Source organism: Maribacter sp. BPC-D8 (genome assembly GCF_035207705.1).
In the GTDB taxonomy this organism is placed as follows: Bacteria; Bacteroidota; Bacteroidia; order Flavobacteriales; family Flavobacteriaceae; genus Maribacter.
In genome coordinates this window covers 2133844-2191514 of record NZ_CP128187.1, presented here as the reverse complement: position 1 = coordinate 2191514, position 57671 = coordinate 2133844, and the positions used below count along the sequence as shown (strand labels likewise).

Annotated in this window: 27 protein-coding genes (2 of these 27 only partly in view); 8 read left to right on the top strand and 19 right to left on the bottom strand. The window is 38.0% G+C overall.

Annotated features, from left to right (window positions below; all coding sequences use genetic code 11):
• The 19 genes from QSV08_RS09705 to QSV08_RS09615 all read right to left on the bottom strand — a co-directional run.
• Positions 1 to 296: the 5' portion of an SMI1/KNR4 family protein gene (locus QSV08_RS09705; RefSeq protein ID WP_324028180.1), read on the bottom strand. It extends 199 nt beyond the left edge of the window; 296 of the gene's 495 nt are visible here — the first part of the coding sequence; it begins with the start codon at positions 294 to 296; the stop codon falls past the left edge of the window.
• Positions 297 to 328: 32 nt separating this feature from the next.
• Positions 329 to 1018, bottom strand: a complete 690-nt coding sequence (locus tag QSV08_RS09700) for a hypothetical protein (RefSeq protein WP_324028179.1) — start codon at positions 1016 to 1018, stop codon at positions 329 to 331.
• 60 nt (positions 1019 to 1078) lie between these two features.
• Positions 1079 to 2164: a hypothetical protein gene (locus QSV08_RS09695; protein ID WP_324028178.1), complete on the bottom strand. Its 1086-nt coding sequence runs from the start codon at positions 2162 to 2164 to the stop codon at positions 1079 to 1081.
• A 27-nt stretch (positions 2165 to 2191) separates the two neighbouring features.
• The gene (locus QSV08_RS09690) at positions 2192 to 2851 is read right to left on the bottom strand and encodes a hypothetical protein (RefSeq protein WP_324028177.1); all 660 of its coding nucleotides are present in this window, start codon (positions 2849 to 2851) and stop codon (positions 2192 to 2194) included.
• 77 nt (positions 2852 to 2928) lie between these two features.
• On the bottom strand, positions 2929 to 3192 hold the full coding sequence (locus QSV08_RS09685; RefSeq protein ID WP_324028176.1) for a hypothetical protein: 264 nt from the start codon (positions 3190 to 3192) through the stop codon (positions 2929 to 2931).
• Positions 3193 to 3204: 12 nt separating this feature from the next.
• Positions 3205 to 3849 carry a hypothetical protein gene (locus tag QSV08_RS09680; RefSeq protein WP_324028175.1) on the bottom strand — a complete coding sequence of 215 codons (645 nt, stop codon included), beginning with the start codon at positions 3847 to 3849 and terminating at the stop codon, positions 3205 to 3207.
• A gap of 253 nt (positions 3850 to 4102) precedes the next feature.
• Complete coding sequence (locus QSV08_RS09675; RefSeq protein WP_324028174.1) at positions 4103 to 4717, bottom strand: hypothetical protein; 615 nt, start codon at positions 4715 to 4717, stop codon at positions 4103 to 4105.
• Positions 4718 to 5036: 319 nt separating this feature from the next.
• Positions 5037 to 5858 carry an Imm26 family immunity protein gene (locus QSV08_RS09670; RefSeq protein WP_324028173.1) on the bottom strand — a complete coding sequence of 274 codons (822 nt, stop codon included), beginning with the start codon at positions 5856 to 5858 and terminating at the stop codon, positions 5037 to 5039.
• Between the two features lie 138 nt (positions 5859 to 5996).
• Positions 5997 to 7247 (bottom strand): mechanosensitive ion channel family protein, encoded by a 1251-nt coding sequence (locus QSV08_RS09665; RefSeq protein ID WP_324028172.1) that lies wholly within the window; start codon positions 7245 to 7247, stop codon positions 5997 to 5999.
• A 74-nt stretch (positions 7248 to 7321) separates the two neighbouring features.
• Positions 7322 to 8170 carry a universal stress protein gene (locus tag QSV08_RS09660; RefSeq protein ID WP_324028171.1) on the bottom strand — a complete coding sequence of 283 codons (849 nt, stop codon included), beginning with the start codon at positions 8168 to 8170 and terminating at the stop codon, positions 7322 to 7324.
• Between the two features lie 59 nt (positions 8171 to 8229).
• Positions 8230 to 8622 (bottom strand): hypothetical protein, encoded by a 393-nt coding sequence (locus QSV08_RS09655; protein ID WP_324028170.1) that lies wholly within the window; start codon positions 8620 to 8622, stop codon positions 8230 to 8232.
• Positions 8619 to 9038, bottom strand: coding sequence for a GreA/GreB family elongation factor (locus QSV08_RS09650; RefSeq protein WP_324028169.1), 420 nt, complete (start codon positions 9036 to 9038; stop codon positions 8619 to 8621). The genes QSV08_RS09655 and QSV08_RS09650 overlap by 4 nt, the downstream gene beginning before the upstream one ends.
• A gap of 172 nt (positions 9039 to 9210) precedes the next feature.
• Positions 9211 to 10500 carry a Glu/Leu/Phe/Val family dehydrogenase gene (locus QSV08_RS09645; protein ID WP_324028168.1) on the bottom strand — a complete coding sequence of 430 codons (1290 nt, stop codon included), beginning with the start codon at positions 10498 to 10500 and terminating at the stop codon, positions 9211 to 9213.
• A 5-nt stretch (positions 10501 to 10505) separates the two neighbouring features.
• Entirely contained in the window at positions 10506 to 10697 is a 192-nt protein-coding gene (locus tag QSV08_RS09640) for a hypothetical protein (RefSeq protein ID WP_324028167.1), read from the bottom strand.
• A 33-nt stretch (positions 10698 to 10730) separates the two neighbouring features.
• Positions 10731 to 11360, bottom strand: a complete 630-nt coding sequence (locus QSV08_RS09635) for a hypothetical protein (protein ID WP_324028166.1) — start codon at positions 11358 to 11360, stop codon at positions 10731 to 10733.
• A gap of 112 nt (positions 11361 to 11472) precedes the next feature.
• A complete protein-coding gene (locus QSV08_RS09630; protein ID WP_324028165.1) occupies positions 11473 to 11832 on the bottom strand; it encodes a hypothetical protein in 360 nt (119 codons plus the stop codon).
• A 17-nt stretch (positions 11833 to 11849) separates the two neighbouring features.
• Positions 11850 to 12296 carry a GreA/GreB family elongation factor gene (locus tag QSV08_RS09625; protein ID WP_324028164.1) on the bottom strand — a complete coding sequence of 149 codons (447 nt, stop codon included), beginning with the start codon at positions 12294 to 12296 and terminating at the stop codon, positions 11850 to 11852.
• Between the two features lie 253 nt (positions 12297 to 12549).
• Positions 12550 to 13875: a sigma-54-dependent transcriptional regulator gene (locus tag QSV08_RS09620; RefSeq protein WP_324028163.1), complete on the bottom strand. Its 1326-nt coding sequence runs from the start codon at positions 13873 to 13875 to the stop codon at positions 12550 to 12552.
• Positions 13876 to 13878: 3 nt separating this feature from the next.
• Positions 13879 to 14967, bottom strand: a complete 1089-nt coding sequence (locus QSV08_RS09615) for a sensor histidine kinase (protein ID WP_324028162.1) — start codon at positions 14965 to 14967, stop codon at positions 13879 to 13881.
• A 950-nt stretch (positions 14968 to 15917) separates the two neighbouring features.
• Between QSV08_RS09615 and QSV08_RS09610 the strand changes: the two genes are divergently transcribed.
• The 8 genes from QSV08_RS09610 to QSV08_RS09575 form a co-directional block, all read left to right on the top strand.
• Positions 15918 to 20936 (top strand): gliding motility-associated C-terminal domain-containing protein, encoded by a 5019-nt coding sequence (locus QSV08_RS09610; RefSeq protein WP_324028161.1) that lies wholly within the window; start codon positions 15918 to 15920, stop codon positions 20934 to 20936.
• Between the two features lie 26 nt (positions 20937 to 20962).
• On the top strand, positions 20963 to 21895 hold the full coding sequence (locus QSV08_RS09605) for a type IX secretion system membrane protein PorP/SprF (RefSeq protein ID WP_324028160.1): 933 nt from the start codon (positions 20963 to 20965) through the stop codon (positions 21893 to 21895).
• Between the two features lie 11 nt (positions 21896 to 21906).
• Entirely contained in the window at positions 21907 to 23844 is a 1938-nt protein-coding gene (locus QSV08_RS09600) for an OmpA family protein (RefSeq protein WP_324028159.1), read from the top strand.
• 730 nt (positions 23845 to 24574) lie between these two features.
• On the top strand, positions 24575 to 37882 hold the full coding sequence (locus tag QSV08_RS09595; protein WP_324028158.1) for a gliding motility-associated C-terminal domain-containing protein: 13308 nt from the start codon (positions 24575 to 24577) through the stop codon (positions 37880 to 37882).
• Positions 37883 to 37908: 26 nt separating this feature from the next.
• Positions 37909 to 38841 carry a type IX secretion system membrane protein PorP/SprF gene (locus tag QSV08_RS09590; RefSeq protein WP_324028155.1) on the top strand — a complete coding sequence of 311 codons (933 nt, stop codon included), beginning with the start codon at positions 37909 to 37911 and terminating at the stop codon, positions 38839 to 38841.
• Positions 38842 to 38852: 11 nt separating this feature from the next.
• Positions 38853 to 40790 (top strand): OmpA family protein, encoded by a 1938-nt coding sequence (locus QSV08_RS09585; RefSeq protein WP_324028157.1) that lies wholly within the window; start codon positions 38853 to 38855, stop codon positions 40788 to 40790.
• Between the two features lie 464 nt (positions 40791 to 41254).
• The gene (locus QSV08_RS09580; protein WP_324028156.1) at positions 41255 to 57103 is read left to right on the top strand and encodes an Ig-like domain-containing protein; all 15849 of its coding nucleotides are present in this window, start codon (positions 41255 to 41257) and stop codon (positions 57101 to 57103) included.
• Between the two features lie 25 nt (positions 57104 to 57128).
• Positions 57129 to 57671: the 5' portion of a type IX secretion system membrane protein PorP/SprF gene (locus QSV08_RS09575; protein ID WP_324028155.1), read on the top strand. It continues 390 nt past the right edge of the window; 543 of the gene's 933 nt are visible here — the first part of the coding sequence; the start codon lies at positions 57129 to 57131; the stop codon falls past the right edge of the window.

Genomic DNA, 57671 nt, shown 5'->3' with positions numbered 1-57671 from the left:
CATTCTTCTAAAAGGTCTGTGTTTTCTTCAAGATCGTAATCTCTAGATTCATTTCTAATTCCACATAACCCTCTTATGGTTAAGGTATCATCTGAAAAAGGTACTTTAATCTTTAATAATTCAATAGGGTAATTAGAATAGTCTAAATAACCACCATTTTGAAATCGTAATAAATTGATATATGATTCTGGAAATTTAATACTGTACTTTTTTTCAACATCTAGAACAGAAGTATTGTCAAGAGGTTTAATTTCTTGTCTTAGTTTTTTTAACGAGGTAAAGAAGCCGTCTTTCATTAATAGAGTTTAAATAGTTTAGTATTTTTATTTTAAGAGTGAATTTTTAATTCGTTTAGAAATGCCTTTTTCATAGTAATATCTGTTATATTACCATAAGAAGTATTCTTGTCTTCTTGAATTTTTTTATAAAAACTTGTTGCTCTTCCTCTTAATTTTTGAGTGTTCAAATAATTATTAAAAGCTACTTCTGCGGTTTTTATGTCACCATAGTATACAAGAAAATCTATAGGTAAATTTTGATTTTTTGTATCAAAATGTTCATTTAGTTGTAATCCATTTTGAGCAATTTCATTTACGATATTTTCAATATTTTCAAATTTTTCAAAAACGGGAAACGCATAGATTTTAATGGTTTCTGATAATTTAGGAATACTATTTTCTTGATTATTTATTGCGATATTCCATTCATTATGTTTCCCTTTAAGCGGAGTTATGCTTTCTAAACTTGTGCGAAAAATAATTGCACTTTCATCTTCAGAATTATATTTTTCTTTTCTCCACTTTTTCAATTGTTTTGATTCGACTAAAATATATGGATTAACAGCTATAGAACCACTCCAGTTTTTTGTGGTTGATGAAAAGGTAATGACGAAATCAAATAATTTATTATCAGAAGACTTTTTTAATACCTGACCTTTTTTAATTGCTTTAAATCCGCAATCGATAAAATTTTCATGAATTTTATTACAACCAATATTGAAAATTTCTTTCGTATTCATTCCGTATACTATTTTATTCAGAAGCCTAACGTTAATGATTAAGTGAAGTTATAAAACTGTCTACTCCATTCTATTTAACTCTGTAGCTCCTGCTATAGCGCCTATCGATTCAAAAACTTCATCTTGGTCTTGAGTATCTGTCCATCCCATTTTTGATAATTCTGTACGAACTTGATGCTCTGTTTTTTCTTTTACGAAGTGGTAATAGGCGAAATCAACAACCTCAGGTGGTATTCTTTCCAGTTGATAAGCCGTTAAGCCAGAAACAAGTCTTAAGAGACCAATGAAGTAAGTAATTACTAATTGAACGATCCAACTAATTACTAAACCGATCCAACCTGTATTTGTATTTTTAATGGTTAAGCCAGCATCAAACCTCGCTTGTAAAAATTCCAAAAAGCTAAATGGTTGAAAGTTGTTTTCATTTAATATTATTTGGTATTGAAAATATTGATTGGATACATAGGTAACCACTATCATTGCTATAAGTAAAAAATGTAAAGGATCATAAGATGTGTAATTACTTATCTTAATTAGTTTAGAAAGCACATACCCTAATACTATTGCAACGACAACTTCAAAAACCCCAATAATGTATATTCCTTTTACAGAAAGAAATGCTACAATAGCACCAACTATTAGCGCTGTAATTAAACCGCCAACAACGGGAATCCAAATTTGAGGTTCTTTTCTACTTTTAGGCTTTGGTAAATTTTCTGGGATTACGTAGTCATCCCAATTGTTTGCTTTTTCAATTTCCTTTTCAAGTTCGGCTAATGTTTCATGGTCAAATTCTTTCTCAGTTTGTTGAAATGCATGAATGAATAATTTAACCCTTTTTGAATTTCGACCATTGTCCCAAATTTCATTGCCGAGAGAGATACTTTTAACAGTTAATTTACCATTTTTAAAAGAGACATTAATTTTTTCAGTCCAACGGTTCCAATCTCCTTTTCTTTTTGCTTCGGCATTTCTATCATCATGGTAAACAATATCCCAACCTAACTTTTCAAATGTTTTATTCACAATAGGTATAATCACTATTTTATTCAAATCAGTTTTTATTTCCTCTTCAAATTTGGGAGTCCAATGAACGCTATGCTTTTTCTTGATAGACGCTTCGTATTGTTTAAGATCTTCGTTCATTTGATAGGTTGTATTGCGAGTTGTACTTTATTCCATTATTACTTTACTGTAAATATTCCCTTTCCAGTATAACTGTTTATCTGTTTCTAAAGTATTTTCAAACTCAAAATCGAACACAGCTTTTATAATTCCGCTTTCAAATAGTGTTTTATCAATTTTAATGGTTCCGCTTTTTAAAGGGAAAGTATTGATTCCTAAATCTCTTATACTGTTGAAATAAACAGAAGCAGTACATGAGTCATTTTTCAGTTCCAATATTAAATTGCTGTGTGTAGAAACGTTGCTTTGAGATTCTCCTTTTATAGTTCCATTCTTTAGTTTCTTGAAATCTATATAATCTGTACCTGAATATTCATACATTCTATTTTCCGACTTTAAAGAATGGTATACGTGGGTAGTATCTATTAACTTATAGAATGCTTGTAATGAATCTTTATATATTTTACCGGTATTGTCTTTCATTCGGTCAATCGCTACTGGGCAACTGCCGTCGCAACTTAATTGACCATGACTGTTTTTATAAACTCCTTCTTTATAACTCCAGTTTTCTTTAAAAGAAAAGTCTCCTTTTAAATCAGTCGTCCATTCAATATTTATGGTGTTCTTAGAATCAATTTTCTTGTCGATTGTTTTGCAAGAGATTGCTGTTAAGAGAAGTAATAATATGATAGAGAGTTTGTTTTTCATTTTAGTGTTTGATGTATTGTAGCTCGATTATTTTAAGCAGAATTGATAAGTTGATTTTGAGTTTTATTTTGATAGATTCAAATGTTACGCTTTTTAAACAACGCTTCTAACTCATCAATCTTATTAGAGTTGCTAACTATTCGATAGATAAAATAGATAGGAAATAATAACGGAATCAGTATCGAGTAATTTTTTCCATAAATAGATGAAACCAGTCCTATAGCTATTATGCTTGCAAGAAACCCAATTACAAAAGCATTAATAATTTTAGACTTTTTTAGTTTCTTTTTTTCAACTACTAATTCTTCATCTGTTAGTTCAGATAGGTTCTTTGTATTCATTATTAGTATGTTTTATTGCAGTTGACTATTGTTAATTGCTGTGTTTTCATCTTTGTAAAGTTTATTGACTTTTGGTTGAATTATCCACACGCCTATAAAATAAAACCATAAAAGAAAAAACTCTCCGGCAAAATCTCCAAATTCTACTTTCCTTTTCAATTCTGCAGTTTTTATTGTTTTCGCAATAAAATACATACAATAGAAAATACAGAACATGGAGAATAAGTGGAGTAGTAGAATAATGTACAAAGGCCAACCAATAAATGAGAAACTATTAATTTCTGTTCCAGAAAATAGTCCGGCCATTAAAAGCAGTATAGATATGATATAGATAAGAGGTATGAAGAATAAAACCTTAAACTTTTTAACCTTCATTTTATTTTCTGGCGGAATGTTTTTTTGAAGTCCGATTGCGATAGACCAAAACCAACCGAAAAACATAACGACATATAAAATCATTACATATGGGAAATAGTCAAAATAAAATATGTTGTCGTTTAGAACTTCAGTTACACCAGCTCCACTTTCTGATATTGGATTTGGATGCGTTTGTAGTCCAAAAAACTGAGATATTGTATATAGTTGGTATGACAACGGAATACCCAACATTAGAACGAATAGTTGCCAATGTTTTGCTTTTAGATAGAAGTTGATCATGGTTGTGTTTTACTTACTGGCATTTTATGTATGGGTTAAGTTAAAGCTTTTTGTTTTTTTATCTTCTATTTGAATGAAATTCTGAAGATTTGGTGCGCTTTATAAAAGTATATTGACAAAGACTAAAACCTGAAGATTACACTACTTGTATATGGTTTTGTCTAAAGTGTTTTATTTCTATTTTCAATAATACTGACTAAAGATTAGTATCTACGCCTTATAATTTGCAAAAGCAGATTTCGTTTTTCTTTTATTAAAACGAATCTAGCTCTCGTTGTAAGTTCTGTTTAGCTTGTGTTTCAAATTGATTGTAAAAAAAATCGGTTTTAAATATCCTGTCCATTGATAAAAAATGATGTAGAACTTTTTTACGTCCAGGGTTATAAATGAAGCTAGGGTAGATAGCATATTCCTTTCTAACATTTTTGTAGTATAGCGAATATGCTTCCCAACTTTGACCTAATACGGAAAGGTCGGCATCTGTAAAATAGTTAGTATCGCTGTTGATTGATTTATGGTGCGATTTGGTAGCTAAAATTTGTTTTTTGCATTGTTCAATAATGTTGCTAGAAACAGAAATCTCTTTCATACGTTTTTCAGCGAGGTCAGCACTTTTTTCTTCGTTGTCTGATTTTGTAGCATTGTAAATTATATCGTGGTAATAGAGTGTGAATAAAATCGTTTCCCAGTTCTTTATTTCTCCCTTTACAATAGTTAGCTGAGATAATAAATTGTCAAGATGCTGTAATGTATGATAATGTCTTTTTTTGCCAGAGTAGTTTTTCTCTATTTCTGTCCATAGTACATTTATCAAACGTTTATCGTCTGTATATTTTAACAGAAGTGCTGTGAATGTTTCTTTTAGCATGAGAGTTCTTTAATAACAACCAGCACAAATTTATGTGCAGCAGTATGATCACCAAAGAAAGATACAATTTTCAATTAAAGCCAATAGAACTAGTAGATTAAAAATCAATGAAAGGAAGTGAGAAATTACTAGTTATTTAGAGGTAATTGGTACAGGTATTTCATACATCTGTAAATCGAAATAGGATGGGGGAGGTTAATAGATGATTAACGTGATTGTATATGGTTTGTTACGTGTTTCAAGCAACTAATTTAGTAAATGATTACCGACCAAGAAAGTCCGCGAGGACTTTCGTAAGTAGACGAGAACCAGCCATTAATTATACACCGTGTTGCCAGCCGTTTTTTTTATCTTCCCAATATTTTACTTTTTCTTCATCACTCAACCAAATTATATTTTCAGGCTTTCCAATTTCAGGTAAAAAGTATTTGCCATAATAATTTTCATTATTCATAATATTCCAAGGTTCAAGTCCAAAATAAACGTCTGCCAAAGTACTTAAATTTACACCACCGTGAAATTTTTTATTTGGAACCCTTTCAGGACTAACTAATACCTTGCAATTAAATAAAACTTTAAATAGGTGATTTTTAATTTCATCTTCATAAGAATTGTTAACAGATAGTGGTCGAGATTCTATTAATTCTTCAATAGAAGTTTCAGAGTTTTCTTTAGTTAGGTCAAATAAAACTAATATAGGACTGGTTTTTGTTAGATGCGTTCCAATTACTTGTCCAAAAGCAAAAGAATTATTAGACATTGGAACAGAAATAATATCGCCAATTTTCCATTTTTGTCTTGGAGGTCGTTTCCATTTCTTTAACTTTTTATAAATTTCATCTAACTCTTTTTCTTTGAAATCAATACGATATTTAGATAAAGATATGTTGTTAATTATTTTTGCTACACTAAAAATTGTATCAGCACTTTTACTATCTATTTGCGTGTAATCACTTTCAAAATCAATATTTGGTTTAGGTTTTAAACTTACTTTTTCTAGCGCTATTTTTAGTTTTTCAACCGCTTCTGATTGATATTCCACACCAAGAAATTCTGTTAGGTTTTCAAAAATTCCAAACATTGATGAAGTTTCATTAGGTAGTGAAATTTCAAATTTTCCGAATTTTATATCTGTATCCATAATCTTGGTTTAAATGGCTGGCAACACATAAATAAGTGCAATAGGTGTTATATTAAAGAAAGATAAACCATTCTTTTCTAATTCAATTGCCATGGGATTTTGAAAAGGTTTTACCCAATATTATATCACCATAAAAAATTAATTTTCATTGGAAAATGAAGGTACAGGTATTTCATATACCTGTAATTGAAAATAGGGTAGGGCAGCTAGTAGATGGTCAAAGATGTCTGCCATTACATACTCATAATTCTCCCAACGCTTGTCTGAGCTAAAAGCATATACTTCTAACGGTATACCTTGTGGTGTTGGTGCTAATTGGCGAACCATTAAGGTCATACCTTTATTTACGGCAGAATGACTTTGCAGATAATCGTTTACATATTTTCTGAATACACCAATATTCGTCAAATTTCTTCCATTTATAGCAAGCTCTTTGTCAATATTATTTGCTGTGTTATAGGTATTGATTTGTTCTGATCTCGTATTTAAATACGGCTGAATTAATTGTATTTTTTGAAACTCTTCTATATCGGCTTCTGACAAAAAATGAATGCTTTTTTGACTAATGATCAAAGCTCGTTTTATTCGCCTTCCGCCAGATTCTTGCATTCCACGCCAGTTTTTAAAAGAATCTGATATCAACGCATAGGTTGGTATTGTGGTAATGGTATTATCAAAATTTTGGACTTTTACCGTTGCAAGCGATATTTCGACCACATCGCCATCTGCTCCAAATTTGTCAAAACTGATCCAATCACCAATACGAACCATATCATTGATACTAACCTGTATACTGGCAACTAGACCAAGAATAGAATCTTTGAATATCAATAAAATTACGGCTGATCCTGCACCAAGAGCGGTAAAAAATTTCCAGATTTGTATCTCCGTAATAATTGCGAAAATGGTGAATGTACCTAAGACCCAGGCAAAAATCATAAACACCTGTATGTAGCTGCCCATAGGTTTATCTCTAAACCGAGTTTTTGTTTTTAGATAATCATTGAGACTTCTAAATACACTTTTAACGACATAAAGTGTAAGAACAACAAACAGTACATTTAAAAACTTTAATACTATTTTTTCGGCATAATCAAAACCTATAAATCCGAAGGGTACAAGTTCTACCAACATGCTCAGCGGTATAATATGAGCAATATACCGTGGTACTCTATTGGCTACCAAAAAATTATCAAAATTGGTTTTAGACTTTTGCGCTAATTTTAGCGATACTGACCGCAGCACTTTCCAAATTATAAGATCTAAGAAATAAGCAAGTACTAGACCGATAACTAATAAAATGGCAAGGTTCAAATAGGCTGCCGCTTTTTCGCTTAGTCCGCTTTCTACAAGGTAGTTATATAGTAATCTGTGAAAATCGTCGTTCATAGTCCTTGATCATTTTTGCGGTACAAAGGTACGATATGCAACAACCAGAAACGACGAATGTGAGCTTAAAAAACCTATTTGGCATGTAGTGCCAATACGGGTACATTTGCGTAGTAACCCAACTTATTCAGTGATAGTTTGCCAAAACCAAGACGTTCCCAAAACGAAGGCTTTTTATCTACATAACTTATCATATTAGAGGCTCTAATCTCTACAAAGCAACTTAGTGCAATTGCCATTTTTACATTACGTAGCGTATTAAACTTGTAGTCTACGCCTTTGAGCTGACTACGAATAAATACCTTATTTCTTTTTTGAGAGAAGCTCAACTTTTTCGGTTGTGTTAAACTCAATACCTGTATACTGGCATTACTTAGTTTAGCGATTTCAACCAAGTATTTAATTTCAGATGATTTAATTTTAGTATTGAAATCTGTAGTTAGTACAATTTCTTTAGGGTGATTGAAATCTACTTTTGCCGGTACCACTAAAATGGGGCATTTTCTAATTTGTCTTGAAATTTCAAGAGTTTGTTTCCCGTACGATTCTCCTTTTTTGTTAGTAATGCCTTTTGCACCCATAACAATCATTTTAAAATGAAGTTTTTCATTCAGGCTTTTTACAGCATCTAAAAGTAAGGTAGATTCTGATACGACATGAAATTCGTGATTTTCATTATTTTTTAATTTCGATAATTGTAATAATATATCGCCTAAGCCCTGTCTTGATCTTAATTCAGAAAATTTATTAAACGCTTCATCGGGATCTAATAAGGTTAAACTATCTAAGCCATGGGTTTCTTTAGAATAGGCATGCAAAATGTAAAAAGTGCACTTTTTATCTTCGAAGAGTTTTATGGCGTACTGTATAGCGTTCCATGAGTTCTTTGAGAAATCTGTAGGTAATAGTATTCTATTTTCCATGACGGTATGTTTTAGATGGTTTGGTTAGGTTTGGTATGTAATGGTAGTTTCTAATTCACTTAACTTCTTGCATTTATTAGTATTTGAGATAATATTTTTAGCTTTAGACTTCTGTAATTTTCAATTAGTGACAAGTAAGTATCTCTCTTTTTTTCATGATGGTTTAGATAATAGGCATCGCATGCTACAGTGTCACATTCTATAGATTTGCCCACAGCATTATCATAGCGGTAAAGCGCCGCCAACATTAACGCATTTTCTCTGCGTACGCCATGTAGCTCTTGGTACAATTTTGAACTATGAATCATGCTGTCTTCAATGTCTAAATAGAATTCAATTTCCTTATTTAAAAACTCTAGCTCATCTGTCCAGTTATTAATTTCTAATCGATCCTTTTTCATCATAACTCTTTTGTCTGATTCATGCGGATAAAAATGTTTAGATGCGATCATAGTACCATGTTTATGTTCATATACTCATTCTCTTGCTCTACTTTTTCTATGGTTAGTTTTTGTTCTCCGGATGGAAAATCCCAAACAATGGCATCACCTTCGCTGTACCCAATAACCGCTGCACCCATTGGGGTGAGTATAGATATTTTGTCATTTTTAATATCACTGTCAGTAGGCATCACCAGCTTAAATTTCTTGTGCCACCCATTTTCAGAAACTATCGTCACCGTTGTATTGAACCGAATAACATCTTCATACATTTCTGATGCATCGCAGATGATGGCAGTCTCTAATTCACCGACCAGTTTTTGTACAGATTTACGTAATGTGTCATCTTTATAGTAGCCTGATAGGTTCATAAACCTTTTAAGCACCACGTATTCTTTTTTCTCTATAACCAGATTGCCGTACTTCATTTTCTAATTTTTTTATTGAGATATGTGTTTAAAAATATAGTTCGTTGCCATTTTAAGCGCAGCCGAGAACATTGGCTAGCTTAGTTCAAATAATTTCGACCACGCCCTTGGTGGCAGTATTCACTACATACTTTTTAAAATCACTATCATTGTTTAAATACTGTATTATTTATCACGGAAAAATACCGCGTTGTACATACGCCTCTTCTAATCTTTCAATAGCTATTATAAAGGCTGCCGTACGCATATCTACTTTTCTCTTTTTCGATGTTTCGAGAACAGTAGTAAAAGACTCTTTCATTTTCTTTTCTAATTTCACCATCACTTCATCTAAAGTCCAGATTTCGCCGTTACGGTTCTGTAACCACTCAAAGTAGCTACCAATCACTCCGCCAGAATTACATAGAATATCAGGTATGATATCGATACCTTTTTTTAATAGAATTTCTTCAGCATCTACATCTGTTGGTCCGTTAGCACCTTCGGCAATTAAATACGCTTTTATCTTATTGGCGTTTTTAGGTGTAATTTGATTGCCTAATGCTGCAGGTATACAGATATCGCAGTCTAATGAAAAGAAATCTTTACTATCTATTGTTCTTGCCTTTGCATAACCTAGTATATTGCCCTTGTTCCCTTTAGAATAGTTTAATAATTGATCGACATCTATACCTTCTTCATTGGCAATACTACCATAGGCATCTTGTACCGCAGTTAAAATGGCGCCTTCATTTACTAAGAAATAGGCTGCCCAATACCCAACATTACCGAACCCTTGTACGATAAATTTTTTGTCCTTTAAATCTACATTATGACTTTCTGCCCAAAATTTAATGGTTAGAAATACACCGAAACCAGTAGCTCTATCTCTACCTTTTGAGCCACCGGCACCTACAGGTTTACCTGTAACTACGTGCATGTTGGTAGATCTTTCTGCAGGCGATTTCGTAGACATGTAGGTGTCAAGAATCCAAGCCATCGTCTGCGGATTGGTATTTACATCGGGAGCAGGAATATCTAACTCCGGACCAATATTATCGCCCAACGCATACGTAAACCTTCTAGTTATACGCTCTAATTCTGAATTAGAATATTTGTTAGGGTCTAATTGAATTCCGCCCTTAGCGCCACCATAGGGTAAACCTGCCAACGAAGTTTTCCAGGTCATCCACATTGCCAATGCCTTTGCAGCATCGATATCAACGGTAGGGTGGTAACGAAGTCCGCCCTTATATGGTCCCAGCGCATTGTTATGCTGAACACGGTAGCCGGTAAAAATTTCAACCTCACCATTATCCATTCGCACAGGAAAATGAACAACTATTTCATTATTGGTCACCTCTAATATTTTTCTAATATTAGAGTTTAAATCAATAATGTCTGCGGCATTATCAAATTGTCGCATTACGTTTTCAAGCATACCTTGTTTAGGCGCTTTTTTAGATGCTACTTTTGCTATCATTATATTTAGTTTAAGACTAATTCTCTTTTAAATTCTTTACTTGCCATTTCATTAGAAATGATCAATGTAGGTTCATTGGTGACATCCAATACATGTACATATTCACTACACGAAACAATTGAGTTTTTATCATTTGTTAATGAGCAATATGCCACGTAGGTGCAGGTAGAGCATATGCTCCGCATATAATTTTTCATCGCGTTTATATTAAAAATGTTTACGTAATAATTTTACTGATCCAAAACAGGTTGTTTTGTATTCAAGGGATAAAAGATTAAAGCCAATAAGGCAAAGCCAATAGCTATTAAAAAGCCTAACTCTAATTTTGACATCAGTATTTTGGTGTCTAAAGTTTTGTTAGAACGTTGTGTCATTTGCCTACTTTCTTCAAGCTGTATACGTGCTAGTATATCTAAAATTTGATTTATTTCTTCTAAGGTTTTTAATGATACTGCATGAACGCCACTTCTTAAATTGTCTTTGGACTGGACTACTTTTTCTTCAGATTTTTTAAGCTTATCGAATTGTAAAGTCAATTCGTTAAGTGTATTGTATTCTTCAGTAGTCAATTTTGTTAACGCAAAATTAGAAAGTAGTTTTTCTGTTTCTTTATTTTCATCTATCACCTGGGCAAAGTCTCCTTCGGTAATAATTCGAATTTTCTTTTGATAAAAGATATTACTCAATTGATAGATATAATCTTGAACCTTAATTCTGTCTTCGTACACTGAATTTACCGTGTGCTGTAAAGTCGAAAAATGTCTTTGATATAATCTGTTAGAACCCAACACCAATAAAAATGCGATGGCCAATATAAAGCCAGCATGCATTCTTTGCGGTGTTTTTAGTTTTGTAAACATGAGTTCTGTTTTTTATTAAATTTTTTTTTTAGGAAATCCACTTGGTTGTTTCTTAATAAATCAGCCAACTTATTTATAGAGGCCAAGTGGATTATCAATCAACTAAAAAAAATTATAAAGCTTGTAATTCGCCAGAGTTAATGGCTTCTTTGAAATCTGCAGATACTACTGTATGACTGTTAAAGAAGCGACCGCCATCATTTCTTTTTATTTTAATTTCGGTTGTACCGTCTTTCTTTTCTTTGACCGCAGTTACAACAACTTCTTCGCCATGAGCCCGCCTATAATTGGCAATGCCGCCGCGTTTGATAATGAAGTTTTCTCTAGGGAAATCTATGTGCTTGTATTTGTTTGTTTCAGGTTTTCCTATTTCAAAAACATCACCAACATTTACTTCTGTTTGTATAGTAACATTGTCTTGTGCGTTTAATAGGCTTACTGAAAATAATAGAGTGATTACATATTTGATCATAACTGAATAATTTAGAATTAATGAATTGTTTCTTTTTTGGTCTTCATTTCTTCAGTAGTGTCTTTGTTGGCTGAGTTTGGTTGGGTAACTTTTGTGATTACTAAAGAGACGCGGTCACCAGGTAATCCATAAGAAATTTTATCTCCTACGGCACGCCCAATAACTGAAGCACCTAAACTGCTGATAACAGAAATTTTATTTTGTTTTATATCAACTTCATTTGGAGCTACAATTTGAAAAGTTTGGCGAATACCAGAAGCACCGCTAACTTTTATAAACGAGTTAATAGTAATGATGTCGAACGGAATATCTTCTGCATTTAAACGCATGGCTATAGTCATGTGTTGACCAAGAATCTCTAACACATTTTTGTGTGCATAGTCTTCAATAGTTACATTCTCTTCTTGATATTTTTTAATCATCAAGAATTCATTTTCTTCAAAAACCAGACTGCCGTACTTCATTTATCGCTATTTAAGATTCCACGTTCTCTTTCTTTTACTAGTCACTTTGATTATAGATTAAGGTCTATAAGCACTAGTTTTAGAAATAGATTTCTTTTTCATGGTCTATATAGCAATTGGTATGCCTCTGATATAGTATGGGCGTGCCAAAAACCGTAACTAATTGAATATTAGTTAGTAATAAAATATTTTAATTTTAGGAAGATATTTCAACTGGGTAAATATTCCTCAGTTGGGGAGAAATTACCCGGTGTTATTTTAGTTTTTCGCGCAAGGTTTTGCGATCTATTTGAAGAATTTCGGCTGCTTTGGTCTTGTTACCATCAGTATGATTTAATACACGCTGAACATATTCTCGCTCTATATCTCGAAGCGGACGCAGCTCATTATCAGAAAAATCAATTTGATACTTTAAAAAATCTGGCAGGTCTTTGACGTCGACAATACCATCGGACATGATAACAGCTCTTTGAATAATATTTTCAAGTTCTCTAATGTTGCCGGGCCAGTTGTAGCGTTGAAGAATTTGTAATGCTTCCGGAGAAATACGTAACAATCTATCTTTAAATTCTATTCCGTATTTACGAAGAAACTTATCGGTTAAAAGCGCAATGTCAGATTTACGTTCGCGTAGGGGAGGTACATTAATTTCTACTACAGTTAATCGGTAATACAGATCTTCTCTAAAAGTATTGTTCTTAATTTCTTCCCGTAAATTGGCATTGGTGGCCGCAATAATTCGAATATCTACTTTTTCTACTTTTTGTGAGCCAACTCTAGTAATTTCTTTTTCTTGAAGTGCGCGTAGTAATTTGGTCTGTACTGCTAATGATGCTGTACCAATTTCATCTAAAAACAAGGTACCACCTTTTGCAGCTTGAAAGAAACCATTTCTATTTTCATTTGCTCCTGTAAAGGCTCCTTTCAGGTACCCGAAAAGCTCTGCTTCTTGAAGATTTTCTGGTATTGCTGCGCAGTTAACGGCAATGAACGGCTCTCTAGAAAACTTGCCTGAATAGTGAATAGCCCTCGCAACTAACTCTTTACCCGTACCGCTTTCACCTGTAACTATTACTGTAGCCTTATTATCTTTTACGCGGTCAATAATATTGGTAACCTTTTTAAATGCCTCAGATGCACCTACCATATCTGAATACGTATTCGCATTAGAATTTACTTGGGCGCTTTTTGCTTTTTTACGAGATGTATTTTGCTTAAGTGCCTTTTCAACAGCTTCTTTTAATTCTGCTTTAGTGAAGGGTTTGGTTAAATAGTCTGTACCTCCAGATTTTATAACTTCTAAAGTTCCTTCGACAGATGGGTAACCGGTAACCACTAATTTCGGAATCTCAGGATAATGCTCATTGGCGAACTTCAATAACTGGAGTCCGTCTATTTCGGGCATTTGTATATCGGTAATGAGCAGGTCAATAAACGTATCCTTTAGTATAAACAACGCTTCTTTTACAGAAACTGCTTTATAGGTATGATAGTCCATTGATTGTAGATGCCTTTGTAAAAGCTCTAAAATATCAATATCATCATCAACAATAAGAATGTTCTCTTTGCGCAAATCCATCAATTACAATTTAGGAAAATCAACGGTAAATATAGTTCCTTTCGGTGTATTACTTTTGTGCTCAATTTTACCTTTGTGGCTGGTAATAATTCCGTGAACAACACTTAAACCTAAGCCAGAACCTTCACCTATGGGTTTGGTAGTAAAAAAAGGTTCAAACACCTTGTCTTCTAATTCGTTTGGTATGCCTTTACCTTCATCAGAAATTTCAATACTTATGTGACTCTCGGTTTCTAATATATGCACGGTAATAGTGCTGCCCTCGGGAGAATAGTAAATGGCATTCATAATTAAGTTGAACAATACCTGAGTCAATTGAACCGTGTCTGCCTTTAGTTTAATATCTGTCGAATCAAAAGCTTTGGTCAATTTTAGATTCTTAGCGCGTAAAGAAGGCTCAAGAAGTTTTATAACACTGATTACTATTGGTATCAGCTTTACGTTTTTCATTTCTTGTGGCATTTCACAAGCGAAGAACATGAGTTTTTTTACAATTTCTCGACTAAAAATGGCACTGTCCATTATTTTTTCGAGGTCTCTAACAGCTTCTTTATCAGTGATTTTATCTGTCAATAATTCGGCAAAACCCAGTATGTTAGCTAGTGGAGTGTTCAACTCATGGGCAATGCCAGCGGTAATTTCACCTAGAATATGTAAACGATCTGTACGTTCCATTTGTCTTCTGGTAATGGCTTCACTATCACGAATCTGTTTACGTTCGATAAGGTTACCAATATCTAAGGCTACATTATTCAATAAGGTCTGTTCTTCAACCAAAAAATCGTCAAATGTATATTTGTTTGAAGGGTAGCCGACCAGTACTTCACCTTCTACTTTATTAAATACTTTAATTTTAGATACTAAGGTGACCATATCGTGTTTAAAATCTTCTGTTTGTACTTGAAATTCGCCTGTTTTTAAAAAAACTTCGGTAACGTTTTCAAACTGCCATGCTCTTTTAAGACAATAAGCAATAGCTTCTAGAGAGGCTTCTAATTGGTCATAATCAGAATTCACTATAATAGAAGTAACCTCATATAGGCACGTAAGTTCTTTTACGCGTTCTTTTAGTTTATCCTCTGCTGTTGTCATACCAATTACATTTCTAATCTAAAGTTCAGCAATATTTAGGAAGTTAGAAAATAAGTTCCTTTTAAATCTATGTTTTTAACAGATTTGGTATGGTGTAAATTGAAGAATAGGGCAGTTGAAATTTAGATAAGTTTCAGAACCGACGTTAAGATATTCATATGTTTTTTTTTGTAGGAAGAAGAATTAATGATTTTACAATAGCACCAATTTATTTTTTGTAAAAAAACTGGTTGACCAATTTAAAGTGCGCCTGAATTTAACACTTGCTAACAAGATTTAAGATTTTGTTAACGATGTCTGATTTATAGCTGTAGCATACCTATTTTCAATGAATTTTAAGCAAATTATAGTTTTAGGGGAACTTGATTTGTAATTATCTCTGTAAAGTATTGAATTTATTGAGTTTATCGCTTAAGTACCATTTAATCTTAATTTTTCACCTACAGAATATGTTATTTCACCTACAGAATAAGTTATTTCACAACAAAAACTAAAAGCCATTTTAAACTCTAAAGTAGCTTTGTAATTAGAATAAACATAGCGTAGTATTAGGATTACATTATACGTAAGCCGTGTTTTTATTTCTTAAACAGCCAATAAACACTTTTAATGAAAAAATGTAACTTTTTCATTAAAAGTGTTTCTAAACAATAAAGGAATGGATTTTAATTCAACAAAACAATGAACTATTTAAAAAAGTGCTTATCACTATTTTCTATACGAAAAGGTACATTTTGCAATCTTAAATAACATATTCCAGGTATTTAACCAAATAGAAACCAAATTTGAAATTAACATTCTAATTAAAAGTTCTTTGGATAGTCCTAAAACATAAAATCAAATAAACTTCTGGAGTTTAACCTCCGGTAAGTCACTATTTAATTAGAGTATTAAAAGATTTTACCTTATAACGAAACGGGTAAAATTGGATAATTAAAAAAATGCGAACAATGAAGAATTTATCAAAATTCTTAAAAGAAAAACCCATTGCTTTCCTTAGTCTAAGGCTAAACTTAGGTTGGGTATTTAATTTAAACCATAATTCTATGACAAATCTTAAGCCCTATTTTAATTGGGTACTTTTTGTAGTACTTGTTTTCCAAAGTACGCAACTTGCTTGGGGTCAAAACCCCGTTGATAGTTGGACTATCAGTTCAACACCGGCAACTGATCAAGATACCTATACTATAGGTACTGATATTTACAGTTTTGGTCAAGGAGATAACATTGAAATTGAAACGGTTCAATATCTAGGTAGCACTTTTACCATACCATTTTCAAGTCAATTTTATGTTTTTAATCGTGTTGATATTGCCTCTAATACCGAGGCTGTTAGTGTTGTCGGTAGCAAGGCCAGTGTATTCTTTGAGAGAACAGGGGCTTCAAATTTTGAATTTGAAGCTAGTTTGCCCGGTACACCAGGCAATATTGATTTGGAAGAAATTCTAAGGTCACTGGTGATAAATAGAGGTGCGCTTGATGTATTTAGAAATAGAGGAACTAATACAGGTGATGAAGGACCACAGAATATTGAGCGTATTGATGTTGTCTTTCCTGATTTAACTATAAATGACGCCGCTGATCTGTCCTTAAATGGATTTTTAGCTTCTGAAAAAAATGGGAATAACACCTATAAAGCAGCTGCGATACTAAGTATTGATGCGGCTGGGGTGCCTACCTCATATGGTAGTTTGGTCACTATTCAACAACCCTCCTCTTACGGTGAACCTACTGACGATACCTTCAACCCTGTTAGACAAAGTTCATTTTTAGAAGATACCAATAGCGATAATGAACCAATCTTTGTTGGTGGTGCCGATGAACGAACCGGAATTACTATAATTACCTTTGCCGACTTGGGTATCGGTGCCGGTCAAACATTTTACGGTATTTCATTCTTTGGCGATGACGTAGATAGTGGTCTGCATGATTTATTAGATCCAACAACTTTTCCGCAAACAACAACTACAGGGGCAGATATTTACGGTGGTTTAGGTGCTATAGTTACCGCAACTGGCTTTGAACCTCCACTCGACAGTGATGGAGATTTGGTAATTGATACTATAGATTTAGATGACGACAACGATGGTATTTCAGATTTAGATGAGGCTAACGGAATCGACCCAAGTGGCGATGATGATAATGATGGTGTTCCAAACCATTCTGATGATGATCCTAACGATCCATTAGTAGGTAATGTAAACGGAACAACAGAACCAGCATTTGATTTTGATGGTGATGGTATTCCAAATCACTTTGATATCGATGCTGATAATGACGGAATCTATGATGTGTACGAAGCGGGTAATGATGCTTTAGATACTAATAATGATGGTGTAATTGACAGTAACGATACTGGGTTTGCAGATGCAAACAATAACGGTCAAGCAGATAGTTCTGAAGGAACGACTCCACCAAATACAGATGGTGCAGGTAATGCAGATTTCTTGGATATTGATGCAGACGACGATGGTATTCCAGATAACGTAGAGGCACAACCAACAACTGGTTATGTGGTTCCTGCAAATACTTTTGATGTTAACGGTGTAGATACAAACTACCCTAACGGATTAAGACCTGAGGATACAGATACAGATTTAACTCCTGATTATTTGGACGACGATTCTGATAACGATGGTATTAGTGATGTCTTAGAAGCTGGACAAGGAACTCTTGTAGATCCTTTAGCCGATGCGGATAATGACGGATTAAACGATGCTTTCGATGACACCCCAGGTAACGATGTCAATAATGATTTAGATACTGGTGCAATTGCAACAGATAACGAAGATGATACAGATGTGGCTGAGGTAGATTTTAGATCAGTACTTGATTTCGATCAAGATGGTATTCCAGATACGGTAGATCTTGATGACGATAACGATGGTATCTCAGATTTAGATGAAGCTAACGGAATCGACCCAAGTGGCGATGATGACAATGATGGTGTTCCAAACCATTCAGATGATGATCCTAACGATCCATTAGTAGGTGATGTAAATGGTACAACAGAACCAGCGTTTGATTTTGATGGTGATGGTATTCCAAATCACTTTGATATTGATGCTGATAATGACGGAATCTATGATGTGTACGAAGCTGGTAATGATGCTTTAGATACGAATAATGATGGTGTTATTGATGGTCTTGATACTGGTTTTGAAGATAATGATAACGATGGTCAAGCTGATAGTTCAGAAACTACTTCACCTATCAATACAGATACTACAGGTAATGCAGATTTCTTAGATATCGATGCCGATGATGATGGTATTCCTGATAATGTAGAAGCACAAACAACTGCTGGGTATATTGTTCCTGCAAATACTTTTGATGTTAACGGTGTAGATACAAACTACCCTAACGGATTAAGACCTGAGGATACAGATACAGATCTTACTCCTGATTATTTGGATGCTGATTCTGATAACGATGGTATTTCAGATATGCTGGAAGCTGGTCAAGGTACTCTCGTGGATCCTTTAGCCGATGCTGATGCAGATGGACTTAACGATGTCTTTGATGATACCCCAGGTAACGATGTCAATAATGATTTGGATACTGGTGCAATTGCAACAGATAACGAAGATGATGCAGATATGGCTGAGGTTGACTTTAGAGATGTCCTTGATTTCGATCAAGATGGTATTCCAGATACGGTAGATCTTGATGACGATAACGATGGCATCTCAGATTTAGATGAGGCTAACGGAATCGACCCAAGTGGCGATGATGATAACGATGGTGTTCCAAACCATTCTGATGATGATCCTAACGATCCATTAGTAGGTAATGTAAACGGAACAACAGAGCCGGCGTTTGATTTTGATGGTGATGGTATTCCAAATCACTTTGATATCGATGCTGATAATGATGGTATCGTAGATGTTGTGGAAGCTGGTAACGGTGACCTTGATACAAATAATGATGGTGTTATTGATGGTCTTGATACTGGATTTGCAGATACTGATGATAACGGTCAAGCAGATAGTTCAGAAGGAACGACTCCACCAAATACCGATGGTACAGGTGAAGCTAACTTCTTAGATATCGATGCAGATGACGATGGTATTCCAGATAACGTAGAAGCACAACCTACTGATGCGTATATCGTACCAGCAGATGCTTTTGATGCAACCGGATTAGATACCAATTATCCTGTTGGTTTGACTCCAGAAGATACTGATGGCGATTTAGTACCTGATTACTTGGATGCAGATTCTGATAATGACGGTGCTCCAGATGTAGAAGAAGCTGGTCAAGGAACAATCATAGATCCTTTAGCTGATGCTGATGCAGATGGCTTGAACGATGCCTTTGATGATACACCAGGTTTAGATGTAAACAATGATTTAGATACTGGAGCAATTGCAACGGATAACGAGGATGATGCTGATTTGAACGAAGTTGATTTTAGAGATTTTCTAGATAATGATGGTGATGGTATTCCAGATACGGTTGACCTTGATGACGATAACGATGGTATCTCAGATTTAGATGAAGCCAATGGAATCGACCCAAGTGCAGATGATGACAACGATGGTGTTCCAAACCATTCCGATGATGATTCTAACGATCCATTGATTGGGGATGTAAACGGAACAACTGAACCGGCTTTTGATTTTGACGGTGACGGTATCCCAAATCACTTTGATTTAGATGGAGACAATGATGGCATTTTTGATGTGTACGAAGCTGGTAACGATGCTTTAGATACCAACAATGATGGTGTTATCGACAGTAACGATACTGGGTTTGCAGATGCAAACAATAACGGTCAAGCAGACAGTTCAGAAGGAACGACCTCACCAAATACAGATGGTGCAGGTAATGCTGATTATTTAGATATCGATGCCGATGATGATGGTATTCCAGATAATGTCGAAGCACAACCTACAACAGGTTATGTTGCTCCTGCAGATGCTGTTTCTTCTAATGGTGTAGATACAAACTACCCTAACGGATTAAGACCTGAGGATACAGATACAGATTTAACTCCTGATTATTTGGACGATGATTCTGATAACGATGGTATTTCTGATGTCTTAGAAGCTGGACAAGGAACTATTGTAGATCCTTTAGCCGATGCAGATAATGACGGATTAAATGATGCCTTTGATGATACCCCTGGTAACGATGTAAATAACGATTTGGATACTGGTGCCGATGGTACGGATAATGACGACGATGCTACAACACCAGAAGTAGACTTTAGAGAAACAGGTGATAGTGATGGTGATGGTGTTCTTGATACACAAGAAGAAGCTGATGGTACAGATCCTAATAATCCATGTGATTATGTAATTGATAATGTTACAATAGATTTTTCAGGAGATTATCTTGTTGCGGATTGTGATGGTGACGGTGTAATCAACGGGCAAGAACTTGAAGATGGAACCAGCCCTGGAGACCCTTGTGATTTTGATGAAGGCAGTATTACCGTTGAACAAGGTGGTGATTATTTGATCTCCGATTGTGATGAAGATGGATTAACTTTATCTGAAGAAGATGCCATAGGTACAGATGCTAACAATGCGGATACCGATGGAGATACTATTTTGGATGGTCAAGAAGTTGAGGATGGTACAGATCCGTTAGATTCATGTGATTCTATAGGCGGTGTTCCAAGTTTAGATGCAGGTTGTAATGCAGAAGTTGTAGAGACAGGTATTTCAGTTTTCAACGAAGTAATCACCCCTGATAATGATGGAATCAATGATTTCTTTAGAATAGAAAATATCGAGTCCTTCCCGAACAATACAGTTCAGATTTACAACCGTTGGGGAGTAGTTGTATATGAAATGTCAGGTTATGACAATGTTACAAATACCTTCCAAGGTGTTTCCAATGGTAGGGTAACTATTTCAACAGATTCGGAGCTGCCAGTAGGTGTTTATTTCTATGTAATTAAATATGCGAGTGACGGAGATAATTTAGATAAAGCCGGTTACCTATACATCAACAGATAAAAAAATTCCCTTAAAAATAAGATACGATGAATAAATATTTTCTAACCATTATAATTACCGTAGCGGGACTCTTTATGGGCCATGCCCAGCAAGATGCGCAGTACACGCAGTACATGTACAATACGATATCGGTGAACCCTGCGTACGCAGGTTCCCGAGGAGTGTTGAGCATAACGGCACTGCACCGTTCGCAATGGGTGGGCCTTGATGGCGCACCGACTACGCAGACACTGAACTTCCACACTCCGGTATCCGACCATGTAGGTCTGGGCCTATCGGTGGTGAACGATGAGATCGGTAACGGTACGAACCAGGATACGTATATAGACGCGGCGTTCAGTTACACGGTAAATACCTCTGAGGAAGGGAAACTTTCCTTCGGACTAAAAGCGGGCGGACACCTGTTCAACGTAGACTTTACGAAGCTACGTAACTACGGTGCGGAGACGAACCTGCCGAATATCGACAATAAATTCTCGCCTAATTTTGGAGCAGGAATCTATTACCATACGGATCAATTCTATGCAGGACTATCGGTACCGAACTTTTTACAGACCGAGCATTTCGACAATTCGGATACGAACAGTTCGAGCCTTATCGCACAAGAGCGTATGAACTTCTATTTGATCACGGGCTACGTGTTCGATCTAAAGAACAACGTAAAGTTTAAACCTGCTGCACTAATAAAGGCGGTAAAGGGAGCACCATTACAGATAGATCTTAGTGCGAACTTTTTGTTCAACGACAAGTTCTCTTTGGGAGCAGCGTACAGATGGGACGCGGCACTCAGCGCACTGTTCGGTTTTCAGCTGAACGATCAGTTCATGTTGGGTCTTGCATATGATAAGGAAACGACCGATCTGGGAGCTACAAGGTTCAACGACGGTTCTTTCGAGATTATGCTGAGATATGAATTTTTGAACAAGTACAAACGAGTGATCACCCCAAGATTCTTTTAATAAAAAACGACATGAAAAAAACAGGATATATTTTTTGTGGCTTGGCGGTAATGGCTATGATGGCGAACGCACAGGACAAGAAGATAAAAAAAGCGGATACAAAATTCACGAACTATGCTTATGCCTCTGCGATACAATCGTACGAGCAACTGGTAAAGGACGGGTATACCGAAGAAGAGGTATACAAGAATTTAGGCAACGCGAACTATTTAAATGCAAACTACGAAGAGGCATCGAGCTGGTACGGCAAACTGTTCGCACTTGAAGGAGCGGATATCGATCCGGAATATATGTACCGTTATGCACAGACATTGAAGTCACTTGAAAACTATACAGAATCGGACACTTGGATGAACAAGTTCAAAAGTGCAAAGGCGAACGATCAACGCGCCATCACTTTTGGAGAGAACCAGGATTATCTGGAACAGATCGAGGAACGTTCGGGCAGGTACGAACTAAAGAACATCGGGCTTAACTCGAAGGTATCGGATTTTGCACCCTCGTTCTATGAAGACGGACTGGTCTTCTCCACGGCAAGGGACAGCGGACTGCTAACGAAGAACATCCATAGATGGAACAACGGTTCCTTTTTGAACCTATATAAAGCGGAACAGGACGACCAAGGTAACTTTACCAATGTAGACAAGCTATCGAAAAAGCTGAACAAAAAGACCCACGAATCGTCAACGGCATTTACCAAGGACGGACAGACGATGTACTTTACACGTAACAACTCCGATGACGGTAAGTTCGAAAGGGACGAAGAAGGCGTAAGCAGACTAAAAATATACAGGGCGACCAAAGAAAACGGCGAATGGAAAAATATCGAAGAACTGCCCTTTAACGGGGACAGCTATTCGGTGGCGCACCCGACCTTGAACAATGACGAGACGAAGCTGTACTTCGCTTCCGATATGCCAGGTACGAAAGGGGAGTCCGATATCTACGTGGTAGATATCAACAAGGACGGTACTTTCAGTACACCACTGAACCTGGGAGAGCGGATCAATACCGAGGCAAGGGAGACCTTTCCGTTCGTAACGGATTCCGATATATTATACTTTTCATCCGATGGTCACCCTGGATTAGGAGGACTTGATGTCTTCGCGACCGACCTGAAGAACGAAAGGGGAGAAGTACTCAATGTAGGACGCCCCTTGAACGGAGAGGAAGACGACTTCTCGTACATCATCAACGAAGAGACCAAGAAAGGCTTTTTTGCATCGAACCGAAAAGGAGGACAGGGAAACGACGATATCTACAGCTTTGTAGAAATGACGCCATTGGACTTCACCTGCCATACAAATATAGCAGGAATCGTAAAGGATCAAAAAACCAATGCACTGTTAACAGATGCATCGGTAACGGTATACGACAAGGATAACAAAGTGGTCTCTAGTTCGACCACGGACGATAAGGGAGCTTTCGAGATGGAAGGCAATTGTGCAGAAGGAAGTTACAAGGTAGTAGCGACCAAGACCGACTATGAAGAAGGCAACAAGACCTTCATGACGGTAAAGGCGGAAGATGCCATGGGCATAGAGATCGTACTTGCACAGGTAGACCCATCTGCACCGGTAGGCACCGACCTTGCGAAATACCTGAATATAGAACCGATCTACTTTGATTTCGACAAGTACTTCATCAGAGAAGATGCAAGGATAAGTATCAACAAGGTATTGGCATATTTGAACGAATACCCGAATGTAAACGTACAGGTACGTTCGCATACCGATTCAAGGGCGAACGATAGTTACAACATGCGCTTATCGGCGAACAGGGCAAAGGCAACAGCCGATTACCTAATAGCAGCGGGAATCCCGAGCAACAGAATCTCATACGAAGGTTATGGTGAAACGGAGCTTACCAACGGCTGTAGCAACAACGTTCCATGTAGCAAAGAAAACCATCAACTGAACAGAAGATCAGAGTTTATTGTGGTAGAATAACCAACATAGACCAAGACATATTGAAAAGGGAAGGAGCATAGCTCCTTCCCTTTTTTTGTTGACTACATATTATAATACATAAAGACAAGAAAGTTCTTTTAGTTTATCTTCTGCTGTGTTCATACCAATTATATTTCAGTTGCGATATATAAAGGTCTGCAATATTTGGCAAGAAAGGAAATAGGGATTATTCATCCTTAAAAAATAGAGCCTGAATTATTATTAATAAAGGTCTTTATAAATGAACAACGAAATATGGTAATGAAAAGGTTTTGTTTATTTAATTACCTGTAAGAAGAGAGTTTTTGAAAACTATAATTTTATGATATTATTATGATTTATTTTGTAGGAATATTTTGGTTGACCAATTTAAGCTCCGCCTGATTTTTACACTTGTTAACAAAGATTTGGGTAAAATTAGAATTTAAATATTTAGCCTTGTATGACCCGTAATTATTGGGTTTAGCTTAAAAACCTCATTTTATATGGTTTTCCCTAGTTAAAACATACTCTTGAAATGACGGCTATAGCTTACTTCATCGATAAAAAGCTTCATTTTTCGGATTTTTAACATACAGAAATCGACTATTCTCATACAACTATCTTCATTTCACAACAAAAAATATATCATAGTTTAGTCTTCAATTAACTTTGTGGTTATAACAAATGTTTTGTAGTCCTGCACTTACTTTAAAGGTAGTCCTGAAAAGCGTAAACACTAACCCCCATTATGAAGTTTTCATTGAAACTTAATTTTTTAGTAGTATTCTTTATACTATTTTACTCTGCTACTAGTATAGCACAAATCGATAGTAACCGATATACGGTTCTATTAACACCTCAAAATTTGGCTACCTGTGGAGGTGTCAACAATTCTCTTGAAGAAGTCCTTATAAGAGGTCAGAATGCTTCTTGTCATGACTTTAGTATCACTTTTGATCTTCCGCCTGGTGTGGAATATGTGTCAGGGACAGCAAGTATAACTTCGCAAACAGATTCATTTGGCAATCCAATAAACACTAGTCAATATTCGATTGGAGAAGGGGGAACACCCTCTGACCCAATTTTTACTGTTTTGCGTCCTAGTGATGCAAATTGGGCTGTTGGTGATGAAGTAACTTTTACTTTTGAACGTAGTGCAAATTGTGATGCGGTGGCGCATTCTAACTCAGGTGGGTTATTCAAAGATGCACATACTATTAATTTTCAAGATGCCGGTGGAGCCAACTCCGATTCTGATACGGAAGTAACTATAGCTTCTTATCCGTTATTGGCCGCTTCTTTAAATATTTCTGCCATACCAACTGTTGATGCAAACGTTGGCGAATCGTATATTAGAGATATTACATTGGCACAAGGTGGTAATGGTTGTACGGAGACTTTTACCTATTATGTTGATTTAGGTGAAGATGTAGATGATATTTACACACTATCATATAATGGTACACTTTTAACTCCTGTTACAACAACAGGTCAGGTTTTGACATATAACATAGATTTAAATGTAGCTCCTTTTGCAGGGGCTGTTGGTAATAATGATAATTGCTTTGATAATGGGGAAGTAATTGTTTTTCAAGAAGCCTTTAGGGTAGATGACTGTTTAGATACCGCTATTGTACACAATACCTATTGGGGCTGTAACCCTGGCGAAACTTGCCAAGCAGCAGAACCACAAACAGGTTCTTTAAATTTTGGTGCTAATGTACCAGAAATTGCCATTTCAAAAGTAGGATCTACTACACCAGATTTATGTGGTGCAGTTACCTATACGATTAGAATAGAAAATACAAATACCGCTGTTGGCTCAATGGCCTTAGATTTAGGTGTTAATATTGGTAGTGGACATAATTCATCACCAGTTACTACTGCTGCTGTAAATCCTCTATGGGATTTTGATTTCTATGGTACTAGAGATGTTTCTAATTTTAGGTTTGCTTCGGGTGTTTCTTTTACACCTCAAGATAGACCAAGTACAGTATATGCAACAAGAGGTGGTGGTAATTCAGTTTCTATACCACCAAACTTTTTCTCTTCTGATCCTGATGGACCAGGTGGCTTTGATGATTTGGATAATGATGGTTTTTATGATGATTTACCACCAGGGGAAGCTACAGAGGTTTCTTTTGATTTTACCATTACCCCTAAAGATAATTGTGGTGTAGCCAGATTTGATTACATGGCTTGGGAGCATACTTATATTGATACGTATTTTAAAGATCAATGTAAGAGCGATCGTATTCCAGAACGTGTAGATATCGGGTACTTTAACATAGCTAGAGATTACGGTGCTGTAACGGAAGTAGAAGCCCCTACAGATATTGTAAACAATGAAGATTTTGTAGTTAGTATAGCACCCGCTTTTTATGCTGCAGGAGCTGGTACACCTACAATCGATGGTGTTTCTATGGTATCTAATGATGCTTCCTCGGTTTGGAGTGTTACACTTACTGTACCAACAGGTATGGCTTTGCAAACACCAATTCCAGCAGGTTTTACACAGAGTGGTAATGAAGTTACCTACTCAACAACCAACTTAAAATATGGACAGAATAAAGAATGGGTAGATTTTCCAATGACCTTTACATGTGGTCCAAATGGTAATCAGGCAATACCTTACAAAACAAACTATACGGCAACAAGTGCTGCTGGTGTTTGTTGGACACAAGATATACATTGTGGTACGGTAAATATATACACACATTGCCCAGGTGGTTGTGTTGGTCCTGCAATTGAAAGCTTTACCGCTAGAAGACTTACCGCTGGTTGGACAGATAATACCATGACCACTAAAGTTGTTTTAGATGATAATACAGATGGTATCAGGAAATATTTAGCTGGTGATCAAATGAAGATTACCACTACGGCCTCTATAAATAGTATTTCGTTAGATAACCTTTATTTTGATTTAACTTATGATACAGCTACTGCAGCAGCAGGTGGTGCAGGAATTATTACATTGATCGATACAAAAGTAACCATCAACGATAATAGTGCAGGTACTTCTGCTTCGCGTGAAATTACTACGGCCCCAGTTTTAACCACTAATGGTTCTACTGAACATATGCTAAGTTTTGATTTAAGCGATGAAAGAGATGTAATAAGTGCTGCTTATTTATATGAAGGCGATGCTACTAATAAAGATATCGTTGAAGTTGAATTGACTTTTGAGTTTAGTAAAACTTTTCAAGACATAGCCTATTTTGAACTTACCAATTTAAGAGGAGAGTTCTTTGCCTTTACAGATTACCCTGCCAATACACCACCCAATAGAGTAGGGTGCGATACTTGGGGAGATCGAGCATATTATTCTAGACCTAGAATTTATGGAGGTAACCTAGCGCATGCTACTAATGGCTGTACACCTACAACTGGAGTCATATATAATATGGTCAAAAATATGGCGCCTGGCGATATGCATACTGATGAATATAGACCTTTGACGTTATGGAAATCTACGGTAGTAGATATTCCTGAAGGGGCTAGATTTACTGGTATTGTTACATCGATCCAATTTCAAGGAGCATATTCTACTACTAGCGGTCATTTTATTGCAACAGAAAGTGGTGGTCAAATAACCATTACACCAGGTCCTGGTTTTATAAACCGAGATCAAAGTAGCACAATAATACCACGGTTATATGTTCAGTTTATGGGTACTTGTGAGTCACCTGCGTCAGCGCAGTATGATTTTACGGTTAATTACGATGATTTTGCGTATGCAACGCCAGTGCCAGCAAGTTATAGTTATAAGAATACATTCAGTTATATACAGCCTACGTTTCAAATTCAATCACCGCTACCAACTATTAATGGTGATGCCTATACGGTAGATTTTGATACGAATATAAGTAACACCAGTCCAGAAGCTGTAGATTTTAACTGGTTGCAAGTTACTGCACCAGTTGGTATAAATATTACTAGTGCATTTAGTGTATCCGGTGGTGTAGAAACTCCAGTTAATTTTTACCAATCCGGAGATAAAACATGGATTGAAGCAGGTTCTGTTGCTTCAGGTGCTACAAAATCTATACGATTTAAAGCAGATTTTGATGATTGTCAAGATTTAACAGTTCTTGTAGAGCATGGGTGGGATTGTTCAGGTTACCCTGGCTATCCAGATGCAAGTATAGATACTTCAGATTTTCAGGGAGTGGGAGCAACTTGTTATCAGAATTCTACTTCTATAACATTAGAGCCAAAAGGTTCGCAAGTACAGGTAGGTATTACTGATCAACCAAGTACAGCACAAGATTTATGTACTCCGTTTGATATTGGAGTTGATGTTATTAGTGCCCAATTGGGAGATTTAATAAATCCGTCTTTACAGTTTGCCATTCCTGGTGGAGCTGGTGGTATTACTATAGTAAATACAAATGTTACTTATCCTAAAGGGTCTGCTGATACTCAGGCAGTAACTGTAACCATAGAAAATGGTATAGCTAAAGTAAATTTATTGGAACATACGGCTATTCTTGCTTTAAAGGGTATTGCTGGTAATCCTGCTGTGAACTCTATCAATGAAAGAACGGCACATGTTGATCTTCAAATTCAATTGGAGTGTGATTTTATTTCCAATTCTGAATTTACCTTTAAGGTATACGGTGAAGAGCCGTGTGGCGATATTGCTGCTGGTAATGGTTCTAGAATAGTTTCTAATCCTATTCAGGCAAATGGTGCTGTGGCTCCTTACAATGCCCTAAGTACTATAAATCTACCAGGTTTTGGTGCGCCAATTCAAGGGTGTGGTGTTACAGATAACATCAATGTAGTTACTACAATTACTGGCGGTACCACAGGAGGTTCTGATTTTGGTAAGGTAACTTTAAGATCGGGTATAACATATGTACCTTCTTCTTTTGCTAGTGCAGACGGAGCAACGTTTAATAGTATAGCTACTGTGGGAGACCACGAAGAGCTTATATTAAACTATCCAGCTGGTGTTACTGCAGGGTCTACTATAACTTTTGACTTTGATTTTATAACTACCAACGAAGGTATTTGTGATGATTCGGCAGAAGTTCAAATTGTAAACTATGTTACAGTTACTGGGATAACCTGTTCCACAACTAGTTGTGCAGATTTCCAAGTAGCTACAGGTTCTTCTTATGAGGTAATGCCTTTAGAAAAGCCAATTTTAGTTGGAACGGCAAATGAAAGTTTCTTTTCTGTAGATACTGGTAATAATTATGAATATCATTTATCTCTAGATATTGAAAATACAGCTCTTGTAGATGCAGATGCTGGTTATGCGTATAGCGTATACTGTGCAGATGTTAATGGTGATATTGATGGTGCTGCTATCGCAACAGGTACCATAGCCGATGCTATTCCTAATTCGTCTACAATTACAGATGAAATAATATTCACTACTGCCGGTGCCGCTTGTACAGGTACTAATTTTATAGTAGAGTTTTTACCTTCAAGTACCAACTGTCAGTGCGAGGCTATCTTAATTCCTGTTTCTGTAGCTTCGGGTGCGCCATTAGATTTAGATGATGATAATGATGGTATACCAGATGTTATTGAAGTTTATAATGGCGATGCAGATGGTGACGGTACTTTAGATTACGAAGATCCAGATTTCTGTGCAGCAACCTTTGATGGTGTTAACGGATGGGATTGTGCAACAATGGGCTTACCTGATCCAGATGATGATTTAGATGGTGATGGTACTCCGAACTACTATGACACAGATTTCCCTACTTGTGGCGGATTAAATGCTAATGGTATATGTATCAATTTTGATACAGATGGCGATGGTATTCCAAATCAATTAGATCTAGATTCTGACAATGATGGTATTACTGATATTGTTGAGGCAGGTTCTGGTAATATAGATGCAGATGGCGATGGTGTTATAGATATTATTACAGATATAGATAAAGATGGTCTTGCAGATGTAGTTGATAATGATACTACAGACGGACCGGAAGGTAGTGCACCTTGTACTCCTCAAAATGGTTGTGTACAAGTAAACTCAACTTCAAATGTTTTTGATACAGATGGAGATGGTACTACTGATGATAGTGGAGATTTTGATGGCGACGGTATACTAAATGCTTACGATTTAGATAGTGATAATGATGGTATTTTAGATACGGTCGAAGCACAGACTACAAGTGGCTTTATTGCTCCTGGTGCTATTGATCCATTAACAGGTATTCCTGCAGTAGGTTCAGATACAGATGGTATTGATCCAATTGATACTGATGGTGATGGTAATCCAGATTACTTAGATTTAGATGCTGACAACGATGGTATCACAGATACTTTAGAAGCCGGTGGCGAAGATATTGATGGTGACGGTGCTGTAGATGGTTTTGTTGATGCTGATGGTAACGGTGTTGCCGATAGCGTGGATACTACCCCTTTACCAGATGAAGATTCTGATAACGACGGTATTGTAGACCGTTTAGATTTAGATTCTGATAATGACGGAATTACAGATACTATCGAAGCTGGTGGTATGGATGGTGACGGTGATGGTATCATTGATACGTTCATGACCGATACAGATAATGACGGACTTGCAGATAGTGTAGATTCAGTGGGTCCTGCTACTCCTGGTACGCCAATTCCAAATCCAGATACGGATAATGACGGATTGGATGATAGAATAGATTTAGATTCTGAAAACGATGGTATTCCAGATGTTATTGAAGCTGGTGGTTCTGATCCTGATAACGATGGTAGAATCGGTACTGGTCCAATAGATGATGTAGACGGAGACGGACTTTCAGATATCGTAGATCCAGATGATAATACGACAATTGACTTAGCAGATGGTACAGGTACTCCATTACCAATAGATAATTTTGATGGTGATAGTGTTCCAAATCATTTAGATATAGATTCAGATAATGATGGTATTACAGATACTACAGAAGCTGGTGGTCTTGATGTTAATGGTGATGGTCTAGTAGATGGTTTTGATGATACCGCTACAACAGATGGTTGGGATGATGCTACGGCTTTATCTCCACTTCCAATACCAAATACAGATGGTACAGGTGGTGTAAACTATTTAGATATCGATGCTGATGATGATGGTATTCCAGATAACGTAGAAGCACAAACAACTGCTGGGTATATTGCTCCTGCAGATGCTGAAGCTGCTAACGGATTAGATACTAACTATCCTGTTGGTTTAACTCCTGTAAGTACAGATGGTGATTTAATTCCAGATTATTTAGATTCAGATTCTGATAATGATGGTATTGATGATGTTGGAGAAGCTGGTCAAGATACCATCACAGATCCTTTAGCCGATGCTGATAATGATGGCTTGAATGATGCTTTTGATGATACTCCTGGTAACGATGTAAATAATGATTTAGATACTGGTGCAATTGCAACAGATAATGTAGATGATTTAGATACTGCTGAGGTTGATTTTAGATCGATATTAGATTCTGATAACGATGGTATTATGGATACTGTTGATATTGATGATGATAATGATGGAATCTTAGATAGTGTTGAATGCGCATCTGTGAACCCTTCTGGAAAAACAGTAACACCTTATGCTAATTTACTACAAATATTTTCTTTTACACCTACAGTAACTTTAAATGGAAACTCTACTACCTCAAGTTTAACTACTCCTTTTGGTACAGTAATAGCTACTATAACTCATTCCGGTAATCCTATAGAATCTATAAATACTTCTGCAGTAAGACCTGCTGGGACTTTTTTAGATATTAAAAGTAATCCTAATGATGATGGGTTTAGAGGAGTAAATTCTGGAGGTAGTTATACCTTAACATACGATTTTGATAAACCTATTGATGTTTTCTTTTTTGATGCGGAAGCAAGTGCTAGCGGAGAAAATTACTCCACAAGTACAAACGGAAATGCTTTTGAAATTATAGATAGTAAAAATATTAATTTTGCAACAATAACTGGATTAGGTACTAAAAACATTAATGTAGCAGCCAATAATACTACAATAGCTGATGCACCTGTTATCCTTTTTGTTTCTAAAAACACTACCCAAATTACCTTTAACATTTCTCAGTTACCTGGTGGAAAAACAGGAATGGGAGTAGGTTTATTTTCTTCTTTATGTATTGATACAGACGGTGATGGTATTCCAGATAGTATTGACTTGGATTCTGATAATGATGGTATTCCAGATTCTATAGAAGCTGGTGGTACAGATACAGATGGTGATGGTCATATAGACTACCCAATTGCGGGTGACCCAACTTCTATGACAGATATAAATAATGATGGTCTTGCAGATGAAATTGCAGATACTCCTTTACCAGATGAAGATTCTGATGGTGACGGTATTGAAGATAGAATAGATTTAGATTCAGACAATGATGGTATTCCAGATGTAACAGAAGCTGGTGGTCCAGATGCAGACAACGATGGTGTTATAGATACTTTCGCTACAGATACAGACCGTGATGGTTTGGCTGATACTGTTGACCCTGCAGATGCAACTACTCCTGGTACGCCTTTAGAAAATCCTGATACAGATGATGACGGATTTGATGATAGAATAGATACTGATTCTGATAATGATGGTATTCCAGATGTAACAGAAGCCGGTGGTTCAGACCCAGATAACGATGGTGTTATTGGAACAGGAACTATTGATGATGCAGATGGTGACGGACTTTCAGATATCGTAGATACAGATGATAATACAACTCCTGCAGCTACAGATGGTCCTGGTACCGCTTTACCAATCGATAATTTTGATGGTGATGCTAATCCTAACCACTTAGATATAGATGCTGATAATGATGGTATTCTTGATCTAGTTGAAAATGGAACAGGTCCTTTAGATACCAATAACGATGGTGCTATTGACAGTACTGATGATGTATTCTTAGATGCAAATGATAATGGTCAAGCTGATGCTACAGAAGGTACAGCCCCATTAAATACAGATACTACAGGTGGTGCAAACTACGTAGATATTGATGCAGATGATGATGGTATTCCAGATAATGTAGAAGCACAAACTACGGCAGCTTATGATGCTCCAGATGATGCTTTTGACGCTGAAGGTTTAGATACTCAATATCCAGGTGGAATTACACCTGCAGATACGGATAATGATTTAATTCCTGATTACTTGGATCCAGATTCTGACAATGATGGTACGCCAGATATTATTGAAGCTGGTCAAGGAACATTGACTGATCCTTTAGCTGATGCTGATAATGACGGATTAAATGATGCTTTTGATGATACACCAGGTACAGATGTAAACAATGATTTAGATACTGGCGCAATTGCAACTGACAACGAAGATGATTTAGATACCGCTGAGGTTGATTTCAGATCTATATTAGATCGCGACCAAGATGGTATTATGGATATTGTTGATTTGGATGACGACAATGATGGCATTTCTGATTTAGATGAGTCCAACGGAGTTGATCCAAGTGCCGATGATGATAATGACGGTGTACCAAATTATTTAGATGATGCTCCTACTGATCCACTTGTGGGTGATGTAAACGGAACGGTTGAGCCAACATTCGATTTTGATGGTGATGGTATTCCAAATCACTTCGATATTGATGCTGATAATGACGGAATCTATGATGTATATGAAGCTGGCAATGATGCTTTAGATACTAATAATGATGGAGTTATCGATGGTATTGATATTGGTTTTGAAGATAATGATAACGATGGTCAGGCTGATAGCTCTGAAACTACTTCACCTATCAATACTGATACGACAGGTAATGCAGATTTCTTAGATATTGATGCAGATGACGATGGTATTCCAGATAACGTAGAGGCACAACCTACAACAGGTTATGTTGTTCCTGCAAATGCTTTTGATTTCAATGGTGTAGATACAAACTACCCTAACGGATTAAGACCTGAGGATACAGATACAGATCTTACTCCTGATTACTTGGATGCTGATTCTGACGATGATGGTACTCCAGATGTTCTAGAAGCAGGTCAAGGTACTATGACAGATCCATTGGCTGATGCCGACGGTGACGGATTAAATGATGCTTTTGATGATACTCCAGGTAACGATGTCAATAATGATTTAGATACAGGTGCAATCGCAACTGATAATGTAGATGATGTTGATACTGCTGAGGTTGATTTTAGATCAATATTAGATTTTGACCAAGATGGTATTATGGATATCGTTGATTTGGATGATGATAACGATGGTATTTCAGATTTAGATGAGGCTAACGGAATCGACCCAAGTGGTGATGATGATAACGATGGTGTTCCAAACCATTCCGATGATGATCCTAACGATCCATTAGTAGGTGATGTAAATGGTACAACTGAACCAGCATTCGATTTTGACGGTGATGGTATTCCAAATCACTTCGATATTGATGCTGATAATGACGGAATCTATGATGTGTACGAAGCTGGTAATGATGCTTTAGACACTAATAATGATGGTGTTATCGATGGTATTGACACTGGTTTTGAAGATAATGACAACGATGGTCAGGCTGATAGCTCTGAAACTACTTCACCTATCAATACTGATACGACAGGTAATGCAGATTTCTTAGATATTGATGCAGACGACGATGGTATTCCAGATAACGTAGAGGCACAACCAACAACAGGTTATGTGGTTCCTGCAAATACTTTTGATGTTAACGGTGTAGATACAAACTACCCTAACGGATTAAGACCTGAGGATACAGATACAGATTTAACTCCTGATTATTTGGACGATGATTCTGATAACGATGGTATTAGTGATGTCTTAGAAGCTGGACAAGGAACTCTTGTAGATCCTTTAGCCGATGCAGATAATGACGGATTAAACGATGCTTTCGATGACACCCCAGGTAACGATGTCAATAATGATTTAGATACTGGTGCAATTGCAACAGATAACGAAGATGATACAGATGTGGCTGAGGTAGATTTTAGATCAGTACTTGATTTCGATCAAGATGGTATTCCAGATACGGTAGATCTTGATGACGATAACGATGGTATCTCAGATTTAGATGAAGCTAACGGAATCGACCCAAGTGGCGATGATGACAATGATGGTGTTCCAAACCATTCAGATGATGATCCTAACGATCCATTAGTAGGTGATGTAAATGGTACAACAGAACCAGCGTTCGATTTTGATGGTGATGGTATTCCAAATCACTTTGATATTGATGCTGATAATGACGGAATCTATGATGTGTACGAAGCTGGTAATGATGCTTTAGATACGAATAATGATGGTGTTATTGATGGTCTTGATACAAGTTTTGAAGATAATGATAACGATGGTCAGGCTGATAGTTCAGAAACGACTACGCCTATCAATACTGATACGACAGGTAATGCAGATTTCTTGGATATTGATGCCGACGACGATGGTATTCCAGATAACGTAGAGGCACAACCAACAACTGGTTATGTTGTTCCTGCAAATACTTTTGATGTTAACGGTGTAGATACAAACTACCCTAACGGATTAAGACCTGAGGATACAGATACAGATCTTACTCCTGATTATTTGGATGCTGATTCTGATAACGATGGTATTTCAGATATGCTGGAAGCTGGTCAAGGTACTCTCGTGGATCCTTTAGCCGATGCTGATGCAGATGGTCTTAACGATGCTTTTGATGATACTCCGGGTCTTGATGTAAACAATGATTTGGATACTGGTGCAATTGCAACAGATAACGAAGATGATGCAGATATGGCTGAGGTTGACTTTAGAGATGTCCTTGATTTCGATCAAGATGGTATTCCAGATACGGTAGATCTTGATGACGATAACGATGGTATCTCAGATTTAGATGAGGCTAACGGAATCGACCCAAGTGGCGATGATGATAACGATGGTGTTCCAAACCATTCTGATGATGATCCTAACGATCCATTAGTAGGTAATGTAAACGGAACAACAGAACCAGCGTTCGATTTTGACGGTGATGGTATTCCAAATCACTTTGATATCGATGCTGATAATGATGGTATCGTAGATGTTGTGGAAGCTGGTAACGGTGACCTTGATACAAATAATGATGGTGTTATTGATGGTCTTGATACTGGTTTCGCTGATACTGATGATAACGGTCAGGCTGATGATTCAGAAGGAACGACTCCACCAAATACCGATGGTACAGGTGAATCTAACTTCTTAGATATCGATGCAGATGATGATGGTATTCCAGATAACGTAGAAGCACAACCTACTGATGCGTATATCGTACCAGCAGATGCTTTTGATGCAACCGGATTAGATACCAATTACCCAGGCGGAATTGAGCCAGAAGATACCGATATGGATGGTATTCCTGATTATATCGATACTGACTCAGATGAAGATGGTGTAAGTGATGCTTTAGAAGCAGGTCAAGGTACTATGACAGATCCATTAGCAGATGCTGACGGAGATGGTCTAAACGATGCTTATGACGATACACCGGGTAACGATGTAAACAATGATCTGGATACAGGTGCCGATGGTACGGATAACGAAGATGATGCTGATTTAACTCAGGTAGATTTTAGAGATATCCTAGATTTCGATCAAGATGGTATTCCTGATTATATAGACCTTGATGACGATAACGATGGCATCTCAGATTTAGATGAAGCTAACGGAATCGACCCAAGCGCAGATGATGATAACGATGGTGTTCCAAACCATTCTGATGATGATCCTAATGATCCATTAGTTGGTAATGTAAACGGAACAACGGAACCAGCATTTGATTTTGACGGTGACGGAATTCCTAACCACTTTGATATTGATGCCGATAATGATGGTATCGTAGATGTAGTGGAAGCAGGTAACGGTGCACTTGATACCAATAATGATGGTGTTATCGACAGTAATGATACTGGATTTGCAGATACGACCGGTAACGGTCAAGCAGATAGTTCAGAAGGAACGACTCCACCAAATACCGATGGTACAGGTGAAGCTAACTTCTTAGATATTGATGCAGATGATGATGGTATTCCAGATAACGTAGAAGCGCAGCCTACCTTAACGTATGTTGTTCCTGCCGATGCTTTTGATGCAAGCGGATTGGATACAAATTACCCAGGCGGATTGGTTCCAGAAGATACGGACGGTGACGGAACTCCAGATTACTTAGACCTTGATTCTGAAGATGATGGTGTGCTAGATATTGATGAAACAGATGAAGGTACTTTTACAGGTGTTGATTCTGATAATGATGGTCTAGATGACGGCTTTGACAGAACTCCTGGTAACGATGTAAACAATGATTTGGATACAGGTGCCGATGGTACTGATAATGACGACGATGCTACTACACCAGAAGTAAACTTTAGAGAAATAGGTGATAGTGATGGTGACGGTGTTCTTGATACGCAAGAAGAAGCAGACGGTACAGATAAAAATGACCCATGTGACTACGTAATAGAAAATGTTACGCTTGATTTCTCAGGTGATTATCTTGTTGCAGATTGTGATGGTGATGGTGTTCTTAACGGGCAAGAGCTTGACGATGATACCAACCCAGAAGATCCTTGCGATTATGATGAAGGTAGTATTACCGTTGAACAAGGTGGCGATTATTTGATCTCTGATTGTGATGAAGATGGTCTAACCACTTCTCAAGAATTAGCGATAGGTACTGATCCAGATGTAGCGGATACAGATGGTGATACCATTCTTGACGGACAAGAGATTGAAGATGGTACAGATCCATTGAATCCTTGTGACTCATTAAACGGTGTGCCAACTTTAGCGGCAGGTTGTGGTGAAGAGTTAGTGGAAACAGGTATATCTGTTATCAATGAAATCATAACACCAGATAACGATGGTACCAATGATGAGTTCTTAATAGATAATATTGAATCTTACCCGAACAATACGGTACAGATTTATAACAGATGGGGTATCATAGTGTATGAGATGAACGGTTACGATAATGTTACGAACACCTTTAAAGGAGTTTCTAATGGTAGGGTAACTATTCAAACAGACGCTAGTCTACCGGTCGGTGTTTATTTCTATGTCATTAAATATAATAATGATGGCGATAACTTAAGTAAAGCCGGTTACCTATACATCAACAGATAAAAAAAATCCCCTTAAAATAAGATACGATGAACAAATATTTTCTAACCATTATAATTACCGTAGCGGGACTCTTTATGGGCCATGCCCAGCAAGACGCCCAGTACACGCAGTACATGTACAATACGATATCGGTGAACCCTGCGTACGCAGGTTCCCGAGGAGTGTTGAGCATCGCCGCACTGCACCGTTCGCAGTGGGTAGGGCTTGATGGCGCACCGACAACGCAGACACTGAACTTCCACACTCCGGTATCCGACCATGTAGGTCTTGGCCTATCGGTGGTGAACGATGAGATCGGTAATGGTACCAATCAAGATACCTATATCGATGCCGCGTTCAGTTACACGGTAAAGACCTCAGATGAAGGGAAGCTTTCTTTCGGACTAAAAGCCGGCGGACACCTGTTCAACGTAGACTTTACGAAGCTACGTAACTACGGTGCGGAGACGAACCTGCCGAATATCGACAATAAATTCTCGCCTAATTTTGGAGCAGGAATCTATTACCATACGGATCAATTCTATGCAGGACTATCGGTACCGAACTTTTTACAGACCGAGCATTTCGACAATTCGGATACGAACAGTTCGAGCCTTATCGCACAAGAGCGTATGAACTTCTATTTGATCACGGGCTACGTGTTCGATCTAAAGAACAACGTAAAGTTTAAACCTGCTGCACTAATAAAGGCGGTAAAGGGAGCACCATTACAGATAGATCTTAGTGCGAACTTTTTGTTCAACGACAAGTTCTCTTTGGGAGCAGCGTACAGATGGGACGCGGCACTCAGCGCACTGTTCGGTTTTCAGCTGAACGACCAGTTCATGTTGGGTCTTGCATATGATAAGGAAACGACCGATCTTGGAGCTACAAGGTTCAACGACGGCTCTTTCGAGATTATGCTGAGATATGAATTTTTGAACAAGTACAAACGAGTGATCACCCCAAGATTCTTTTAATAAAAAACGACATGAAAAAAACAGGATATATTTTTTGTGGCTTGGCGGTAATGGCTATGATGGCGAACGCACAGGACAAGAAGATAAAAAAAGCGGATACAAAATTCACGAACTACGCCTATGCCTCTGCGATACAATCGTACGAGCAACTGGTAAAGGACGGGTATACCGAAGAAGAGGTATACAAGAATTTAGGCAACGCGAACTATTTGAACGCGAACTACGAAGAGGCATCGAGCTGGTACGGTAAACTGTTCGCACTTGAAGGAGCGGATATCGACCCGGAATATATGTACCGCTACGCACAGACACTAAAATCTTTAGAAAACTATACAGAATCCGACACTTGGATGAACAAGTTCAAGAGTGCAAAGGCGAACGATCAACGTGCCATCACTTTTGGAGAGAACCAAGATTACCTGGAACAGATCGAGGAACGCTCGGGCAGGTACGAACTGAAGAACATCGGGCTGAACTCGAAGGTATCGGACTTTGCACCCTCGTTCTATGAAAAAGGACTGGTGTTCTCCACGGCAAGAGACAGCGGACTGCTAACGAAGAACATCCATAAATGGAACAATGGTTCCTTTTTAAATCTATATAAAGCGGAACAGGACGACCAAGGTAACTTTACCGATGTGGACAAGCTATCGAAAAAGCTGAACAAAAAGACCCACGAATCTTCGACGGCATTTACCAAGGACGGACAGACGATGTATTTTACACGTAACAACTCCGATGACGGTAAGTTCGAAAGGGACGAAGAAGGAGTCAGTAGACTTAAGATATACAGGGCGACCAAAGAAAACGGCGAATGGAAAAATATCGAAGAACTGCCCTTTAACGGGGACAGCTATTCGGTAGCACACCCGACCTTGAACAATGACGAGACGAAGCTGTACTTCGCTTCCGATATGCCGGGTACGAAAGGGGAATCCGATATCTACGTGGTAGATATCAACAAGGACGGTACCTTCAGTACACCACTGAACTTGGGAGAACGAATCAATACCGAGGCAAGGGAGACCTTTCCGTTCGTGACCCAAAGCGATATTCTATACTTTTCATCCGATGGACACCCGGGACTAGGAGGACTTGATGTCTTCGCGACCGACCTGAAGAACGAAAGGGGAGAAGTGCTCAATGTAGGACGCCCTTTGAACGGGGAAGAGGATGACTTCTCGTACATCATCAACGAAGAGACCAAGAAAGGCTTTTTCGCATCGAACCGAAAAGGAGGACAAGGAAACGACGATATCTACAGCTTTGTAGAAATGACCCCGCTCGACTTCACCTGCCATACAAATATAACGGGAATCGTAAAGGATCAAAAAACCAATGCACTGTTAACAGATGCATCGGTAACGGTATATGACAAGGATAACAAGGTAGTATCAAGTTCACAGACCGATGCCAACGGAGCGTTCGAGATGGAAGGTAATTGCGCAGAGGGCAGTTATAAAGTAGTAGCGACCAAGCCCGATTATGAGGAAGGCAACAAGACCTTCATGACGGTAAAGGCGGAAGATGCCATGGGCATAGAAATCGTACTGGCACAGGTAGACCCATCGGCACCGATAGGTACCGACCTTGCGAAATACCTGAACATAGAACCGATCTACTTCGATTTTGATAAGTACTTCATTAGGGAAGATGCCAGGATCAGCATCAACAAGGTATTGGCATACCTTAACGAATACCCGAACGTAAACGTACAGGTACGCTCACATACCGATTCACGGGCGAACGATAGTTACAACATGCGATTATCAGCGAACAGGGCAAAGGCAACAGCAGATTACTTAATAGCAGCGGGCATCCCGAGCAACAGAATCTCATACGAAGGTTATGGCGAAACGGAACTTACAAACGGCTGTAGCAATGGTGTACCTTGTAGCAAAGAAAACCATCAACTGAACAGAAGATCGGAGTTTATTGTGGTAGAATAACCAACATAAATCAAGACATATTGAAAAGGGAAGGAGCATAGCTCCTTCCCTTTTTTTGTTTTAAAATAAGACTACAAAGCTCGAGTGTATTTCGTCCGATTTCTTAAATGAGAACATGAAATGGGATCTAATTTATGACTACAAAAACATGAAATTCTTACAAAAATAGAAGTTCTTGAATCCGTTGAAATTATAGGTCTTATCGATGAAATGCATCTTTTTAATAAATTTTCATATACAAAAATGGTCATTTCACAACATTTTGTTCTTGATAGACAACAATAGTTGAACTATCAGTTGGTTCTCATATTATATTTAGGGATAATAAAACATTAAATGTAGTGTAAGGACTACATTTTTGTTTGTTGATATTGCTCGAGAACTAAAAAAATATCTAAGCAGTACAAACAGAAAATTATAATACAACCATATTTTTTATTGACCATCCCCTTCAATAGTACACTATGAAAATAAAATCTTCAAAAATCAAGAACAGATTACTATCGGTAGTATTATTCTTTTTTGCGATTTGTAGCTCTTTCGCTCAACTAAGTGATTTGCATTATATGCCACCACTTACATCTGCCAGAGCAGGATATATAAAAGAGCAATCTGTGTATCTCTCCACTTCGGAAACAATACCTTTTAATGTAAATATATACATTGGTACTTCATTAACACCCGCAGCAACTGTTTCTGTATCAAATACAAATCCGTTTACTTATGTTTTACCCATACAACAAAATGGAATAACACTACTTCCTTCTGCCGAAGTTGGTTTCGTAAGCACCACGGGAGGCTTACGTTTCGAAGCCCCTGGCGGAGAAAAATTCTATGCAAATTACAGAGGTCGTAGTGCCGCTCAAGGTGCATCATTAACATCTAAAGGTCGTGCTGCATTAGGAACCCATTTTAAATGGGGAGGGATTCCTTTTGTACATGATAGAAGTATTTACAATTCTGCTTTAGGGATTATGGCTACAGAAGATAATACAACGGTAACCATTTCTGATTATGATACAGATTGTGTTTTTAGATTAGGTGCAGACCCTATTGGTTTAACAGATGACACCATAACAATAACATTAAATAAAGGAGAATCATATGTTTTAGAGGCACTAGGTAATAATGGTGATGCCAATAGATATGGTTGGGTAGGTGCAGATGTAACATCAGATAAAGATATCGCCATAAGTAATGGTAGTATACTTATAGGAGTTCTTCCTGGATCTAATTTACAAGATGCTGGTATAGACCAACCCGTACCGATTGATATTATTGGTCGTGAATATGTTTTTGTTAGAGGGGGTGGTACCGATGCTTTAGAGTTTCCTGTGATTATTGGTACCGCAAGTGGTACTGATATTTTTGTAAATGGATCTGCAACACCAATAGCAACCATAAACGAAGGGGAGTATTTTATAGTGCCAGGATCAAACTATTCTGGTTCTACTGCTGGTAGTAATTTAACCGTTGTAACATCAAAAAACGTATATGCATACCAATGTTTAGCTGGTAGTAATTCTGCAGCTACAAACGGAATGAATTTTATTGCTCCTGTAAATTGTTTACTGCCTAATAATTTAAACAATATAAGTAATATTGAAGATTTAGCAGGTAAAGCCATTAGTGGCGGACTAACCATACTAGCTTCAAATACTACCCCGGATGCAAATATTATAGTAACGGCAGATAATGTGTCAGTTACCTTACCAGCATCTATACCTGCTACAGGTTTACCATGGAAAAGTTTTTATATTCCAAACTTAACAGGTAATATTCAGGTACAATCTACAGGTCCTATTGCTGTGGGTGTTATTGGTTTAAGTGGATCGTTAGGTATTGGAGGTTATTTTTCAGGTTTTGATACCGTACCAACAGTAGATTATTCTATCTCTGGATTAGGATGTTTAGGTGAAACGATATCACTAAGCGAGACATTTGATTCCTACCAATGGTATCAGAACGGTGTAGCTGTAGCAGGATCAACTAGTATTGACTTTACACCTCCAGCGATTGGAGATATTTTTGTTAGAGTTTCTAAGGGCGGTTGTTTCTACGATTCTAATGTAATTCCTATGTTCTTTTGTGATCCAGATATTGTTTTAACCAAAACTGCAGATAAAACGAACTATTTAGAAGGAGAGAATATAACATTTACAATTACGGTAGAAAGTTTAGGTATAGATGATGTCACCAATTTAGTGATTAACGATGCTTTACCAGCAGGCTTAACTTTGACTAGTGCTACGCCAAGCAAAGGTACATGGTCTGCACCAAACTGGAATGTTGGCACTATGGTTAAGGGCGAAAAGCGATCTTTAATTCTTGTGGCTACTGCAGATGATATAAATGCACCATTCGCTACTAAGACTATAACAAATACAATCTCTAACACTCAAGATGAAACAGATTCTAATTCATCTATAGACGACCTTACCGAAGTAATTACAATAGAGAATTTAGATGATGATAATGACGGAGTTCCAGATACTTCAGATCTTTGTGAAGGATTTGATGATAATGCTGATAATGATAATGATGGTGTACCAGATGGTTGCGATCTAGATGATGATAATGACGGAATTTTAGATTCAGATGAATGTGTAGCACCACCGGCATCGGTTATTGGTGCACAGGATACTTCTATTAGCTGGATCGATTTTCAATGGAATTCAATAATAGGAAATACCTATTGGTCAGGTAGAAGTGGTAGTGATAATGAATGGGGACTTATAGGTACCTTCGATTTAGGTAGCTTAAATGTAAATTTAGCAGGTATTACCGTTACCATTACTTCTGTTTCTAATGAGCCAGATGATGCTAGACTTTATATGGGTGCAGCGGCAGGTAGTTTGTTAGGTGGTCATGCCGGCTTTATTTTAGAGTTCTCAGAGCCAGTCGATATTAGAAGAGAAGCAATTGCAGGTGTTGCTTTTAGTTCAGGCGAGATTGAAACATATCAATCTAATAGTCAAATGCATTATGTAAATGCTGATACACCAGCCAGCGTTTTGGTTACTACAGATGATGGTTCGGGTTATGCTAGTATAGAAGCAAATGGTAGTGGAGGCTCTAGTCCGATACTTGCCGAGAGTTATGGAACCACCTATTTTTATATGGATTGGGATGATAATATCACCCCAAGTACACAACAATTTAGAATGGAAATTGGAGAATTTCCAAGAGTATCTACAACTGACACCGATGGTGATGGTATTTTAGATTGTATAGATTTAGATAGTGATAACGATGGTTGCCCAGATGCTTTAGAGGGTGATGCAAGTTATAATTATGATGATATTGATGGTGATCTGATATTAACAGTAGCTGTAGGTGCCAATGGCATACCTAGTGGTTCAGCTCAAGGTAGAGGTACCTCATTAGATAAGTTAGCACAATCAAGCGCATGTTCAGAATGTCTTCCAAATCATCCTTTGTTTACAGATTTTGATGGCGATACTATTGGTGACGCCTGTGATGAAGATGATGATAATGATGGTATTTTAGATATTGATGAATCTAATAGTGGCTGTGATGCCGCTGCTTCAACTAATATTCATTTTACAGATGCAGCTTACAATGCAGTACCTGTAAATAGTAATGATGGTGATTTAGTTACTTATATAAAAGATTTTGATAGCGGTATAACGGCAGTTGCTACAACTACAATAGGTTCAGGCAGCTTTGGCGCTAACACACCAAATTATACAGATGGTACCATACGGGTAGATATGCAAACGCGTAATTCAAACTCTGCTGTAACCGGTACTTCTACAGAAATTGTATTTTCTGAACTTATATTATCCACAGAATTTAATGTTAGAAGTTTAGCTAGAAATGCTGCAGGAAGTTATAATGAAAGTCAGAATATTAGATTTTTTAACAACGGAGTTCAAGTAGAATTTCCGGCAGATATTTATGCCCTTAGTGGTACAATAGGTGCAGGAGCTTCTTATGACCAAGTTACCGGAGATGCTATAGCCGCAATTATTGGTGGAGGAGCTCAAGAGGCTAATTTTAGGTTTAATATAGACAAGCCAATAGACAAAATTGTAATCACCCAAATGGATGCGGCTAATGCCGATAATATAGGGTGGAGAGTTAATATCTTATGTGCTTATCAATTAGATACAGATAATGATGGTATTTACAATCATCTAGATTTAGACAGTGATAATGATGGTTGCCCAGATGCTTTAGAAGGTGCGGCAACGTATGATTATACAGATATTGATGGTAGTTTTCAACTTACGGCTACCGCAGATGCTGCTGGTATTCCTGGTGGATCTTCTCAAGGAGCTGGTACATCCATAGATAATTTACAACAGTCAGCCGAATGTTCTGAATGTTCACCAAACCATCCATTATATAATGATGCCGATGGCGATAGTGTTGGCGATTTCTGTGATGACGATAATGATAATGATGGTATAGCAAACGCTTTAGAATGTACCCCTGCAAAAGGTTCAATTTTAACGGGTGATGATACATTATTGCTAACAGGAGAATATAATAATGGGAACGGAGTAGACCAACAGTTTACAATTACCTCTACTGAATATAATATTTTAGATAAAACCGGTTCTGCCGATAATGGTTTACAAGTAAGATGGAACCAAGGTACTGATCCAACGGTAGAAATGATACTTACGTTACAAGAGCCTGTAAATGCAGTACAAAATGCAATTCGTGTTTCTTCTTTTGAGCGAAACAGTGCTGTAGGGGGAATTCAAAATGCTGATAAAACAGTTACAATTACATGGCCAGGTGGTGGTACGGCAGTATTGTCCGATCCATTAGGTGAAACAGATTTAGGTAATGGTGCCGTGATAACATCAGGAACTCCTTTTCAAGTTGCACCAGATGCAGCGGGACTTTCTAGATTGGTGCCAGATTCTCAATGGTCTTTATTGATCGATACCAGTACAGGAATAACTTTTCCTATGGATATTGGGTATTATGCAGATGGTACTATAAATTCAAGTGCAAATCATGTAAATGAAGGTTTTGCCTTTAGATCGGTTTTAGATTGTGATAACGATAATGACGGTGTAGCAAATAGCCTTGATTTAGATAGTGATAATGACGGAATTTATGATGTTGTAGAATCAGGTGGTACGGATGCAGATGAGAATGGTATTGCAGATGGTGCCGTAAGTACAGAAGGTATTCCTAATACAGCAGGTACTGGTACAGTTCCGACGGAAACAACAGCGGGTACTCCAGATTTTCTTAATGGAGATAGTGATGGTGATACTTGTTCAGATGCCAACGAAGCATACGCAAGTAGTACTGCCGATAATGGAGATGGTTCAGAATATGATGATGCCGATACGGCAACCGTTAGCGATGGTTCAGGAAAAATAACAGCCAACGGATTGGTGGCTGCAGCAACCTATACTACAGGTGCTGTAACTGCAGTTACAACTGAAGATTTAGATTTAGATGGCGACGGATTAGTTGGTATTTGTGATTTAGATGATGACGGTGATGGTGACCCAGATACAACAGATACAGATCCTTTAGATCCTTGTGTATATAGTACAAGTCAAGTTGCAGCAAATGCAGAAGCAAGTTGGAATGCATTAGATTGTGATGGTGATGGCGAGACAAACGGATTCGAAATAGCCAATAGTACAGATCCTGCAGACCCTTGTGAGGTTACCGTACCAACGGTACGTGCTCCAACCGATGAAAATTATGCCGTTTGGGCAGCCGAAGATTGTGATGGGGATACTATAGACAATGGTACAGAAGTTACCAATGGTACCGATCCTTTTGATATAGATACGGATGGCGACGGAGTTCAAGATGATGTGGACAGCGATGCACTAGATCCTTGTGATCCAATACAAGCTGCCGGATATACGGGTTATGATGCTACCAATGCTATTTGGGCAGCGGCAGATTGTGATGGTGACGGAGTTTTAAATAGTACAGAAGTTACCAATGGTACAGATCCATATACTACAGATACAGATGGCGATGGTGTGCCAGATAATATAGATGCAGATGCATTAGATCCTTGTGATCCAGTGCAAGCGGCGGGTTACACAGGTTACGATGCTACCAATGCCATTTGGGCAGCGGCAGATTGTGATGGTGACGGAGTTACCAATGGTACAGAAGATACCAATGGTACCGATCCTTATAATACAGATACCGATGGTGATGGTGTTCCAGATAATACAGATACCGATGCACTAGATCCTTGTGATCCAATACAAGCTCCAGGATATACTGGCTATGATGCTACCAATGCTATTTGGGCAGCGGCAGATTGTGATAGTGATGGTGTTATAAATGGTACAGAAAATACGAACGGTACAGATCCATATAGTTCAGATACCGATGGTGATGGTGTGCCAGATACTACAGATATAGATCCGTTAGATCCTTGTGATCCATCACAAGTTGCAGGGTATACCGGTTATGATGCTACCAATGCTATTTGGGCAGCGGCAGATTGTGATGGCGACGGAGTTACCAATGGAACGGAAGCTACCAATGGTACCGATCCATACAATACCGATACTGATGGTGACGGTGTTCCAGACAATACAGATACCGATGCACTAGATCCTTGTGATCCAGTACAAGCTCCAGGATATACTGGCTATGATGCTACCAATGCTATTTGGGCAGCGGCAGATTGTGATGGCGATGGAGTGATCAATAGTACAGAAGTTACCAACGGTACGGATCCATATAGTTCAGATACTGATGGCGATGGTGTTCCAGACAATACAGATACCGATGCACTAGATCCTTGTGATCCAGTTCAAGCGGCAGGGTACACAGGTTACGATGCTACCAACGCAATATGGGCAGCGGCAGATTGTGATGGTGATAATGTTACGAATGGCACAGAAGATACTTTTGGTACTGATCCTTATAATACAGATACAGATGGTGACGGAATTCAAGATGATGTGGACAATGATCCACTAGATCCTTGTGATCCAGTTCAAGCTCCTGGTTATACAGGTTATGTTGCTACCAATGCTATTTGGGCAGCGGCAGATTGTGATAGTGACGGAGTAATCAATGGTACAGAAATTACCAATGGTACAGATCCATATAGTACAGATACTGATGGCGATGGTGTACCAGATGATATTGACACAGACCCGTTAGATCCTTGTACTCCGGTACAAGCGGCAGGGTATACAGGTTACGATGCTACAAACCCAATTTGGGCAGCGGCAGATTGTGATGGTGATGGAATAATAAATGGTACAGAAGTTACCAATGGTACCGATCCATATAATCCAGATTCTGATGGTGATGGTATTAATGACGGTCAAGAAGATACAGACAATACAGACCCTTTAAATGATTGTGAATCTATAGGTGGTACTCCTTTACCAACAAGTGATTGTGATGGTGACGGTGTGCAAAATTCATTAGATGCCTGTGAAGGATTTGATGATGCTATAAATGCTGATGGTGATGCTTTACCAGATGCCTGTGATGACGATGACGATAATGATGGTATTCCAGATGCTGTAGAAGGTACGGGAGATTTTGATGATGATGGCATTCCAGATAGTTTAGATTTAGACAGTGATAACGATGGTATTCCGGATCTTGTTGAAACAGGTAATGGAAGTTTAGACACCAATGGTAATGGATATATAGATAGTTCTGAAAGTGGTGTGGGTACCAATGGTATTCCAGATATTTTAGAAGATGGTGGTGTAGATGGTGCAGGTGTATCAACTGTTCCTTTAAATTCTGACGGTACAGCTGGTCCAGATTATTTAGATATCGATTCTGATAATGATGGTATTAGAGATTTAGTGGAAGGGCAAACAGATGCTGCCTTAGTTCAGTTAACAGGTAATGATTCTGATAATGATGGTATAGATGATGCCTTTGATGTAGATAACGGCGGAAGTTTAACTACTTCACCAGAAGACACAGATTTAGATGGTCGTCCAGATTACTTAGATTTAGATAGTGATGCTGACGGTATTATAGATAATATAGAATGGCAATCAACTTCAGGTCACCTATTTCCATCTTCAGATGCTGATGGTAATGGATTAGCTGATAATTATGAAATTGCCCCTGCAGGATCAGGAGTATCTATTAATGAACCTGAAAATTCAGATGGTCAAGATATGCCAGATTTTAGGGATACAGATGCTGATAATGATGGCTTAGATGATACAACTGAGGTATATGATTATAATGATGACTTAACTGCAGATGTTACCCCTTCAGGAATAGATGCTGATAATGATGGTTTAGATGATGCTTTTGATTTAAGTATATCGGGACCAAATGGTATCGCAGATGCAAACGGAGCAACAAATAATAATCAAGATGTAACAACTTTCTTAAATACTCAAGATCCCTTTACAAGTGAAGTAGATTTTAGAGATAATCATGTTCATTTAGAACCTACGGATACTGATGGTGATGGTGTTGATAACCTTATTGATATCGATAATGATAATGATGGTATTTTAGATTACGTAGAATCTTTAGGTTTCCACCCTACTGATAATCAGGGAGATGCTTGCGGCATACCAGATGGTTCATTTATTGGTGGTACCTATATACCTGCAACAGGTTCTGGTGCAGGTACTCTAAATGCAGAATATAGATTCTCAACCGTAGTAACATCTTCATTAGGAGTGTTAGACGCCATTGTTCAAATAACAGCTATTGACAATGCAACCTTAACATCTATAGATGCATTTCCGGCAGGTAGTAGTAATGAAGCTTGGCAACCTACTTTTGATGTAGGTGATGGTACCAGTGTGGCAGGTGAAGAAGGTAGTATTTCTTTTAATATTCGCTTGGTGGCGTCTACCACAAATTTTCAAGTGAACCTTATTCGTTTTGGTGGTGTAATTTATGATATAGATGGTGCTAATACAAGAGAGAGTGTAACACTTACGCGACCTGGTTTATATGCGGTAGATAGTAATTCATTACTTACGGTATCAGAAAACCCTGCAACAGGTACGGCTACTTTCGAAGGTCCTGCCGAAACATGGACAGGAGTTGATTTCGGACCAAAGCTAGCAGCTTATTTTAACTACTATGAAACTACAAATCTTAATTTAACATTTACAGGTGAATTGCAGTCAGGGTTTAATACACAAGATTATTTAGGATCTATTTTATTCCAAACATGTGATATAAACGGATTATTCACTACTACGAATACTACATCAGGAAGTACGACTGGAGGTACACCTTCTGGTGGTGGTTCTGAACCGGTGTATACAATTTATCAAGGTATTGATAGTGATCATGATGGTATTGAAGATCATTTAGATATCGATTCTGATAACGATGGAATTCCAGATAATGTAGAAGCACAACTTACTTCATCATATATCCCGAGAGGAACTGTAGATACAGATAATGATGGTTTAGGAAATCCGTACGAAGGAGCAGGTAATGTAGGCTTAACAGCTATTGATACTGATTTAGATGGAATTCCAGATTATTTAGATTTAGATTCTGATGAAGATGGTTTAACGGATAGAGTTGAAGCTGGTTTCACATTAGCTACAAACAATTTAGATAATGATAATGATGGTCTATTGGATGATTATGATGATGTAGATACGCCAGGTGCTCTTTTTGATACTAATGATGATCAAGACAACGGAGCTTCAGATTTACCTAATATTTCGAAGACTACAACTCCAGAAGTTGATTATCGTGAAGTTGGTATTGATGATAATGATTTAGACGGAATAGCAGATTCTATTGATTTAGATGATGATAATGATGGTATTTTAGATACACTAGAAACATCGGGTACTGATCCAAGTGCCGATGCTGATTCTGACGGAGTATTAAATTATAGAGATACAGATTTAGGTGTCGATGCCAATGGTGATGGTATAGTTGATGTTTTCGATACCGACGGTGATGGCGTGCCTAATCACTTTGATTTAGATGCCGATAATGATGGTATTTATGATGTGGTGGAATCTGGAAGCGGAAAAGCGTTTACTGCTGGTATAGTAGATGGTGCGGTGGGTACTGACGGTATTCCGAATACGGTACAAGCTAGTGGTCAGCAAAATAGTGGAACTGTAAATTATACGGTTTCCAATTCTGAAACTACTCCTGATGGAATCTACGATTTCTTGGAATTAGATGCTGATGGTGATGCATGTAATGATGTTATCGAAGCTGGATTCACAGATCCTAACGGAGATGGAATTTTGGGTGATGGTATTACTGTAGTAGATGCAAACGGTATCGTAACAGGTACTACCGTTATTGATGGATATACAACTCCGAACAATGAAGATAGTGCTACAGATACTGAATTCGATTTTCAGCAACCAGGTGTTGTGCCTACAATAGCTACGGCAGCTGAACAGCCTCAAGATGTATTAACTAATGGTAGCGCTCCAGAGACATTTACGGTAACTGCTACAGGTACAGATCTACTGTATCAGTGGCAAGTAGATGACCAATTGGGTGGTGGCTTTGTTGATATTGACGATGCTAATGCAACTGATATTTATTCAGGTAGTAGTACTGAGACACTGACATTAACAGGTATAACAACAACAGAAAACGGTTTTGAATATAGAGTAATAATTACAGAGACTAGCTTTGTATGTTCTCCTTTAACTTCAGATAATGCACTACTTACGGTAGATGTAACTCCGCCTGCTATTCCTACAGTAGTGAGTCAAATTACAAATGATACTACTCCTGTTATTACAGGAACTGCAGAAGCCGATTCTACGGTAACAGTCGTGGTTGATGGTGCAGTATATACAACTATTGCAGACGCTTCAGGCAACTGGACAATTGATACGGAAACCGCAACTCCAGATAGTGGAATATTTACACCAAATGTAAATGGTACAAATGAAGTAGCGGTAACAAGTACAGATGCAGCGGGTAATAGTACGGTAGATATTACAACTTTAGAGTTGACGATTGATACTACGAATCCTGCGATTCCTACAGTAGTAAGTCAAATTACAAATGATACTACTCCTGTAATTACAGGTACAGCAGAAGCTAATTCTACGGTAACCGTAGAAGTTGGTGGTGCCATCTTTACAATTATTGCAGATGCTTCGGGCAACTGGACTCTAGATACTGAAACAGTTACTCCAGATAGCGGGACTTTCGCTCCAAATGTAAATGGTGTAAATGAAGTTGCGGTAACAAGTACAGATGCAGCAGGTAATAGTACGGTAGATATTACAACTTTAGAGTTGACGATAGATACGACTGCTCCAACAGCTCCAACAGTTGAAATTACTGAAGACACCAATAATGATGGTTTAATTAGTGATACTGAACTTACTGGACCTATTAATGCAGTAGTAACGCTACCTGCCGATGCCGTTGCTGGTGATACGGTAACTATTACCGATGGTAACGGAAACTCACAAGACGTAGTGCTTACGGCAACTGATATTAGCAATGGCGATATAACCGTTATAATCGCCAACCCTGGTGAAAATGGAACTATAGTAGTAACAGCGAATATTACAGATGTTGCTGGTAATACAAGTGCAGACAGTGCTACAGATACTGCAGTACTTGATACAACCGCGCCATTAGCACCAACAGTAGTTATTACTGAAGATGTTAACGATGACGGATTAATAAACGAAGATGAACTTGTAGGTGATATTGATGCTCGTGTAACGCTACCTGCTGACGCATTTGCAGGCGATACCGTGACCGTTACCGATGGTAATGGAAACTCTCAAGATGTTATTTTGACGGCAACTGATATTACAAACGGATTTGTTGATGTAGTAATCGCAAACCCAGGAGATACAGGTACAATTGTGGTAACTGTGAATCTTACAGATGTTGCAGGCAATGTTGGTCCTGATAGTGCTACAGATACTGCAGTACTTGATATTACGGATCCATTAGCGCCAACAATTCAAATTACGGAAGATGTTAATGATGATGAATTAATAAATGGAGATGAACTAGTAGGTGATTTAGACGCAGTGGTAACACTACCTGCAGGTGCAGTTGCTGGTGATACGGTTACGGTAACCGATGGTAATAGTAATTCGCAAGACATAATACTTACGGCAACAGATGTTGCCGCGGGTACTATAGATGTGGTGATTATCAATCCTGGTGAAAACGGTACTATTGTATTAACTGCCAACCTAACGGATGTTGCGGGTAATGTTGGTCCTGATAGTGCAACTGATACTGCTACTATTGATACGACAGCTCCTGTTGCACCAATAATTGTAATTACAGAAGATACCGATAATGACGGTTTAATAAACGAAGATGAATTGGTCGGAGATATTGATGCCCGCGTAACTTTAGTGGGAGCAGTATTTGCAGGAGATATAGTAACGGTTACAGATGGTAATGGAAACTCTCAAGATGTAGTCTTGACAGCAACGAATATATCGGATGGATATGTAGATGTTGTAATTGCCAATCCTGGTGATATGGGTACTATTGTGGTAACTGCTAACATAACAGATGTTGCCGGTAATGTTGGTCCTGATAGTGCTACAGATACTGCAGTACTAGATATTACGGATCCAGGCGCTCCATCGGTAATTATTGTTGATGATGGTAATGATGATGAGTTAATTAACGAAGATGAATTAGTTGGCGATATTCAAGCTGCAATATCACTACCAAGTAATATAAGAGCAGGTGATACAGTGACCATAACAGATGGTAATGGAGGCTCACAAGATGTTATACTTACGGCAGCTGAAGCTACTAACGGATTTATAATTGTTGTAATTCCTAATCCGGGAGACGGAGGTACTATTAATGTTACCGCTTTTGTAACAGATGTAGCAGGTAATGTTGGTATTGATAGTAATACAGATATGGCGCTACTTGATCTTACGGATCCAAGTGCACCAACGGTAGAAATTACCGAAGACACGAATAATGATGGTATCATTAGTGAGTCTGAATTAACTGGAGATATTGATGCTCGTGTAACTTTAGTAGGACCAACATTTGAAGGCGATACCGTAACGGTTACAGATGGTAATGGAAACTCACAAGATGTGGTGCTTACTGCGGCAGATGTGGCTAACGGATTTATAGATGTTGTAATCGCCAATCCTGGTGATGGTAACACTATTGATGTAACCGCAAACTTAACAGATGTTGCCGGTAACGTTGGTCCAAATAGTACTACAGATACTGCGATAATCGATATTTCGGCTCCAAGTGCGCCATCAGTAGAAATTACTGAAGATATTGACAATAATGAGCTTATTGGTGCCGATGAATTAGTCGGTGATATAGATGCAGTGGTAACACTACCTATAGATGCAGTTGCTGGTGATACGGTGACCATTACAGATGGTAATGGAAATTCACAAGATGTGATTTTAACTGCAACCGATATTTTAAATAAATCTATTGATGTTGTTATTGCCAACCCTGGTGAAACCGGTACAATTGTATTAACGGCATTTATTACAGACGAAGCAGGTAATGTGGGAGATGATAGTGATACCGATACGGCAGTAATTGATACAACACCACCAACAGCGCCAACAATTGAAATTATTGAAGACGTCAATAATGATGGTTTAATTAATGAAGATGAATTGGTTGGGGTTATCGATGCGCGTGTAACATTGCCTTTAGATGCGAAAGCTGGCGATATGGTAACTGTTACCGATGGTAATGGAAACTCGCAAGATGTTTTCCTTACTGCAGCTGATATTACAAACAATTCTATTGATGTAGTTATCGCCAATCCTGGTAATAACGGTACAATTGTATTGACAGCATTTATTACAGACGAAGCAGGTAATGTGGGTTCTGATAGTGCTACAGATACTGCGGTACTAGATCTTACAGATCCAACTGCACCAACGGTAGAAATTACGGAAGACACTAACAATGATGGCTTGATCAGTGAAGATGAATTGGTAGGAGATATTGATGTAGTGGTAACACTTCCGCCTGATGCAGTCGCTGGTGATACGGTAACGATTACCGATGGTAATTATAACTCACAAGATGTAGTCTTGACGGCAACTGATATCACGAACGGATCTATTGATGTAGTAATCGCAAATCCGGGTGATACTGGTACGATTGTTATTACCGCTAATATTACAGATGTTGCGGGTAACGTTGGTCTTGATAGTGCTACAGATACTGCAGTTCTTGATCTTACAGATCCATTGGCTCCGACAGTAGAAATTACGGAAGACACCAATAATGATGGAATTATATCAGAAGATGAATTAGTCGGTGATATTGATGCGCGTGTTTCTCTTCCTTTAGATACAGAAATAGGTGATACGGTAACTGTTACCGATGGTAATGGTAATTCACAAGATGTTATTCTTACTGCAGCTGATATTGCGAATGGATATATTGATGTGGTTATCGCTAATCCTGGTGATACAGGTACAATAGATGTAACTGCAAATATTACAGATGTTGCTGGTAATGTTGGACCTGATAGTGCTACAGATACTGCGGTACTAGATCTTACGGATCCAACAGCACCAACGGTAGAAATTACAGAAGACACCAATAATGATGGTTTAATCAGTGAAGATGAGCTAGTAGGTGATATTGATGTAGTGGTAACACTTCCGCCTGATGCAGTCGTTGGAGATACGGTAACCATAACTGATGGTAATGGTAACTCGCAAGATGTAGTCTTGACGGCAACCGATATCACAAACGGATTTATTGATGTAATAATTCCTAATCCAGGAGATGCAGGAACAATAGTCGTAACAGCAAACATTACAGATATTGCTGGTAATGTAGGTCCTGATAGTGCTACAGATACTGCAGTTCTTGACCTTACTGATCCATTGGCTCCAACAGTAGAAATTACAGAAGACACCAATAATGATGGTTTAATAAGTATAGATGAATTGTCCGGTGATATCGATGCTCGTGTAACACTACCTGCTCAAACATTTGCAGGCGATACGGTAACGATTACAGATGGTAATGGCAACTCACAAGATGTGGTGCTTACTGCTGCTGATGTAGCTAATGGCTTTATCGATGTTGTAATTGCTAATCCTGGTGATACAGGTACAATAGATGTAACTGCAAATATTACAGATGTTGCTGGTAACGTTGGTCCTGATAGTGCTACAGATACTGCTGAATTAGACCTGACAGACCCTACTGTCGATAGTTTTGCTACAATAGATATTACTCCTGTTTTAACAGGTCAAGGTGATGCCAACGAAACTTTAGTAATTGAGTTGGATACGGATGGAGATAATATTCCGGATGTAACTTATACAGTGACTACCGATGCCAGTGGCGATTGGAGTTTAGATACAGAGACGGCAACACCTGATTCTGGTACCTACCCTACTCTAGTGGATCAAGATGTGATTAGTATTACAGTAACTGATCCTGCAGGCAATTCAGGAACAGGAACGGTTACCGTATCTGTGGATACGGATAATGACGGACTTAATGATAACGACGAAGTTGCATTAGGTACTGACCCTAACAATGCCGATTCTGATGGTGATGGTATTAACGACGGACAAGAAGTGAATGTCGATAATACGAACCCATTAGATGATTGTAGTTCTGTGAATGGCTATCCTTTAGCAGATAGTGATTGCGATGAAGACGGATTAACAACTGACGAAGAAGTAGCCCTAGGTACCGATATCGATAATCCGGATAGTGATAATGACGGATTATTAGACGGAGAGGAAGTTATGTTGGATACGAATCCTAACGATTCAGATTCTGATGATGACGGTATTCTAGATGGTCAAGAAGTATTGGACGGTACGAATCCTTTAGATGATTGTGATCATTTAGGTGGTACGGCATTGCCAGATAGCGATTGTGATGACGACGGACTGACGACTGCTCAAGAAGATGCCATTGGTACGGATCCTAATAATGCAGATACCGATGGTGATACGATACCTGACGGACAAGAGATTGAAGATGGTACCGATCCATTGAATCCATGTGATTCATTAAACGGTTCACCATCACTTGATGCAGGTTGTAATGCTGAGGTTGTAGATTCTGGTATCGCAGTATCCAATGAGATTATCACTCCAGATGGCGACGGCACAAATGATTCTTTCTTGATTGAGAATATAGAATCTTATCCGAACAATACGGTACAGATCTATAACCGATGGGGTGTGGTCGTTTATGAAATGAATGGTTATGATAATAGAACGAATACCTTCAGGGGATCTTCAGATGGTAGAGCTACCATTAGTCAAGATTCAGAATTACCGGTCGGTGTGTACTTCTATGTGATCAAGTACGATAACGAAGGTAATAACCTTACCAAGTCAGGTTACCTATACATAAACAGATAAAAAAATCCCTCTAAAATAAGATACGATGAACAAATATTTTCTAACCATTATAATTACCGTAGCGGGACTCTTTATGGGCCATGCCCAGCAAGACGCCCAGTACACGCAGTACATGTACAATACGATATCGGTGAACCCTGCGTACGCAGGTTCCCGAGGAGTGTTGAGCATCGCCGCACTGCACCGTTCGCAGTGGGTAGGGCTTGATGGCGCACCGACAACGCAGACACTGAACTTCCACACTCCGGTATCCGACCATGTAGGTCTTGGCCTATCGGTGGTGAACGATGAGATCGGTAATGGTACCAATCAAGATACCTATATCGATGCCGCGTTCAGTTACACGGTAAAGACCTCAGATGAAGGGAAGCTTTCTTTCGGACTAAAAGCCGGCGGACACCTGTTCAACGTAGACTTTACGAAGCTACGTAACTACGGTGCGGAGACGAACCTGCCGAATATCGACAATAAATTCTCGCCTAATTTTGGAGCAGGAATCTATTACCATACGGATCAATTCTATGCAGGACTATCGGTACCGAACTTTTTACAGACCGAGCATTTCGAC

Excerpts from the sequence above, each read along its gene's own strand:
- QSV08_RS09700 (WP_324028179.1), bottom strand. The coding sequence starts at position 1,018 with ATGAATACGAAAGAAATTTTCAATATTGGTTGTAATAAAATTCATGAA.
- QSV08_RS09695 (WP_324028178.1), bottom strand. The coding sequence starts at position 2,164 with ATGAACGAAGATCTTAAACAATACGAAGCGTCTATCAAGAAAAAGCAT.
- QSV08_RS09690 (WP_324028177.1), bottom strand. The coding sequence starts at position 2,851 with ATGAAAAACAAACTCTCTATCATATTATTACTTCTCTTAACAGCAATC.
- QSV08_RS09685 (WP_324028176.1), bottom strand. The coding sequence starts at position 3,192 with ATGAATACAAAGAACCTATCTGAACTAACAGATGAAGAATTAGTAGTT.
- QSV08_RS09680 (WP_324028175.1), bottom strand. The coding sequence starts at position 3,849 with ATGATCAACTTCTATCTAAAAGCAAAACATTGGCAACTATTCGTTCTA.
- QSV08_RS09675 (WP_324028174.1), bottom strand. The coding sequence starts at position 4,717 with ATGCTAAAAGAAACATTCACAGCACTTCTGTTAAAATATACAGACGAT.
- QSV08_RS09670 (WP_324028173.1), bottom strand. The coding sequence starts at position 5,858 with ATGGATACAGATATAAAATTCGGAAAATTTGAAATTTCACTACCTAAT.
- QSV08_RS09665 (WP_324028172.1), bottom strand. The coding sequence starts at position 7,247 with ATGAACGACGATTTTCACAGATTACTATATAACTACCTTGTAGAAAGC.
- QSV08_RS09660 (WP_324028171.1), bottom strand. The coding sequence starts at position 8,170 with ATGGAAAATAGAATACTATTACCTACAGATTTCTCAAAGAACTCATGG.
- QSV08_RS09655 (WP_324028170.1), bottom strand. The coding sequence starts at position 8,622 with ATGATCGCATCTAAACATTTTTATCCGCATGAATCAGACAAAAGAGTT.
- QSV08_RS09650 (WP_324028169.1), bottom strand. The coding sequence starts at position 9,038 with ATGAAGTACGGCAATCTGGTTATAGAGAAAAAAGAATACGTGGTGCTT.
- QSV08_RS09645 (WP_324028168.1), bottom strand. The coding sequence starts at position 10,500 with ATGATAGCAAAAGTAGCATCTAAAAAAGCGCCTAAACAAGGTATGCTT.
- QSV08_RS09640 (WP_324028167.1), bottom strand. The coding sequence starts at position 10,697 with ATGAAAAATTATATGCGGAGCATATGCTCTACCTGCACCTACGTGGCA.
- QSV08_RS09635 (WP_324028166.1), bottom strand. The coding sequence starts at position 11,360 with ATGTTTACAAAACTAAAAACACCGCAAAGAATGCATGCTGGCTTTATA.
- QSV08_RS09630 (WP_324028165.1), bottom strand. The coding sequence starts at position 11,832 with ATGATCAAATATGTAATCACTCTATTATTTTCAGTAAGCCTATTAAAC.
- QSV08_RS09625 (WP_324028164.1), bottom strand. The coding sequence starts at position 12,296 with ATGAAGTACGGCAGTCTGGTTTTTGAAGAAAATGAATTCTTGATGATT.
- QSV08_RS09620 (WP_324028163.1), bottom strand. The coding sequence starts at position 13,875 with ATGGATTTGCGCAAAGAGAACATTCTTATTGTTGATGATGATATTGAT.
- QSV08_RS09615 (WP_324028162.1), bottom strand. The coding sequence starts at position 14,967 with ATGACAACAGCAGAGGATAAACTAAAAGAACGCGTAAAAGAACTTACG.
- QSV08_RS09610 (WP_324028161.1), top strand. The coding sequence starts at position 15,918 with ATGAAGAATTTATCAAAATTCTTAAAAGAAAAACCCATTGCTTTCCTT.
- QSV08_RS09605 (WP_324028160.1), top strand. The coding sequence starts at position 20,963 with ATGAATAAATATTTTCTAACCATTATAATTACCGTAGCGGGACTCTTT.
- QSV08_RS09600 (WP_324028159.1), top strand. The coding sequence starts at position 21,907 with ATGAAAAAAACAGGATATATTTTTTGTGGCTTGGCGGTAATGGCTATG.
- QSV08_RS09595 (WP_324028158.1), top strand. The coding sequence starts at position 24,575 with ATGAAGTTTTCATTGAAACTTAATTTTTTAGTAGTATTCTTTATACTA.
- QSV08_RS09590 (WP_324028155.1), top strand. The coding sequence starts at position 37,909 with ATGAACAAATATTTTCTAACCATTATAATTACCGTAGCGGGACTCTTT.
- QSV08_RS09585 (WP_324028157.1), top strand. The coding sequence starts at position 38,853 with ATGAAAAAAACAGGATATATTTTTTGTGGCTTGGCGGTAATGGCTATG.
- QSV08_RS09580 (WP_324028156.1), top strand. The coding sequence starts at position 41,255 with ATGAAAATAAAATCTTCAAAAATCAAGAACAGATTACTATCGGTAGTA.